Below are 50,906 nucleotides of genomic sequence, written 5' to 3'. Positions count from 1 at the left end.
TAATTTGGATATAATTATCAAAAGTAGTACTTGTTCGGCTGTGACCTAGAATATCACTTACAATTCTTACTGGTACCCCACTATCTAATAGATAAGTTGCAAAGGTATGTCTTAAACTATGAGGTGTTATTTTTTTATTATCGCTTCTTTTTGTATTTATTTCTGCTCTATCCAATAGATCTTTTATAATTATGGTTATTCTTCTGGTGGACATAGGCAAATCATCATCAACTTTATATAGCGATGGAAACAGATATACACTTTTATAAATTAATCTATTCAACTTAACATTTTCTCTACTTGCAGCTTTCTCTAAACGTTCTATTGCTGTTTTGTACTTAAAGTACTCAAACATTAATTTACTATTTAAAGGAATCCACCTTGTTTTATTTCCTTTACCTGTTACAGTTAATAGTTTACTTTCAAGATTAATATCATCCCACATGACTTTTGCGGTTTCAGAGATTCTTAAACCAGTATATAAAAACAAATTGAACAAAAATCTATTCCTTATCTTATAATATATATTAAAATATTTGTCTTCTAGAATGTCATATTCTTTTCTAGTCTCAATACTGACTTCATTCTCTAGATATTTTAATATCTTATTGATTTCATCTTTGCTAAGTACTGGTTTTTCTCTAGTAGCATCTACCTTAAGTGATTTCAGCTTATGAGTCACACTGATATGAATCAATTCTTCCTCATTAGCAAACTTGAATAAACCAGTTAATGTATTTCTTTTTGCATTAATACTTCTTGTTTTATAATTATAGTCATCTCTATCCAATTCTTCTAAAAAACTATCAATAATATTTTTGACATTATCTTCTTCAATATATTGTGTACCTCTACTCTCTATTATGAAATTCATAAATTGGTTAAGAGTGACATTATAATTCTTTATAGTTGCTTTAGACAATCTATTTATTTTAAGATGGTTTATATATTTTTCTATTATCATTGTCATATCAATAATATTGGGTTCTAAATTCATGTTTTTTCTCCTTCATCTATATAAATCGCAACATTGTTTACATAATATATTTATGGTCAACCACATATCTTCCAAGGGGTATTACCATATCCATTTATTTTTTTCGTAGTTTTATGACACTGTTCATATAGTAAATAATATAAGAACTACTATAAAACTTCTAAAAACAGCATATTTACTACTCTTAAGACTTATTCTTATAATATAAATATGCTTTGTGTGCACTGAGTTCGTATATTTATCTTTGTCGAGTTCGTATATTTTACATTATCTATTATTGATTGTTGGAATTAACAAATAAAAACCTAACTAATTATACCTTTCCACAAGCCATATTAACTCACATACAATAATAATTGACTAAAGAGCAAAAATAGTATAGGGGAATATGTAGCAGTGAGCCATGGACGGCGAACTCAGCTATTTAAACACGGACGTTTAATTAGCTGACGAAATATTCCCCTATACTATTTTCGCGACCGTTAACTTCATTAATGATTTATTATACCTTCACTCTACTTTAGCCCCAAACGATGTAGCCAACAAAATACACCCCGCTATATCCAATTTAACATTATGTAAATCTAACTCTGATAAATTTATTCCTTCAATTATTGCTTCTCTGAAATCACAACCATTCAGCTTGGCTTTATGTAAATTAGTATAACTTAATTTGGCTCCATTGAATATTACTTTTTCCAAATTACATCCAGTCAGGTCAGCTCTAGTTAAATTAACCTCACTAAAATCCAACCCCTTAAAATCATGAAATTTCAAATTGGTGTATGAAAAATCACCTCTTACTATAACTACCCCTAATAAATTGGATTCATCAAATGTTGAACCTACCATCTTACAATCTGTGAATTTTGCGCCAAATAAATCAGCAAAACCAAATTTACAATTTAGAAATGCTGAATTTTTAATATCAGATACATTTAATCTAGAAGATTTAAAATCACACTTTATAAATTCACAACTCTTAATAATTGATTCATCCAATTTAGCATTTTTGAAAGTACAATTAGTAAAGGAAGATTTTTGTATATCCAAAAACTCCAAATTACTATCGTTAAAATCAACATCTTCATATCTTGTGTTACTAGCTATCTTCATTAATTATTCTTTCCTTTCTTATCTCTATTACATATTTCTTAATTTCTTTAATAAACCAGTAAAATAATTAGGCAAAGGTGCTTCAAACTCCATATACTCATTAGTAGTAGGATGTACAAATCCTAACACTCTTGCATGTAAAGCCTGTCCTTTCAACTTGAACCTATCACTTTTAGGACCATAAACAGGATCACCCAACAATGGATGATTAATACTTGTCATATGAACTCTAATCTGATGTGTTCTACCTGTTTCAAGCTGCAATTCAACGTAAGTATATTGATTAATTCTTTCAAGAACTTTATAATGTGTAATTGCTTCTTTACCATTGATAGGATTAACTGCCATTTGTTTACGATTGACTGGATGGCGACCTATAGGAGCATTAATTACACCTTCATCTTCTTTTAGATTATTATAAACGATTGCATTATATTTTCTTGTTATTGTATGATCCTTTAATTGTTTAGCTATACTCTCGTGAGCTTTATCATTCTTACATATTATCAAAACTCCTGATGTATCTTTATCAATACGATGAACTATACCTGGTCTCATTACTCCATTGATTCCTGACAAATCATCTTTACAATGATACATGATAGCATTAACCAATGTTCCCGTATAGTGTCCTGGTGCAGGATGAACCACCATACCTTGAGGTTTATTAACCAGTATTACATCTTTATCTTCATATACAATATCCAGTGGTATATCCTCTGCTACTATATCAAGTTCTTTTGGTGCAGGTATAACAATATTTATTTCATCCCCTGCTTTTAATTTATAATTAGATTTTATTCCACTATTATTTACAGTAAGATCATTTTCTTTTATCAATTTCTGTATAAATGACCTAGAATAATCAGGCAATCTATCTGAGATAAATTTATCTATTCTTATTCCTACATCTTCTGCCTCAATCAAAAATGTATAACTATCCATTATTTAGTACTCCTCTTCATAAAAGCAAAATCTTCGTCCTTGTACTTAAATATCATCAATGCTATCAATAGAATAGCTCCAACAACTACATAGCAATCAGCCATATTAAATACGGGAAAATCTATTAGTTTAAAGTATAACATGTCAACAACATATCTTAATCTAATTCTATCTACAAAATTCCCAATAGCTCCAGCTATGAATAGAATCATTGTAAATCTAATAGGATAGTATTTCCTGTCTTTTGGTATTTTTGTATAAAAATAAAAAATCCCAATCAAAATTACTGTAGTGAATATTATAAATAACCATATTTGTTCTTGTAGCATACCAAATGCTGCACCCTTGTTTTTAACATAAGTCAGGCCAAAGACATCATTAAGTATTGGGATATATGTTCTTTCTGGAATATTCAATACTGTTAAATATTTTGTAAATTGGTCTAAACCTATAAGTAATATAACACTTATTAACATTACTATCATTACATATCTCCTTATAAAATATATTTAATTGCTTTCATTATTTCTTCTTTATATAAGTCATTTCTAATTTCACATGAACCTATTCCATTTAAAAGTATAAAATTCAGTTCATTATTTTTTGTTTTTTTGTCATGATATAGTTCATTATAAATCTCTAATTCATTTAGTTTATCAATTTTAATGGGCAAATCAAAACTCTGGATACAGGCTTTTATATCGTCTAGCTCACTAGAATCAATTTGATTTAATAAATAAGATAGATATGCAGCTGATACCATACCTAGACCTACACATTCTCCATGTAATAGATTAAAATCAAATAGTCTTTCAACAGCATGACCTATTGTATGTCCAAAATTAAGGGTAGCCCTAACCCCTTTTTCTTTTTCATCCATTGAAACAACTTTACTTTTTATAACACAAGATTCATATATCAGTTGTTCCATAATTTCATTATCCAGATTCATTATTTTTGAACTATTGGCTCTAATATAAGTAAAATATTCTTTACTGGCAATAAGTCCATGCTTAATGATTTCACCCATACCAGCGCTGATTTCTTTTTTAGGCAATGTTAACAATGTATTTGTATTAATATATACTAACTTAGGTTGATGGAAAGCTCCAACAATATTCTTGTAACCATCAAAATCTACTCCTGTCTTGCCCCCTATACTACTATCAACTTGAGAAAGTAAAGTAGTTGGTATCTGAATAAAGTTATTCCCTCTCATATAAGTTGCTGAAGCATAACCGACCATATCTCCTGTAACACCACCACCAAGAGCAATTATGTAAGATTCTCTATCCAATTTTTCTTCTATCATCTTCTTATAGATTATGTTAATTGTATCAAGATTCTTATTAGCTTCACCATGAGGGATTACTAAATAAGATAACTCATCAGTAATTTTAGATAATATACTACATAAAGTATCTAAATATAACTTACTAACATTATCATCTGTTATTATGCATATTTTCTTATGGTCCATACCTATTTTTGATAGGTGTTCTTGTAAAGAATTAAAATTATTACTAATAATAATATTGTAGTTATTTGTCTTTGTTTTCACTTCAATTTGTTTCATATTTTAAACATTCCTTTTTATACACCTTAAGTGCATTATTAATAATTCTATAATAGTAAAAGAAAAGTCCTAGAGGACAGCCTCTCGAACTTTATTTTAGCATAAGAAAGTTAAATTTACTATAAGAAACATATTTTTTCTTATTCATCATCAATCTGTTTTACTGATAGGTCACTTATTTTAGTTGCTGCAGCTTCTTCAATTGATGTCTGAGCAAGAATATCGTCTATATCGATTGGTTTATTTTCTAAAGTATTACTATTAGTCAATTCAAGTTGAGCTTTTAGAAATTGTCTAATTTGTATCTTAGACGCATCATATTGTTGAACAAGCTCCTCTTTCTTTTGACTAATTCTATACACTTCATTTCTAGCATCTTCCACTATTGTTTGAGCTTTGACTTCAGCTTCTTTTTCAATTATCTCAGCTCTTTTATGTGCATTTGATTTGGTTTCTTCAGCAGTTTTCTCTGCTAATAACAAAGTATTTTGAAGTGTCTCTTCAATTGTTTTATAGTACTTTATACCTTCATTTAATAAGTTAACTTTATCCTTTAACTCAATGTTTTCTTTATACATTTTTTCATAATCTGTTAAAATTTCTGTTATTGCATTTTTTACTTCAGCTGGAGAATAACCAAATAATGATTTTTTAAAACTTTTTCCCTCAATGTCTAAAGGTGTTAACATATTATTCCTCCTAAGTATATCTTTTTAATTCAATATAAATTCTATCTTTTTTAGTTCTGCTACCTATATCATAAAATTGGAATTTCCCCATCCCTCTTACTGATACTATGTCTCCCTGAGATAACTTGCATGAAGGAGACAAGGTTAATTTACTATTTACATATACGTTTTTGTTCTTAATTAATGTAAGGGCTTTTCCTCGTGACAAAGGAAAAGCTAGAGAAACAACAGAATCTAATCTAATAGATGAAACTGTTCCTTTTACAGGCTGAAAACTTGGAGTTAATATTTCTTGTGGTAAATCATATATTGTTTTTATATCAACTACTGTTTGTTTTACTTTTTCCAGATTAGATATTATAAAATCAGATACAGGTTTTATAACAAATACAATTGCGTAATTATCTTTTACTATAATATCTCCGATTTTACTTCGTGTAATACCAAGATTCAATATAGCACCTAAAAAATCACGATGAGTCAAATTATTAGAAAACTTCTTATTCCTAGGAGAAATTTTCAAGGTCTCTATAGGATAATCAATATTATCATAGTCAATATAATCTGGATAAAATGCTATAATTTTTCTTTCGCTATATTCATAACCACCATAAAAAATATGATTAATATTCGATAATTTATTTTTATTAGAAATAAATAAGCTTTGTTCATGAATGTTCAAAAAATCTGTAAACATATTAGTTTGCCTTAATGATGCAAGTTTACCTTTATCAATAATCTTATTGACAATCAAAATATCTTCATTTTTATCTAACATAAGTCTAACCTACTTCATTAAGTTATTTACTAGAGATTGTAAGATTCTAAGTAATAAAAACGCAATCAATGGGGAAAAATCCAATACATTTCCTTTTCCTCCGAAGATTGATTTATCTATGAGTTTTCTAATTGGAGCTAATATTGGTTCGGTTATCTGAAGTATAAATTTTGCAAAGGGATTATTATATGCTCTTGGAACCCATGATAATAGTACTCTTACTAAAATCAATATTTCTAAGGCATACAAAAATAATTCTATAGTTCTTAATGCGTAATACATGGAATTCACTCCTTAATTAGTCTATTTTAGCGAATAATTATTGTTCACTTTTCCAAGGTAAAATAATCCCATTAGACTTTAGTTCTTCTCGAAAATCACCAGCAATATCAACATTTTCAGGTGCAATCAAAAATATATTATTTGTAACTCTTTGCAAGTTACCATTTAAGGTATAACAAGATCCACTAATAAAATCCATTATCCTTTGAGCTATATTTCTATCCATCTTATCCAAATTAATTATTACAGGTTTTTTTGATTTAATATGATCACATATGTCTTGAGCCTCATCATATGTTTCTGGTTGAATAACTACCACTTCCATTTGAACGTTAGCTTGAAAATTAACTATATTCGTAGCATTACTTTTCTTTTTTGAATAACTTTTAATATGTTTAAGATCAGAAACATTAGATGATGTAGCTGATTCTTCGTTTTGTTCTTCATCATATTCATATTCTTCGTCATAATCATCATAATCATTTAATTTCATCATATCCATCATCTTATCAATAAACTTTGCCATTCTATATCACCTCTTATTATAATCTCTTTTGCCAAATATGCCTGTCCCTACCCTAACCATAGTTGAACCTTCCTCAATGGCTACCATATAATCGTTTGTCATCCCCATTGACAAGATGTCCATACTAACATTATCAATGTTTTTCCTTTTTATGTCAACAGCTAATTGCTTTATTTCTCTAAAAATATGTCTATTATCCTCGCTATTAATTACATAAGGTGCTATTGTCATCAAACCTTTAATTCTAATGTTAGACAACTTGCTGACAGCTATTACGAAATCAGTCACTTCCTTTGTCATTAAACCAAATTTGGTTTCTTCGTGAGCAACATTGAGTTGAATGAGAATATCCATTATTTTATCTGATTTTATTGCTTCAGCATTAATCTTCTCAGCCAATTTCAATGAATCTACAGAATGGATTAAACTTACTTTATCAATTATATATTTAACTTTATTGGTCTGTAAATGTCCAATCATATGCCACTTGACATTATTACCTAATACATCATATTTATGTCTTATTTCTTGTACCTTGTTCTCCCCCATATTGATCAAACCATTTTTTAATGCTTCTTCAATACATTCCACAGGCTTAGTTTTTGAGACCGCTATTAAAATTATGTCTTCTTTGTTTCTGCCTGCTTTTTTAGCTGCAATTTCAATATTATCAAGAACAATCTTAATATTATCTTTAATGTTTTCCATGTAACCGTCTTCCTTTCTTATGTTGCGATACCCTAAACTTTTTCTTAGTATTTATATGTCAATATAAAATTACATCCTCTTTTGCATTACTTGCATCAGCTATAACCCTGTCATATATTCTTATTCCATATGGTGTGTTGGTTTCAACGATAATATAGCTGTCAGCAGAATATATCTCATCAATCAATTTAAAATTCGTATATCCTTTATTAATTATATATACTCCTTTTAAAGACTTCTTTTCTGAAATTGTATAGTTATTGTTTGTAGAATCAACTAAAATATCATTTAACTGTAACCCTTCTTCACTGATGGGTACATAATAACTCTCTTCTTCAATATGTTTAAAACCTATTTTAATAAACTCAACACTTTCTCCGCCAACAAAATTTTCTCCGTAGGTTTTTTTCAATACACCTTCATTATTACCTTTTTTTGCAATACATGATTTGGGAATTCTTAAAAATTCTTTTTCTGCTACTGCTGTCTTTGGAATTTTAATTCCATCATACTGTTCATATACAACTTGGAACTTGATCTTTCTATTTTTAATAAGATCAAAATATCTATCTATCTCTAAAATAAGATATTCTTTCTTATTTTTTTGAACTATATCATAGATCTTAGTTTTAATTGTTACATCTTTCTCAATTATATTAATAGATATAGTATCCTTTCCTTGAATAAAATCAGTTAAATCATCTTTCATTTTACATACAACATACCATTTATCATTATCTATAATTTTAAATAGAGGCGAATCTTTTTTTATGGTTTCTTGTTTGTATGTATATATTTCTTCTTCGCTTTTGAAATCAAACAAAGATTGGATATCAAGATTATCTATGCTGAAATTTTCGTATCCATCAATTCTATATGATATTACTCCACTTTTCATTGCCTTTATTATACTGATATTGTTGTTGATTTGTGATTCTAACAATTTTTTACTACGAATTGTATCTAGATCTAATTGATCATGTATATATAATGATTGAGTGATATTGGAAACTGTATCCTTCATGTTGGTTTTGAATTCATAAATATTTCCAAAGGTATCATTATCATAATTCATTGTATATGTATACAAATTCTTTTTTATATCTTCATGTGAATTACAATTATTTGCATAAGCTAATTTGTCATTTATGTAATTAATATCTTTTTTTATTTCGGCAGTATAATCTCCGTTTGAATCTATCATACATACTATACTATCTATATTTATCTTATCTCCCTCTGGTACATAATAACTAGCCATTCCATCAGCAGTACTTTTGACAACAGTTTCATTTCTTAGTATTATTCCATCAAATATTTCCTCATTATAAATACTACCTTTTTCAGCAGAAACATAACTGACATCATTACTAATCAAGAAAGAAATAATATTATATATTAAATACAAGAATATCAGGAAATAAATAAATGTTCCAATCCCTAATCCTTTACTTTTAGGTGCTTTTCGTTTAGGTCGTCTAGTTCTCGATCTATTTTGTTGTGCACGATTTCTTCTGTTTTGCTCCAAATTAACACCTCTTATCAAAAATGAATAAGTTTTTTACTGTGAATAAATAACTATTACTTAATAATACACCAATTTTTTACTTAAAAGCAAGTCCTATTCATATAATCCAAAATACTTATATACTAAATCTTTTGGTTAATGCTATACCATTTTGATAAGTACATAATCTTCCTTGGTAAGTATTATTTTTAACCATACTATTCTCAATACCATCTTTTATTTTCCACCAGCTTGTATTCCAATTACAAAATATAGTTTCTTCTTTTGGAGCTCTACTAGCTAATCGTTGAATAGCGATATTGGGATTCGTATATTCTAAGAATGTAACTACTCTGTCTATATAATCTTCTTTAGAAATAATAGTTATCTTATTTTCATCATATAGTCTAGCTAACTCTGTATTTTTTGCAATATAAAGTGAATGAAGCTTGATTTGGTTAACTCCAAGTACCGTCAATATCTTAGCACCTTCCACTATATCCCTCATATTATCCCACGGTAAGTTTAGAATCATATGTGTACATATATCAAAATCATATTTTTTGATTCTAAGAACAGCATCTATAAATTCTGCTAATGAGTGACCTCTATTTATTTTATCTAGAGTATTATAATTAATACTCTGTAGACCCAGTTCAATTGTTATATTAATTTTATATTCCTTTTTAATTTTATTAAGAATCTCTAGATAATCATCATTAATACAATCTGGTCTAGTAGAAATAGCTATTTCTACTATTTTATCTCCTATTGAATCTGTTACAGCATTCTTAAATTCTTTTATTGGCATATATGTGTTAGTAAAGTTTTGAAAATAAGCAATAAATTTTTTTGCATTATATTTCTTTTCTATATAAGACATATTTTTATTGATTTGTTCACTAACAGACATCCTATTGGATAAACTCTCAAATCCAGTTCCAACTTCACTACAAAATATACAGCCATTGTAACCAATACATCCATCTCTATTAGGACAAGTCAAATCCATGTTTATAGGTAACTTATATACTTTTTCACCATATTTATTCTTAAGATAATCAGAATATTTATAGTATAATCGTTTTTCTGTATCAATCATATCTATTTTGCCTCCAAAGTTAATCAATAAATCACTTATATTATATTGGATTATAGATATTATTTCAACAGTTATAAAGACGTACATTATAATAATTCAAATAATATTAATAAATTCCTTTTATATAATTTATATTTTGTCTAATAATCTTTGCAATCTCACAGTGCAATCAATTTTTCTTTTTATTGGAGCACGCCACGAATCTGATAATGGAAATTGGATATTATCTTTTGATGCCTGTCCCATATCCCAAAAACCATCTTCCTGTATATTATCCAACAACCAATCCTTAAATCTTGTTAACTTACATTTTGAATTTGTATACTTACTTAATAATTCATATGCATTAATATACCTACTAGCCTCTTTAGAATTAAATTTGTCTGGTTGAATATTTAGAGACCTATCATAAATATAATATATTCCTTGTGCGTTATTCATTATATAATCAATAAATTTTAGCTCTATTTCTTCAGGTAACAATCCAGGCAATAGTGAAACTATATAAAAGTTTGTAAAATTCAACATACATTTATTTTTTGAAACCTTATGAATATCATAATAAGCTTCTTTATAGTCACAAGGATTATATGTATTTGATGAGAAAGCACCTGTAATTACATCAGCCCAATCTTTAGCAACTTTGTAAGCCAGTTGATTATCTGGATCTATAATTCTTAACCAAGTTGCTACAATCAAATGTGTGAATAGTATCCAATTATGTTTTTTTTCTACTCTGTCTCTCAATTCAATTTCTCCAAGCAAATGTTTTTCCATGTATTCTACTATTTTTTTTATTGGTTCATCCCTATAATCTAGACCAAGTACAGTTAGCCTTCTTAAAGCTTGTTCTGTAGTCATTTTTGCATTAATGTTTTGGCTCATACTATGGAAAGTTCCCCAAGACCCATCATTAAATTGTTGGTTTATAATATGATTGACCCACTTACTTTTCATTACTGACTTTTTCAAACAGATTAATTCTACATTATCCTCAGCTGTTTTTTCTATGTCTTTCAAGATTAAATATTTAGGTATAACATCTAACTCCATTTTCAATAAATCAACTTTTTTTATCATAATATTATTCTCCTAATATAATTTGATACTACCTTTAAATTATATCATTTCTACTAAGGATTTTATATAACATTATGATTAATTTTTAATTGATTCACTAATATAACTTTTAAGTTTCCAAGTTTATAATGATTATCAAAATAAATATAATTGATTAATTCAAAACATTATATTGATTAATATTAATCTATGTTATATAATTGTATTGAACAATACAAATGATTAGGAGTGTTTATTATGGTAATTAATTCTACAGATATTAAAACTAATTTCGGCAAATATCTTGACCTTGTGCAAAAAGAAGATATAGTAATTACAAGAAACAAAAAACCCATTGCAATACTAACAAAATATTCCAAGTATAGAGATATAATAAAAGATGGCAGTGGCGACTATATATATGATAATTCCGAAATTACATACGATGAATTTATTGAAGTATACAAAAACACTGATGGAAGGTTTGAATATCTTGATGGGGTTGTTTATCAATTGATTCCACCTAGCCATACACATCAACATATAATATCCTGTATAATTGGTGAGTTTCATACTTATTTTAAAGATAAGAAATGCAAGCCTTATGTAGGACCTTATGATATATATTTTAATAATTCTCCAACAAAAGATATTGTACAGCCAGATATATTCGTTATGTGTGATCATGAAAACATACGAAGTGATAGATATTTTGGAATACCTGATTTGATTGTTGAAGTTACTTCTCCCTCTACAAGAAACAATGATTTGGTGAAAAAACTTAATCTATATTTACAATCAGGAATTAAGGAGTATGTTATCTTTGATACCAAAAACAAAAACGTTATTCAATGGAATTTCAATAATAAACAAGTTCAAAAATGTAATACAATAGATAAAACGGGTGTATATAGATCAAATATATTTGATGGGTTAGAAATCAACCTATCCATGATCTTTCAATAAAATCAATCCACAAGATAGACCACTGGCATTTGACATTTGTTTCGTACAATCTAAATAGGGGCTATATAAGCCCCTATCTCAATAATAACTATTTTATTAATTTATCAATTCATCATCATATATCATGGCTGACATTATGATTTTACACTTCCCAAAACAAGTCCTGTTGTATAATATTTTTGTAAAAACGGATATATAATCATAATCGGGATAGTTGAAATAATTATCTGTGCAGCATTATTTGTTCTTCTACTTGCATTACCTAATTCTTGTAATTGATCTGCAGACATGAATCTGGTATCTGGCATAGTCAATATTTGCTGTAAATAAGTTTGTAGTGGTATCTTCTCTATCTTATTAATGTACATCAAGCCGTCGAACCATGAATTCCAATGAAATACAAATATAAATAATACTAAAGTAGCTAGAGCAGGTTTTGCAAGAGGTAAATATATTTTAGTAAGTATAGACATATGACCTGCTCCATCAATGAGTGCCGCTTCTTCTAACGCTTTTGGTAATTCTCTAAAAAAGTTCATCAATATCAATATATTAAAAACTGATACTGCACTTGGGAGTATTAGCGCCCAAATTTTATTCATTATTCCAGTAGATTTAACAATTATATAAGTTGGTATCAAGCCACCATTAAATAACATTGTTATAATAAAAAACCAAACATAAACTTTTCTTGCTGAAAATTTATTCTTTTCCTTTGATAGAGGATAAGCTACTAAAATAGTACATAACAAACTAAAGGGAACCCCTATAAGTACACGTTTTACAGATATCATCAATGCTTTATAAAAACTGGTTTTACCTAATATTGATTCATAAGCCTTAAGTGAAAATTGAACAGGAAGTAAACCTACAAGACCACCTTCTGCCGCTTGTGTTGAACTAAAAGATAATGATATTATATGTATTATTGGAAGTATTGTTATGAAAGTTATTGATATTAACAATATTGTATTTATAGTTACAAACACTTTACGTGAAGTAGAATTTCCCATCAATATATCTTTCTTTGTTTTGTTCTTCATGGTATTACCTCCTTTAAAATATTCTATAATCACTATATTTGTTTGCGATCCAATAAGAAATTGTCAACATCACAAATGACACTACTGATTTGAATAGTCCTACGGCAGTTGCTAACGAGAATTGTCCATTGTTTATTCCCATTCTATACGTATAAGTGTCAATAATATCACCAGTGGAATATACTGAAGGACCATATAATACAAATATTTGATCAAAACCAGCATTCATGATATTTCCCAGTCCTAATATAGCTATCAACACAACGATACTTGAAATACCAGGAAGAGTTATATGCAGAGTTTGCTTTAATCTTCCAGCTCCGTCAATTGCTGCTGCTTCATACAATGTTGGATCTATTGAAGTTAGTGCTGCTAACAAAATTATAGTATTAAAACCTATGTCCTTCCAAAGATCAGTAAGAACAAGCATATAAGGAAATGTTTTTGGGTCACCAAAGAAATATTTAGCTTCCATCCCAAAATAACCTATTATTTGATTTACAATACCCGTACGTGGTGAAAAAATCTCTAATAAAATACCTCCCAATATAACCCATGATAAGAAATAAGGTAAAAATGTTATAGTTTGTACTGATTTCTTGAACCAACTTCTTTTAACTTCATTGAGTAGTAAAGCAAATATCAAAGGGAATATTATCTTTGCAACTATTTTCATTGTAGCAATAAAAAAAGTATTCCAAACTATAGATGGAAAATCAGGCATCTTGAATATATATTTGAACATATCAAGTCCTATCCATTTTCCATTTATAAGTGAGTAAAAGAAACCGTTAGTAGATGGTACATAATCTTGAAATGATATTAATATACCTAACATAGGACCATAACAATATATAATTACTAGTATCACTGGAATAAGCATCATCATATGTAAGGGTAATTGTTTTTTGAATTTACTCTGAGAATAATTTGATTTGTGAGAGGATCTATTTGCATTTATTTTTTGTCCTATCAAATGTACTACCTCCTATATAATAATTACCTTATAACTTTTATACTTTATTTTAATGCGTTTTGTACCTCTTCAGTAATTTTATCCCCACCTAATTCATTCCATTCATCAACCATCTTATCCCATTCACTAACAGGTGCATTATTAGTTATTATCTTAGTCATAGTTTCTTCAGCAAGTTTCTTGTAAATTGGTAGATATGATAACATTGAATCTGTTGGCAAAGCCCACCATACATTTTTCTTAAGCATAGCTGGTTTATTAAGACCAAATGTTAAATACCAAGCATGACCTTCTTCAGGATAATATGCATTCCAAAATCTCCATAACTCAGGATCTTTTGTATCAATATACTCCATAACTTTATCATAATTATCAACCATATATTTATCTATATTAGTCTTATCTTCTTTCTTTAATGCTTCAAATAAAGTCTCATTTGAAGTTCTTTCATAAGCAGGGTCACATATATTAATAACTAATGGTCCAGCTACAGTAGTATCTCTATAATCAGCATCAAATAATGGACTTTCTGGGTCTGTCATAGCAGTTACGATGTTTAACATTTTAATAATTGCTTCAGGGTGTTTACATTTCTTAGAAATAGCATATCCTGTATTAACTGGTTGGAATGCAAAAATAGGAGCATCAGAACCATCTTTTGTAGGCATATTCATAGCATACCATTCTGCATTAGGATCATTTAGTATAGTTTTGTTGATTGCCCACATAGGAAGTCCTCTAACACCGAAAACCATACCAGCTTTACCACCATTCAAATCTTCCATTACCTTTACTCCATCCATGGTTGGGAAATCTCTGGCAATTGCTCCTTCTTTATATAGGTCTTGAAGTAATTGTAAACCCTCTTTAACTTCTGGTCTTGTTCCATCCCAAACAGCGTTTCCATCATCATCCTTAGAATAGAACAACATGCCATCATACCAAGTACAAGGTTGGACGCCATAGCCGCTAAAGAAACCATATAATCCACCCCAATCCATTATTAGATTGGTTTGTCCCATTATTGTTAATCCATATGTATCATCCTTGCTATTTTTATCAGGATCATTTTTAGTGAATTGTAATGCTACGTTTTTGAAGTCATCCATTGTTTTAGGTATTTCCAAACCAAGATTATCAAGCCAGTCTTTTCTTACAAAAAGAGGGAAGCAATTATTGATAAGTTCAGTTACATTAGTTGGTATAATACATACTTTATCATCAATAGTTACACTATCTAATGCATCTGCTCCAGCTCCTGTTGTCAACCATTCTCTATTTGTTGGTGATAGATAATCAAATACTTTACTTACATCATATACCATATCTCCACGAACTAGTGTAGACATAGGCTGTGCTGATATACCTGGTAAAATGTCTGGAATATCTCCAGAAGCTATTGATGTGTTTAATCTATTGTCAAATTGACTTGCGTCAGCTGACCAAGCTATTTCAACATTAATACCATACTCCTTGAACTTCTTATCCCACATTGAGCCTTCAAAAGGAATTTGGTTAGTTCCTGAAGTTCTTATTGCTACTGTAACAGTAACAGGTTCTTCATACTTACCCAAAGGATCAATTTCTTCTGCTACCTGTTTGTTATCAGTATCTTTCTTGACAGTTTCTTTACCTTCATCCTTTTTACATCCGGCAAATAAAGTAACCATCATGCAAGTAATAAGAACTAGTGAGATTATTTTAGTAAATAACTTTCTACCCATTTTAAAACCCTCCTAATTGTTATATTTTATTTCTTTACAATAAAATTATAACAAGTTATACATAAAATACACAACGAGCATATGTTTACATTAGTTACCCTTTCTTTACTTACTTTTAAAAAAACAATTATCCTCTATAGTCTGTAGGTGTTTTTCCTGTATATTTCCTGAAAACTCTTGTAAAAGATGGTGCTGATTCATATCCAACTTCTATAGCGATATCTTGTATTTTTTCACCTGTTTTCAATAACATATCTTTAGCTTTTAACATTCGCATATCTAATATATAATCGTATAGATTATTTTGTGTATGACTTTTAAATAACCTTGATAAATAAGAAGGATTAAGATTTACCTGCTCTGCAAGAATGATTAGAGAAAGGTCTTTATTCAAATTCTCTAATATATATTTTTGTACTATTGCTATTGCATTATCAGACCAAATATATTCATTTTTGAAATGAGAATCAAATATTAATTGAGATAGATTTTTTATGTATTCAATTGCTTCTTGCCAAGAATTATGTTCATGTACATTGGTTAACTTAGTAAGATTAATCAAAGAATCCAAATCATCGTTCATCTTCCATTCATTAATATACTTTAGAAGAACACAGGATATTCTATAATAAATTTCCAATACATTGGTGTTATTAAAATTATCAATATAGACTACCTTATCTGTCATTTTAGACAGTAGCAAAAAGAAATTATCTTGTTGTCCTAGTTCAAGATATCCTTCTAGTTCATTGATACGATTAAGTTCTTTACAGCATTTTTCAATATTCTCATCATTAGAATTAGTAGATTCTTTTTTATTATACTCTGCTAATGTAATTATGCTTTCATTAAGCTTTCTTGACCTATAGCCCAGCCTTCTTTTTATATTGCTATAGCATTTTGGTATATCTTTGAGATTTATTTGAGATGTTTCATAAACAAATGTAATGGTAATATTGAGATTTTTTCTTATAGTACCTTGAATATATTCTAATAACCCATTTAACTTAACTTGTTGATTTTTTATAGGTGAACTGATGTCTTTCTGCTGAAGCAACCATATTGAGTACTTTTGTTCGGATATGTAATGTACGTTATTATAGTATTTACTAAAATATTTATCACTTATTGTTTTCAAAGAATATATATTCTTATCAAGCTTAGATAAACTAATATATTTTGGCAAATCATCAAATATCCCACCTACCATAATTATCTTTTTATCAACCTCAATAGGTATTTCCAGCTGATCCAACCTTTTTTCAACCTCACTATACGAATCACATATTCCATACAATAGACTCTCAATATAGTTGTTCTGCAATAATGGCAAAGCCTCTCTTATCTGTTTTTGTACTTTTCTCATATCATCAATTTCTCGATAATTTTGTTCAATTTCATCTATAACTTCTCTTATTGTTGATATTATTTTTGATGTTGGTTCTAGTTTTGTCAGATATCTAACATCTCTGTTTTGAATTGATTCATATACGTAATCAAATTCTAATACACCACTTAAAAAAATCACTTTACACTTTGGCCAGCGCTTTTTTATTTCTTCATACATTTGTAATCCATTAATCTTAGGCATCTTTATGTCTGATAGAATAATATCAATCCTTGTCCTATTCAAACATTCTAAGGCTTGAGTTGCATTATAGGAAGTATAAATCTCTAATGGCAGATTCGCTTTAACTTCAAAAATTCTACGAAAATATTCAGCTACATCTATTTCATCATCTACTATAAGTAATCTATACATTAGTTTCCACCTCACTTCCATCAATTGGAATTCTAATAGTTACTTTTAATCCTCCATATTTACTCCTTGAAAGAACCAATCCATATTTCTCCGAATATATTAACTTAAGCCTTTTATGTATATTAATCATTCCTGTTACTTCAATATCTGTTCTATTTAGATTATTTTCCATTTGAATTATTTTATCATCTTCTATTTCTCCATTATCAGATATGATGATATCTAGATAATTATCATTCTTTTCATATATCATTTCTAGAATACCACCATCTTCCATATTTTCTAGAGTATGCTCAAATGCATTTTCTAATATAGGCTGTAAGATTATCTTTGGTACAAGAAGATTTTCAAATACTTTTGGAAGTTCATCAAGCTTAATAGTTAATCTATTAGAAAAACGGGCATGTTGTATCTTGGAATATGTTACAGCATGTTCAACCTCATTCTTTAGAGGTACAATATCTTTTTTATTTCTAGTAATAAACATAAAAAATGAACCAAGCTCACTACAGAATTCAGAAGCAAACTCAATATCCTCAGCTTCAATTCTATTTTTAAGCATTATAAAACTGTTATAAAGAAAATGTGGATTAATCTGAGCCTGCAATTGTTTTAACTCAGATTTTTGCACTAGAATTTTTTGCTTATACACTTGTTCTATGAGATTATGTAATTTGCAACTCATTTTATTAAAACTATCGTAGATATATTTGAATTCGTCCTTTCTATGATGTTCTATGGTCACTACTGATTCTATATGCTCAATTTTATCAAAAGCATCAACAAGTTTTTTTAATGGTTCATGGATAGTATTATAGAGTGATTTTGAAAATATTATTATTAGAAATATAGAAACCATGGCAAATATCCACATAATGATACTATATATATTGAGATCTCCAAATGCTACATTATCAGGTATATATCTAACCAACTTTATATCTTCTACACCTGTATCGGAATAGACTATTAGATATTTTTTACCTTTAATCTTTTCTGTAAGCATATAAGTGTCTTTTACATATCTAGTATTAAGATTAATCTTTTTACCTTGATTATCATCTATGAGTTGTTTTATCCTATAATGTATTTCATTATCACCATTACTCCCCATTAGCATATCTCTGCTATTACTGCATATAAAACCATTGCTTTCTTCATGTATACTCATATTATCTAAGAATTTATTGATGTTGAATGTACTAATAGTTGCAAAAATCAAGAAATTAGGTTGCAGCCCTCGTTTATAATATATCTGGGGGTACTCAGATATTAATAGCAGTTGATTGTTATAGTAAATAATCTGTTTATTATCCATATCTTTATATGTATTGATTAAATTAAAACAGTCTGGTGTAATTTCACCAATAGTATTGGTCCCTATAGTCTTGTCGATTGATGGGATTATTACTTTTATCCCATCAATCAGTTGACTACTTGTTTTGATTGCAGATATCTTATCTCTGACGTGCAAAACAACAAGAGATTTTTCATAACTATTAAAACTCCCAATACCAGTACTAAGTTTGGTTAAATCCCAATCATTAGTAAGTTCATATTGTAAAGTAATTATTCTTTTGAGTTCATTATTAAGATTATAAGAAAAATTTTGATTAGTGACGCATACATTCTGTATAATCTCATCCCGCACTTTATTGATCCCCCAATTATAAACACTATAACCTATTAAAAAAAGTGTTAATATAATAAAGAAGAAAACAGTACATAGTTTAATAAATATAGATCTCCTAAAATGAATTCTCTCCATATTTTACACTTCCTTTTATTAGCTACTGTTTAACCGGCTCAATTAAAATCCCATGCTGTGCCTCTAAACTCAATTTTAATAATTTATCTTTAACTGGTACTGTATTAATCAAAGAAATTAGTCCATCACTAGTAATTTTGCTTATACTCACTTTCTCTACACTTTTCCAACTTTCAGGTAATCGCCATTGTTTATTTTTATACCCCTCAGCACTGTAAGCCATTATCTCTTTATTGGTTGTCCAATATGTTTCCATAAAGATATTGGTATCATCTTTTATTACCCTATCTCCACAAACAATTTGTTTCTCATTTTCTTTAACAACCACTTCATTAGTATAATAAGCTAATCTATTAGGCATTAATCCCTTTACCTCTAATCTCTCCAATTGATTCAAAAAATACCAAGGTGTTACTTCTAAACAAAATGCTTTAATAAAATCATTTTCCCAATTAGGTTGTATAACTGTAAGATCGCTTTGATTAATTAGCAAGCCTTCTCCATGAATACTTTCACCAAATAGATTACCAAGTTTTTCATCATAATCTTTCAAATCCCTATTGATTCTACCACCTGTTAATAGTGTTGCTGGTCTTTCCAAATAATCTTGGACATTTTGATTAATATGCCATACCATAGGTACTAAACCAATTAAATCATCAATACCCTTTTCCCTGTATATGAATTCACTTGTCACATCAATTCCTTTATCTCTCCAGTATCTAATAATCTTTCTTCTATAAATCTGTTCCTCATCTAATGAGATGTCATGTCCTTTGCTTTCTCTAGCAAAGAAAGCATCTATATGCACTGTACCAGCTCTTTTAATAGGTAGCATTTTTAATAAATCATCAATTCGTTTAACCGCATATCCACTTTCCCATTCATTTTTATAACAAACCTGATATGAATCTTTATGGTTCCATGTACCAATTTTCAATAATGAACCATCTTCATTCTTAGATATCAAATCATTTTCAACATATGTATCCCATAATGGACTATCTTTGTATGCATCTGTCATATTAATATGTAAACTTACCGTAGTATTATACTTTAAAGCTTCATTCATCAGCCATTTTAGACTATCCAATGAAGTATCGTCTTCTTCCCTTTTCAAGTCTTCATTTACTTGTGACCAAGATGGATATTTGTCATCATGACCTTGAAACTGCCACCCTACAAGATAAATTATTTTATCTATTCCTCTAGTAATAAAATCTATTTTTTTAATTATTTCTAAGACTTCATCAAATTTACAAGCTACAATACTATTTCCTTTATTATCTGGTATAGAGCAAAATAATTTCATTGTCACCGTTTTTGAATAGTCATGAATATAAGGTCTTTCAGGTTTGTTGGTTATCTTCCAATCGTAATAATCACCAGATATATTTTTCCAATCATTTTTATTCATAATAAACCTCCTCTTATATTTTAAGTTTGATTTTACTTTCTCTATTTAATGATATATCCCTCCTAACCTAAAGTTATTATAATAAAATTTATTACTCTCCCATAAAACTAAATAAAAAAGACATAACACTTGAAATTTATTTCACTTACAAGAAAATTGTTATGTCTTTCGTTATTATTTTATCTAAGAATTTTTAATTATGACACTTGTGCTATATGAATGTTGTACAATAATATCATTATTGCATAATGTATTATTGCAAAATTAATTGTTTAATCATTCTGAGAGAAATAACAACTAAACGTTTTACTTTATTTATAATAACATTTAATGCATATTTAGTCAATATTAGATATTTTTATTGTAAAATACTAATTATTATAGTGGAATATGCTATATTTAGTCTGAATATATTATTATGTAATTACTATAGTACAGAAGATTATCATTACAAGAGTGATATTTTACACAAAATCTTGCTTTATGATTTGATTTGACCACAAACAAAACGTTTAACCATTAAATCATTATAATATCTCATTTAAAACAGTAAATATCCTATATTTATATTTTTAATAAAAATATAGGATACACTTGTCATACCCATATTACATAAATACTCTATATTAGTTTAACTGATTAATTGATATTTTCTCCTATAATTTTTTCAGCTGCTTTACTTAAGTCAGTTAATGGGGCTTTACAGGAGTAATTTTCACATACATATATTGTATTCTTATTATTTATTTTTATTTTATCTTTTATGCCAGGATTTATTTTTGTAATGTCTTCACTACCATCATTAATCATAATTGTTAAATAACTATCATATTTATCATTTATTCTATTAATAAAATCCTTGACTTCATTATCGTTATAACTTCCACATATTACTATATCTTTACTGCTTTTTGCTAGTATCATAACCACTTGCAATATGAAAGTATAATATCTGGGATAACTATTTATTTGAGCTGAAAAAACTTCAATAATCTTATTTGCTTTTTCTTCTAGGGATAAATCTCCAGTCAATCTGCTTAACTTTAATAAACAATAAGCAGCTACAGAATTACCAGAAGGTATGGCACCATCATATATCTCTTTTGGTCTTGATATTAATTTTTCACTTTTAGTACTATACAAGAAAAATGCACCTTCTATATTGTCCCAGAAGTTATTTATCATATAATCTTTTAATTCAAGCGCCCACTTCAAGTAAAATATATCAAAAGTAGTTTCATACAATTCTATTAAACCCCAAATAATGAAAGCATAATCGTCTAGAAATCCATCATTTTTTCTTTCTCCATCTCTATATCTTACATATAGGCCTCTATCTTCTTTTCTTAGATTATGGTATATAAAATCAGCAGTTTTTTTAGCATATGCAATATAATTATTATTTTTCAGATAGCGACCTGAGTTTGCTAATGCAGCTATAATAAGTCCATTCCAAGAAGTTAATATTTTATCATCTCTGTGAGGTCTAACTCTTCTATTTCTATACTCAAATAATTTTAGTTTACATTCATTTATTAATTTACTGTGTTCAGTTACCATAGATAATTCTGTATCAATTAAATTTAAGATGTTTTTATTTTCAAAGTTACCTTGCTCAGTTACATTAAATATATTACAAAATCTTTCACCATCTTTTATTCCAAGTACATCTAATATTTCTCTTTTGCTAAAAATATAAAACTTTCCTTCTTCCCCTTCAGAATCCGCATCTTCTGCTGAATAAAATCCTCCATCTATATCCAACATGTCTCTGGTCAGATAATTGATTGTTTCATCAGCTACAATTTTAAAAGCTTCTCTCTTGGTACACATATATCCTGATGTATATGCCATTATAAGTAAAGCATTATCATATAGCATTTTTTCAAAATGAGGTACTAACCATTCTCTGTCAGTTGAATACCTGGAAAATCCACTACCAAGGTGATCATATATTCCACCTCTATACATACCCTCTAGTGTTTTTACACACATATTTAACGCATGCTCATCTTTATATAACGTATATTTTTTTAGTAAATAAAATAAATTGTGAGGTGTAGGGAATTTAGGCGGATTATTAAATCCTCCATATCTCAAATCGAAACCTTCCATTAGTTCTTCATAAGCTGAATCTATTGTATCTTGATTTATTTCAACCTGTTTATCAGTTTTTACTAAATTAATATGACGTAATATTTCATCACTCTTATTTATTAATTCTTGCTTATTGTCACTCCATATTTTTATGATATTATTAAGCAAATCAATAAAACCTACTCTTCCATACATTGAATGCTTTGGAAAATATGTTCCTGCGTAGAACGGTTTTTGTTCAGGTGTAATAAATATACTCAAAGGCCATCCACCGCTTCCAGTCAGTTTTTGACAAACATCCATATATACAGAGTCAATATCAGGTCTTTCTTCTCTATCTACTTTAATTGATATAAAATTATTATTTAATATATTAGCCACTTCAGTATCCTCGAATGACTCTCTTTCCATTACATGACACCAATGGCACGTACTATAACCTATACTAAGAAATATGGGTTTATCTTCCTTCTGTGCTTTTTTTATAGCTTCTTCTCCCCATGGATACCAATCTACTGGATTCATTTTATGCTGCAATAGATATGGAGATTTTTCATTAGCTAATCTATTTGGCTTATTAAACATACTTTCTGACATGTTTTCACCTTCCTAATTGTTATCTTAGTATAGTTTACCACTGGTAAAGTTGGTATATTCATATTTCAGAAGGATTAAATTATAATTTTTCAATTGACATCTGAAGAATCATACATTAATATTGTGTCCAAGAAAAAAATCTAAAGGAAGTTCTAGAGAACTTCTTCATGATTATGGATACTCAGAGCTCCATTTTATTGACTTGATAGGCAAATTAGATAAATAAAGCTTTAATCTTTATCATAATCTGAAAGAGCAAATCCTAACTAACTGGATTTGCTCTTAGTCTACTTATGATTCTCTGCTTTCTTTTTACGGAATAATGATAATCCCCCGAAACCACTTATAACAGCAATATAAAAACCAAAATCATACCACCAACCTGTATTCATCACTTCATAGATTTGTACATTCTCCTTGAATAATCCAACTATTAATGATATAGGTGCTATCCATCCATGCCAAATACCCCAAAAAAAGCCAGCTGGGTCAGATACTGTGTATTTCGGATCACCAGGCATACAACCAGTCATTAAACATAGTAACATAATTATCATTATGCTCAATAACATTATTTTTTTTTTCATAATTACCATCATCCTTTTCGTTATTTTATTTGAATGCAGCTTATAGTAACAATAAAAAATCTAGTATATTTTTGTGTATAGATATTAATCTTAATAAATATTATATCAAATCTAGAAAAATATTACAAAATTTTTATTCAATTTCAAGATAAAATTATAGTCACTTCAAATAATACTTGCTAACAATAATATTTCTTCATTATTTTCATATATCATATCAAATTGTTCAATAGGGAGAGGATTTTTACCTTTGCCCACTTCTACAGTATAACCTGGTTTTCTAAAATCCAAAATGTACCAATCCTTATAACCCGCTAAACTCTGGCTTAAATCTTCTGAAGCTAACTCATATCCACTTGCTTTAGCAAATGTTTCTCCAATATACAAGCTTATCTCTGGCTGAAGATCTTTATAATTCCAAAAAATCACTTGACCTTGGGTATGATATGCTAATACTAATCTAGTATCAATACTTCTAGTTAAATTAGCCATGGCTAAAGATTCTGGTTCTGATTCAGGTTTAGTTCCACCATATAAAAAAGGACCAGGACCGATAACACCAAATTCTTTTTCTAATTGTTTATATTCCTTCCATCCAGCATCATAATTTCTGTTGAGATCAACACCATTAATATTAGATTTCCAATCATTGAAATCTTCACTGCCAAGATTCCATTTAATTAGTTGATCCTTATTGGAATTTATATTATCTACTCCGTCAATAACTAATTCTACTCCATCTGGGTTAACCATTGGTACAATATCAATTGTAGCATAATTCCAGATTTGTTCTGTATCATAGCCCCTTATAGAACCTTTTCTAGAATAAACTTCCGAAAAAACTTCTATCCATTTCATAAGTAATGGTGTTGTAATCCATTCATTAGCATGGTGAGCACCATTATATATGACATGGTTATTACCATTACCTATTCTTATTCTATATATCTGTCTACCATCCACACTATTACCGATGCTATCAAATCTCAAAAATGGATATCTTTTACTTAAGCCCAATATATTATTTTCCAACACACTATAAGTGTAGGGAATATTAGTAGGTACAATCTGATAATTCAGTGGTACAATAATGCTAGTTCCAATAGTTAAATCAAAAGGATTCACATTTGGATTGGCTGTAATAATTCGCCATACTAATGTATTATATCTTCTTGCAATATCATATAATGAATCTCCGCTTTCTATAGTATGAAGTACATATCCTATTAAATATTCATCTATTTTACTTAAAGTTGATTCGTTTAATTCACCTGTTATTTTTAAATTATTATTTTTTTGGAAATTTTTTATAGCATCTATTGTATAATTTTCTATAAAACCATCAATACTATAATTATAATAACCAAATTTATTTAATAAGCCTTGAATTTCTCTTATTTTAGACTTTGAAATATTGTCCAATTTTATCACCTAAAAATATTATTTTTATTTATCTTATTGTTGCTTTAAGATAAATGTACCTTGTACCAAAATTTTACTAGTTATTTTTTAAAAAATTACAGAAACTAATAGTAAGATTAAACCTTAGAAAAAGATATATATTTTTTTAGGTTAATCATAAATTCACATGTTAAGGAGGATGTTTATGAATACTAGAGGTATTGATATAGTTGCTCTCATTTTAGTAATCATCGGCGCTATCAACTGGGGTCTAATCGGCTTTTTTGAGTTTGATTTAGTTGCTGCAATATTTGGAGGAATGTATACAATAGCAAGTAGGATAGTTTATGCATTAGTTGGTATTGCTGGTATATATTCGTTAACTTTCTTTGGAAGAATTAGAGGAGAGATGTAATATTATTATAGAGATTATTTTACAATAATCTCTATTTTTTGTATATTTCACTCTATAGCAAGCTGTCTTCATCTCATGAAATCCATTTTTAAGTAAATATAATATATAGTATTTAATGATATTATATTACTATAGATATCGTATTATTACAATTATTTTTTTATAAATTACTATAATTATCTTTATTTGTTTTAAATAATGAATTAATGCCTATTATTTTTATATACTTAGATATTTTTCGAATTTATATAAATATTATTAAGTAATTTTCTAATAATATTTTCTTAATTTAAATTAAGAATCTTATTGTAAATAATTCTAGAAAGTTATATAATAAAAGAGTAAAGTTATAATTTTTAAAGAATTTAATAGTATAGTTCTTTAAAATTTATCTTCTAATTGATATGATAACTATTTTCAATTTAATACTAATATATTAGTACATAATACAATATATAGATTAACTATAAGGTTAGTCAATGTATTTTGTAAATACTATCAATTAGGAGCAATAATTAAATAGGAGGAGATTGCTATGATAAGATTAATTGCAGGTGATACTGGGGAAGGTAAGACTAAAGATTTAATTAAGATGGCAAATGATGCAATAAAAACCGCTAAAGGTCACATAGTTTATCTAGATGGCGACAGTAGTCATATTTACGATTTACACCATAACATACGATATATTAACGTTTCCGAGTTTCCTATTAATGATTATAAAGAATTTTTTGGGTTTATGTGTGGTATACTTTCTGAAGATAGTGATATTGAACAAATATATGTAGATGGTCTATTAAGAATGGCTCATTTACCTATAGAAAATAGTAATACAAAAGAATTGATTAGTAAATTAAAAACCGTTTCTGATAATTACAAAGTACGATTTATTATTAGTGTTAACTGTGATACAACTGGACTGCCAGTTGCTTTAAAAGAATATTTAGTTGCTTAAAGTAGAATATTAGCCACCTTTTCAGGTGGCTTTATTAGTTGTTATTATTAAAATGTAAATAATTCTACATTAATAGAAGGAGTATGATACTCCTTCTATTTTATGATCTTATTACACTTCGCCATTCTAAATCTCCACGTTCTAATGCCTTAATCAATAACTCAGCTGTAGCTAAATTAGTCGCAATTGGTATATTATGAATATCACATAATCTAATAACTGACGCAGGGTCAGGTTCATGCTGCTTTTGTGATAATGGATCTCTTAAAAATATTACCATATCAATTTGATTGTGTGCGATTTGGGCACCTAACTGCTGTTGCCCACCTAAATGTCCTGCTAAATATTTATGGATGGATAAATTAGTTACTTCTTCTATTAATCTACCTGTTGTTCCTGTAGCGTATAATTCATGCCTATTTAAAATATTACGATAAGCAATACAAAAATTTTGTATTAATTTCTTTTTATTATCATGTGCAATTAAACCAACATTCATAAGCTTACCCCCTTTTTAGTAGTAAGTTGTCTTTCTATGCAAACTTATATTAAGTATTACACCAATTCCTATCATATTTGACATTAATGAGCTTAAACCGTAACTAATGAACGGTAGTGGTATACCTGTATTAGGTATCAATCCTGTAGTTACTCCAACATTTACAAATGTTTGAAATGATATTATAGCTACAAATCCACTTATAATAAGCATACCAAATAAATCAATAGAATCTTTAGCAATCCATAAACATTTTATAATTAATAATAGAAGTAATAATAAAACTACACTACAACCAATAAATCCAGCCTCTTCACCTATTACTGAAAAAATAAAATCTGTTTGTGGCTCAGGTAAATAGTTATATTTATTAATAGTTCCTTTATACCATCCTTTTCCATTAAGTTGTCCAGATCCAATTGCTTGAATAGAGTTATCAGTTTGCATTGTATCATATTTCTCTGGATACAAAAAACTTAATACACGCTCAACTTGATGGTCACTAAAAACAGTGTCAGGCTGTTGAATATACCACAAGGTACCGAAAAACAATGGAACAGCTATGGCTAAAGCAATTAATACATATTTATAACTAATACCTGCTACAAATAGCAAAACAACCAATATAACTAATAAAACTAAAGATGTTGACAAATCAGGTTGTTTATAAATCAATAATGTAGGTATTATAACTAGTATTCCAAGTTTTATCAAAAATAATAAATTATTAATTTTTTCTTTATTTTTATCAATATACTTGGCTAGGAATATAACCATCATAATTTTTGATAGCTCAGAAGGCTGTAATTGTATCCCTGCAATAACAATCCATCTTACAGCACCTTTTACTTTTACTCCAAGAAAAAGAACTGCTATTAATAGTATAATATTAAATGCATAAATAAGCCAGTAAAATTTTCCTATAAAATGATAATCAATTAAAGAAATAATAATCATTAATACAAAAGTAACAATAAAACCAAATAGTTGTTTATTTCTAACGTATGTAGATCCATTACTATTTATCTGAGTAGCACTACCAATTGCTATTATGCCAAAAGAAACAAGAGCAATGACTATTAATATTAGGAAAATATCATATTTTTTAAAATTATAATTTCGAAACATCTTTGCACTTCTTTCTATATATTGAACTTAACGTCTATATACTCATTTCATTAAGTTCATTATACTTTCCTTGATTTTATAAGCAATTAAGCTTTCTTCTTCATTTTTTTTATTGGTATATTAGCATATAATGCTGGTACTATAGCATCACTAATTTCTGATTTAGTGTTACCCATTTTTATGTCCAAGCCATCTTCATCAATTTCCATGTATTTGCTTATAACATTTATAATATCAGTTTTCACCATTTCTAGTAATTCTGGAGAACAATTAGCTCTATCATGTATAAGGACAAGCTTTAATCTGTCTTTAGCTACTCTTTTGGATGTTCTTTTACTTAATAATGGCACTTGTACCCCTCCTTAGTTACCAAATTTAATCATATTTTTAAGCTTACTAAATAATCCACCTTCATTATTAAAATTAAGTAATGGAATATCTTCGCCTAAAACTCTTTTTGTTATATTAGCATATGCTTTTCCAGAAATCATATTTCTATTACCAACAATAGGCTCACCATTATTAGTTGATATAACTATATTTTGATCATCTGGAATAGCTCCTAATAAATCAATTGCTAGTATTTCAACAACATCATCAACTGACATCATGTCACCTTTTTTAACCATGTCAGTTCTTATTCTATTAATTATTAACTGTGGGCTTCTAAGTTCATTAGCTTCTAGTAATCCAATTATTCTATCAGCATCACGAATAGCAGATATCTCAGGAGTTGTCACAACTACTGCTCTATCAGCACCAGCAATAGCATTTTTGAATCCTTGCTCAATACCAGCTGGACAATCTAGAATAATATAATCAAATTCTTCTTTCAAAGTCTCACATAACTTAAGCATTTGTTCTGGAGTAACAGCATTTTTATCTCTTGTCTGAGCAGCTGGGAGTAAGTATAAATTGGAATATCGTTTATCCTTTATTAATGCTTGTCTAAGTCTACAGTTACCCTCTATTACATCTATTAAATTATACACTATCCTATTTTCTAATCCCATTACAACATCTAAATTTCTTAGTCCTATATCTGCATCAATCAAACATACTTTTTTATTCTCCATAGCAAGACCAGCACCCAGATTAGCTGTAGTCGTTGTTTTTCCAACTCCACCTTTACCAGATGTTACAACAATTACTTCACTCATTAGAAAATCTCCCCTTTTTATTATTTTTTGCCACTTCATTATTGTAGTATTCAAGTTCCTTATAAATATTATTATTTAATGCCTCAATACATATCCTACCATCTGTGACATATGCTATTTCAGCAGATGAAGTATCCATGGTTATTTCTTTATTATCTGGAGATCTTCCCATTATATCACCTATTTTTAATTGCATAGGCTTCATTGACAATGCAACCACAAAAGGATGTTTACCATCCAGTTCCTTTACATAAACTGTACCCTTTAAAGTACCCAAAACAATTACGTTACCTCTTGCAGTCACTTTTGCACCTGGATTCACATCTCCCATAATTATGACACTATGTTCCACATTCAATTGCTGCCCTGAACGTAATGTGCCTTTATGAAATGCTGCCATAGGATCACCCATCGTGTTACCCATTGGGTTACCCATCCCTAATATATCATTTTTATCTACTTCATTCTTTTTGGCTGCTACTTTTTTATTAGATGAATCAGATTCATCCACAATACATGTAACTTCCATGTCAGAGAAAGTAGTAATAATATCAACTAATTCCTTTTGTTCCTTATCAGAAAGGTCTCTTCCAGTAAAAGTAATGGCTACTTTGGCATTTTTAAAGAATTTCTTAGCATCAATTATCTTTTTTTCTAATGTTTGCTTCAAAATCTTAAATGTCACATTCTCATCTAATATAATAGTAAGCCCATATTTATTACCTTTAATCAGTATACAATCGCTCATTATGAGCATCCTCCTAACCAATAAAAGTTATTCAAAATCTTTTGACTTACCCTAATATGTTACATTAATATTCCAATTTGTTACTCATCGTAGTCGTTTCACTTGTTCCATATAAATCATAATAGCTACTGATTATCTCCTTAACAACCTTACCAGAATTTTGCGCAGTATATCCAAAAGGTATAACTACAACTACTGCAATTTCTGGATTATCATATGGTGCAAAAGCTGTAAAAGTGGCATGGTCAGGTCTACTCTTACTTTCTTGTGAAGTACCAGTTTTTCCTGCAACTTTTATAGGTAGGTCTTGGAAAATACTATAAGCTGTACCTCTTACCCCATTTTGTTTAGTTGTCACCTTTAACATACCTGAATGAACCGTTTTAATATTTTCTGGATTAAAATTACTCTGAGTAGCTATGTTAGGAGTTCTATCTTCATATACTTCACCATTATTATTAGATATTTTATCTACAATATTCAACTCATAATTAGTTCCTCCATTAGCCAATGTACTAATATATCTAGCTAACTGAACAGGAGTATAACTGTTTTCATCCTGCCCAATAGCTGCACGTACTGGATCTTTGGTAGGATTCTTAGGCGAATATTCCGATAACTCTATTCCAGACTTACTATCTAATCCAAATTTCTCTACATATTTCATTAGTTTATTAATTCCTTCAATTGGAATATAATTACCTTCTTCATCTTTACCTAATCTTAAACCCACTTCATAAAAGAAATAGTTACATGAATCCCTAAGTGCATCTGAAACTGTTTCATTACCATGAGTTGTGCCATATGAGTTATAAATCCAACAATTTGCTGAAGGTGTTATTTTATTGAAAACACCTAAATCTCTAATGACGGTATTCTTATTTATAACCCCCTCTTCAAGACCAGCCATGGCTGAAACCATCTTAAATGTAGAACCAGGAGCTCTACGTTCTTTTGTAGCTCTATGCACAAGTGGTTTAGTTGGGTCATTAATTAATTTATAATAATAACTACTATCAAAATTATTTACAAACTTATTATTATCATAACTAGGATAACTAACAAGGGATAATACTTCACCAGTTTTAACGTCTACAACAACTGCTGAACCTGTACTAGGGTCTAAAGCCAACTGACTAGGTTTAATGTCTAAACTAGTAATCTTACTCTTCATAAAATTAAGAGCTGAGATTTTCCCTCTTTTCAAGTCAGACATTTCTTTCTCATTAGAAGTAACAATTCCTTGTTCAATGAGCATCAAACATAAGTCTCTATAAAAGAATTTTTCATTTTCCGCCATAGTAGTATAAACCAAACGTTTGAAATCGTTAGTTTCTAATATTTTTTTAATTACATAATCTATTACATAATTATATATTTCTATATCAGAAGGGTTTTCTCCTTCTTTTTTATCAATAATTACACTTTTTTCTTTAATACTTGTAGTTAATAATTCATTTATACTTATTTCATTATTCTTATATTTTTGGTAGACTTCTGTCTCAACTTCTGTTTCATCATCTTTTTTCCCATCGTCAGTTTCATTGTTTTTAACTTTCTTTCGTGTTAATAATATACCATCAGAGACTAAATTGTCAATTATATAGTCTAAATACCTATCTTCTTCTGATAAATATTGATTAACGTCGTTTGCTAAATCGTAATTAATATCGTCTAATATATTATTATAATGTTTTATAAAAGCACTATATATATTATTCTGATATTGTTCCTCACTGGAACTTTCTAATAGCTCTAATGATATGATATCATTATTAAATAATGAAGCAAATACATCTTTTAATAGAATAAAAATCCCTTTTGTAGACGGTTGCTTAGTATACATCTTTTCTACTACAACATTTGCTATTTGCTTTTCTAGAGCATCATATGTTTTAATTTGAAGCTCTTTATCAATAGTTAAAAATATATCTTTACCTGGTACAGGTTCTTCTGTTCTAATAATATTTCTTGTGCGTCCAGAAATATCAACATCAATAGTTTGTTTACCCTCAGTTCCTTTTAAGTATATTTCCATTTCTTTTTCTATACCTGCTTGGCCAACAATATCTCTAGCATTATAACCATGAACCTTCAGTTTTTCTAATTGTCCTGGACTAATTGTTTTAGTATATCCTATAATATGAGAAAAATATGTGGAATCAATATATTGTCTACGAGGTTCAACAATGATCTTTGCTCCTGGAAATTTGTCTTGATTTTCATTTATCATTGCCAATGTTTTTTCTGAGATATTCACAGCTACTTTTAGAGGTTTGTACTTAGAACCTCTAGTTAGATATAATGCATATCTTATTGCACATATTTTAATAACTTCTTCATTTGAATACTTCTCAACAGGCATATCAAAAAAATCCTCTGATCTAATATATTTTATCATATCCTCAGCGGTTAAACTTTCTTGTACTTTAGATAATCTTTTTTCCCCAAATATCTCTTTTTTGAATCTTACTATAGATGAATTAGAACCTACAAATTCAAATTCATCCTCTTCATTAATTTCTATTGGGAATGAAACAATAATACTATCTCCATTCTCTTCTATTACATTAATCAAATCACGTATCATTATACCTCTATCATCAACACGAATACTATCATCTAATGTAACAGAATAAGCTAACTCATTTACAGCAAGAGGTATTCCATTTCTATCATATATATTACCTCTAGTGCCCTCTAATACAATATTACGTTTTATCCCTATGCTAAATTCATTAGCCAACTCTTGCCCTTTAACAATCTGTAACTCAAATATTCTATTAATCAGTACCCAAAATATTAGTAAAATGACTACTAATAGAATAAATAATCTATGTTTCACTATTTTCCATACATTCAACAGTAATTCATGAATCAATTGCTATTAACCTCCTTTTTCTCTCGTGACTCTAACTTATTATTTATAAAATGAAAAAGTTTATAAACAATTACTGCTACAAGTGTTGTATAGACTAATTCTGGCATAATAATATTCCCTAAATAATATACGAAATTAAGCTTACTTCTAAACAAAAATGAAAATATGTATACATAAAGACCATATATAAAATCACAACCAGAAATAACTAATGTTGGTATTAAAATGCTTTCTTTATAAAAACTTCTATATAAATATCCACTAAAAAATCCAATGTACATGTAAATAAGAGCATAGAATCCTAATACTTTACCAAAGAAAATATCTTGGAGGAGTCCACATAAAAAACCAATTATTCCTCCTTCATATTTTCCTCTAAGAAGGGCAAAAGATACAGTAGTTATGACAAGTAAATTAGGGGAAACATTGTTGATACTAATCTCATTCATAATTGTTGACTGAAACACAATATTAATTATCAATACAATTATCATGATAATCGCTCTACGCATACCATTACCTCCCTTCACATATATCATATTTTACTTTTCTTTCCATACTTGATTAATAACTAAAACTTCTTCTAAATGTTTAAAATCAACTACAGGCTCAATGATAGCAGATTTATTTAACTTATTAGGATTTTCTTTTATATCTTTTATGGTACCTATTAAAATACCCGGTGGGTAGATTTCTGATAAATGTGATGTCACTATTTCATCACCTTTAATTACACTAGCTGATCCTTCAATGAAATCTACTTTGCAACTTCCTGAAAATTGTTTCTCACCTTGAACTACACAGGTATCTGATGTTCTCAATATTTTGGCACTAACCTTACTGGAATCATCAATAATAGATTTAACTTTGGCATAATTCTTACCTACTTCAAAAATATGCCCAACTAGACCATTTCCCGCAATAACTACCATATTAACTTTGAGCCCATCATCAGTTCCTTTATCAAGTTCAAAGACATTATACCAATTACCTGCATCTTTTCCAATTACTGAAGCACCTATTTTGGGATAACTTGGGTATTTTTTATCTAATTCATATAAATCTCTTAGTCTATCAAGTTCAATCTTATCTTGTTGAAGTATTTTGTTTTCATAGCGTAACTTATCTACTTCATCTTGTAATTCTTTATTCATACTCTCAAGAGAATTAATATTTTTTACAAAATTGACCTTATCAATAACCCAATCACCAAATACATTAACACCTTTTTGTATAGGTACTACAACACATGCTATACTATTTTCGACAGGACTTACTTTTGAGCGGGATTCCCATGTGAAAATAATAAGAACCAAACATATTAGTGTCATCAATAACAGAATATATTTTACTTGAAATTTTTTCTTTTTCAACATTTTTTACAATCCCTCCCCTATATCAATAAATAGACTTATTGTATTCATCATTTAATTATATTTCAACTTATTCTCACGTTTTGATGATATCAATATCTCTTCGTATTGTTTCATATCTCTTAAAATTGTATCTATGCCATTTACAACACATTCTTTTGGATTTTCTACTAAATTGATTGACAGAGAAGTTTCATTTTTTATCAATACATCTAAATTTCCTAGAAGGGAACTTCCCCCAGTTAGATAGACGCCTGTTTCCAATATATCAGAAGATAATTCTGGTGGTGTCTTTTCTAAAATGTATTTAATAGCATCTATTATAACATTAATATCTTCTTTCAGGGCAATATCAATATCTTCATTTGTAACAGTTACTTTCTTAGGTAATCCAGTAACTACATCTCTTCCAACTACTTCAGTAGATATGATCTCTTCTTCATCATCTATAAAAACATATCCAATTTCTTTTTTTATTTTTTCAGCTGATTTCTTACCAATATAAATACTATATTTTCTCTTAATATAGTTTTTTATATCCTCATCAAATTTATTACCACCTACTTTTAATAATTTACTTATAACAATACCTCCAAGGGAAACAACCGAAACTTCAGTAGTGCCTCCACCAATATCAACTATCATATTACCATAAGGTTTTAGAACTTCAATTCCTGCACCTACTGCAGCTGCTACTGGTTTCTCTATAAGATAAACCTTTTTAAATCTAAATCCTGAATGAACAAACAAATCGTATAAAGCTTTTCTTTCAACTTCTGATACATCATTAGGTACACTGACTATTGCAACATTATTAGAGAATTTTTTCCCCATTTTAAGATTCTTCAATTGCATTTTAAGGAGCTTACCCATGTTATCAAAGTCAGCAACTACCCCATATTGAACAGGGCTATTCATAATAATATGAGCTGGCGTTTTTTCTAACATTTCATAAGCTTCTTCTCCTACAGCGACAATATCATTTTTACTCTTATCTATAGCAATAATCTCAGGTTCATCTAATACAATGCCCTTATCTCTTTGGCTGATATGCATAATTGATGTACCCAAATCAAATCCTAATTCTCTACTAAACATAAAAATCTCCTTTCAAATCCTTGCATCATCTACAGTTACGTTAATTATTATTCTAGTTATATGCATAGTTTAAAAAGCCCAAAATGCTATTTACTATGTATACTCTTTTATATTATCTCCAAATATGGTAAATTATTTTCTTAAATTTTGGTTTACACAGTTAAAGAATAGGATTGTTCTAATTTTGAAATATACCTTGCTCTTTTAAGCTGATGTAATTACCATCTCCAATTATAATATGGTCTAATAATTTTATTCCAATAATGTCTCCTGCATTAATTATTCTTTTTGTAATCAAAATATCCTCTCTACTAGGAGTCGGATCACCACTAGGGTGATTATGCAACAAAATCACATGTACTGCATTATGTTTTAGAGCTTCAATAAACACCTCTCTAGGATTAATTAATGAAGCATTAACTGTTCCTACTGTAAGAAATTTATCGGATATAATTTGATTTTTAGTATCTAGAAATACAATTTTCAAATGCTCTTGTTTTAGATATCTAAGCTCTTCCATAAAAACGGATGCAATTGTTCCTGGAGAAGAAATCTTAAATTTCATAACTGCATTATTTTTAGAAATACGCTTTGATAATTCTGCAATAGCTTTGATTTGTATTGATTTTACTCTTCCAATACCAGATACTTTTTGTAAATCTTCTAAAGATAATTCGTATATTCCCCTTATACCTTGTTTTTTAATTCCCAGTATTCTTTGAGCTAATTCAATGGAACGTTCCTTTTTAGAACCACTTCTTATAATAATAGCTAGTAATTCTGCATCAGATAATGCACTTGGACCATAAGTCTCTAACTTTTCGTAAGGTCTCTCTGATAAAGGCAGATCTTTAACCCTCATCCTACTGTCGATTTCCATTATTAATACCCCCTAGATATAATAAAAAAATATGGTATTGAGTTAAGATTGTAATAAACATAAACTATTAGTTTATACCTATTTCTTAACTAAGGAAAATATATATTAAATAAACAATTTTGATCATATATAATCATTTAATTTAGATTTTCCTTAATTAATAATAGCAATATTGTGTTAAATATTTTATTACACAATATATAAATAGAGTTAAGGTTAATAACTAACTCTCAACTCTAATAGATAAATTTAATTAAGATATATAGTATATAAATATAATTATCTACTTATTTTTTATCTTACTTAACAATCTGAAAATAATTAACCCCTAGTTTACTTAATCCTTTATATAATTTATTTAACGGCAATCCCATTACATTATAATAGTCACCATTTATCTTTTCAATTAAAATTGATCCTACCCCTTGAATACCGTATGCACCAGCTTTATCTAGAGGTTCACCTGTTCTTATATAACAAGTTATCTCTTCTTCATTCAACTCTTTCATATATACTTCTGTCATTTCATGAGATATATATTTTTCATTAGAGTTCTTATCCAATATAGCGATACCTGTATAAACTAAATGTTTCTTTCCGGATAATTTCTCCAAGTAATCCCTGGCTTGTCCAATATCTCCAGGTTTTCCTAAAATTTTATCTTCATAAACTACTACTGTATCACAACCTATTACCAAAGAATCATTATCTGCTAATTTAGAAACGCTATTAGCCTTTTCATATGCAAGCTTCTCAACAAATTTCCACGGTAGATCTTGCTCAAAGCTTTCTTCATCCACCTGACTTACTTTTACATCAAAATCCAAATTAAGTCTTTCAAGTAATTCTTTTCTTCTGGGGGATTTGGAAGCTAAAATAATATTCTTCAAAGCCTTCACTTCCTATATTATAATTTTCTATAAACAAATATACCAGCTATTATACCAATAATACTTGTAATAGTAATCTTGAAATTCAACTGTAATACAATAACCAAAACTTCTAGATTCAATTTTACAGGATTTTCCATCCCAAATTCTAGTCCATAGTTAAGCCATCTAAGCCATTCGACATTTTTTGCAAGAGAACCTAAAAATCCTCCTAAAACGATACCAGCTAGTATGAGTAGAAATAGCGCCCATCCATTTTTATTGCTTCTTCTGTAACTCATTACATTCACCCCTTCAAATCTTGTTCAGCACTAACTATATCCTTTATTAAGGAGTCCCTTAATGAGATAATTTTATCATATATAGAAAACTTTGTATACACAAAAAACATTTTTTTTAGAACAATTTCCTAAAGTAGTAAAACCCAGTCTATATATATATTTACTTCCAATATTGTATTTTTTATTGATATAAGAAATAAATGTTGAAAAGAGATTAATATATTGTCTATTGGTGGCAAATTATTTTTGGCAATAGAAAAGCAGGTATTTAACCCTGCTCTTTTACTGTAATTGCATGTGTTGGACATTTTTCTACACATTTCATACAACCGGTACATTTATCATAATCAATTTTTGCTAAATTATTTTCAACACTTATTGCATCAAACTCACAAACCTTAGTACATAAGCGACAGCCGATACAACCAACGTCACAGCTTAATTTAACATCTTTTCCCTTGTTATTGGAGTTACATTCAACTCTAATATTATTATCATATGGTACAAGTTCTATTAAGCTCTTAGGACATGCTTCAATACACATACCACATGAAGTACATTTTTCTTCATCAACTTGAGCAATACCATCTACAATATGAATTGCATCGAACATACATGCATTAACACAACTTCCAAGTCCTAAACAACCATATTCACATGCCTTAGAACCATTTCCTTGTAGAAAGTTAGCATTTTTACAATCCATAACTCCCACATATTCATATTTTTCTCTAGCCTTATTACATGTTCCTTGGCATTTTACAAAAGCGACTTTTTTAGCATCATCAGTACTCTCTATACCAAGTAGAGTAGATATTTTTGCCGCAACATCTGAACCGCCTACAGGACATCCATTTGGTTTAGCATTACCTTCAACTACAGCTTTTGCAAATGCATCACAACCTGCATATCCACATCCACCACAGTTAGCACCTGGAAGTATATCTCTTACTTTAGGTACTTTGGGGTCAACTTCAACAGCAAATTTTTTCGCTGCAACTCCCAGTCCTAAACCGAAGACAATACCTAGTCCCCCTATACTTAAGGCAGGATATAATATACTAGTCCATTCCATATCCGTATCCTCCATTTCTAATAATTAAAACCATATATACACATGAAACCAATTTTACTGAAAATGTTGTTAAGTTCTAAATTGAAACTTAAGCTTCTCTAATTAAATCACTGTTTATATACTATTACTATTATTTAATAAGACCCGAGAAGCCTAAGAATGCAATTGCCATTAATCCAGCTGTAATAAGTACTATAGGATAGCCTTTAAATGATTTAGGTATATCATTGAATTCAATTCTTTCTCTTATACCTGCTAAAATAACAATAGCAAGGGTAAAACCTACAGCTGTTCCAAATCCATTAATGATACTTTTGATTAATGAATATTCAGCTTGCATATTTATAACAGCAACACCAAGTACTGCACAGTTAGTAGTAATAAGTGGTAAATAAACACCTAATGCTTGATAGAGTGATGGGCTACTTTTTTGAATAATCATCTCAACAAGTTGTACTAATGAAGCTATTACAAGTATGAATGCTATAGTATATAAGTATTCAATGTGAAAAGTCACCAAAATGAATTTATATACTAAATATGATATTATAGACGCTAAAGTCATAACAAATGTAACTGCGAGTCCCATTCCAAATGAAGTCTCTACTTTCTTGGATACCCCTAGAAAAGGACATATTCCTAAAAATCTTGTAAGTACAACATTATTAACCAATATTGCACCAATAAAAAGTAATAATAATTCCATTTTATCCCCCTCCTCTACGCTTTCTTAGAATCTTTGTCTTTTATTTTGTTGAATATAGCAAATAATAATCCAAGTACTATAAAAGCGCCAGGAGCTAAAATCATAATTGTAATTGGTTCATAACCTGCTGGCATTACATAAGTCTCAAGAGCAGTACCACTAAGTACAGTTCCAGCACCAAATAGTTCTCTAACGAATCCGATGATTGTTAAAGCAAATGTAAAACCAAGTCCCATTGAAACACCATCAACAATTGCTGGTAAAGCACCATTTTTTGCTGCAAATGCTTCTGCTCTTGCAAGAACGATACAGTTAACAACAATAAGTGGTATAAATAATCCAAGTGCATTATATAATGCAGGTACAAAACCTTGTAAGAACAAATCTACCATTGTAACAAATGATGCTATAATAACAATAAATGCTGGAATCCTAACTTTTGATGGTATGATATTTCTAAGTAGAGATATTACTAGATTAGAAAACAACAATACCACTGTAGTAGCAAGTCCCATACCAATTCCATTAAAAGCTGAAGTCGTTACCGCGAGTGTTGGACACATTCCTAATACTTGAACAAAAGTTGGATTTTCGTCGATTAATCCATTTTTGAATACTTTACCTAGTTTCATCTTACTGTGCCCCCTTACTAAAATTACTATTAAAATAATCACTAGCTGCATTAACAGCATTAGTTACTGCTCTTGAAGATATTGTTGCACCACTTAGTGCATCTATCTCAGTATCAGTATCCGCTCCATCTTTAACTACAGTCAACTGTTTTGTAGGCTTTTCTACGAACTGATCCTTGAACTTGTCATTATCAGCATTAGCACCAAGACCAGGTGTTTCACTGTGTTTTATGATGTCGATGCCTGAAATGGTACTATCTGCATTAATACCTACGATTAATTCTATATCTCCACCGTAACCTTCTTTAGTAACTAATTTAAAAGCATAACCTACAACTTCATCATTTCTGCTAGCCTCATAAATCTCAGTAATAACTGGCTGCTCAGATAGATCCTCTTCAATCTGTTCAAAATCTGCATCTTTTATTACACTGTTAAGAGCAGCATCTCTAATTTTTATCTGTTGCATTGCAATAGGTTCTTTAGTCACAGTATATGTTAGACCAAGCAGTAAACCAGCACATACTGTAATAGCAAAAAGAATCAGGGCGTCTTTAACAATATTATTTTTCATTTTTAGCCACCTCCCCAAAAGCTTTAGGGATTGTAAATTTATCAATTAATGGTACAAAAAGGTTCATTATTATTATTGCAAATGATACACCTTCTGGATAACTACCATATATTCTTATAACCGCAGTTAATATACCACATCCAAGACCCATAATGATTTGTCCTGTTTTTGTCATTGGTGATGATGAATAGTCAGTTGCCATATAGATAGCACCTATCATAAGACCACCACTAAAAACTTGATAAGCAGCATAATTCATATCAAATCCTCTACCGCCAATAATCAAAGAAAGTACGAAGACTGTACCAATATATAATACTGGTATTCTCCAATTGATTATCTTCCTGGCTAATAGATAGATACCTCCTAATAATAAAGCTATTGCTGAAGTCTCTCCAATACAACCTCCTATAAAACCGAAGAATGTATCTGCAATGCTTGGAAGACTTCCTGCACCTTCTTTTATTATTCCTAAAGGTGTAGCTGTAGTTACTCCATCAAGTTCCCATCTAGTCATTAATCCTGCAAAAGATATAAGTAAAAATGCTCTTGCTCCTAGAGCAGGATTCATAAAGTTCTGTCCTAGTCCACCGAATAATTGTTTAACGATTATTATAGCCACGACACTTCCTAAAACCGGTAGCCAATAAGGAACTGTATGTGGTAGATTAAGCGCTAGTAATATACCTGTTACAACTGCACTATAATCAGATATACTAAGCTTTCTCTTAGTTATATATTGAAATAGTGCCTCTGATGCAACACATGATATAACGCAAATTAAAACTATAATCAATGCTCTCACACCAAAATTATATATTCCAAATAAAGTTGCTGGCATTAAGGCAATAATTACATCTCTCATAATCTTATCAGTAGTCTTATCTGAACGAATATGAGGTGAAGACGATACTATATATTGATCTGTCACAACTAAACCCTCCTACTTAAAACATTAGAAATAATTTATTGATTCTATATATTTTTATTTCTTTTTCTTAGCCATTATAGTCCTTTTTGTTGTTCTTATAGAATGAGTTAAATGTCTATTTGAAGGACAAATATATGAGCAAGCTCCACATTCTATACAATTCATACCTTTATATTTTACAAACAAGTCATCTTCATTGTTTATAGCAAATTTGTTAAGCTCTAAAGGTAATAGATTCATTGGACATATACTTACACATTTACCACATCTAATACAATTGCTTTCTTCATTCACTGTAGCTTCTTTTTTAGTCAGACATAGTATAGATGAAGACCCTTTTATTACAGGTACATCTAGTGAAAACAGTGCCAATCCCATCATAGGTCCGCCTGAAATAACTTTAGCAGGTTCTTCCGTGAAACCACCAGCAGCCTCAATTAATTCTCGATAACTAGTACCAATTCTAACCTTAAAATTCTGTGGTTCTTTTATAGCTCCCCCACTCACAGTAACAATTCTTCTCATCAAAGGTCTTCCTCTAAGAACTGCTCTATGAATAGCTACGACTGTATCTATGTTTTGAACAATACAACCAACATCAGCTGGTAATCCGCCAGATGGAACTTCTCTCTTAGTTATGGAATAGATGAGTTGTTTTTCAGCCCCTTGTGGATACTTTGTTTTCAAAGTTGCAACGCTGATATTACTAATACCTCCCACAGCTTCTTTCATAGCTTTTATGGCATCTGGCTTATTGTCTTCTATTCCAATAACACCTTTGGCATTTGGAAAAAGATGTAGTATTATTTCGAGACCTTTTACAACTCTTTGTGTTTCTTCAATCATAATCCTATGATCAGATGTCAAATAAGGCTCACACTCTGCACCATTAACAATTATATGATCAATCTTTTTCTCTGGAGGAGGAGATAATTTTATGAATGTTGGAAATGTTGCTCCACCCATACCTACTATACCAGCCTCTTTTATAATATTAATTATTTCTTCCCTTGAAAGGTTCTTATAGTCCTTTCTTTCTTTCATTTCTATTTCCGTATATTCACCATCATTTTCAATAACAATCCCTTGTACTTTTGAACCATTAGGATGAAGTACATCTTTAATAGCTTTAACTGTACCTGAAACTGTTGCATGGATTGGTGAAGAAACGAATCCTTGAGGTTCTCCTATTTTCTGCCCCATTAAAACTTTATCACCTTTTTTTACTAAAGGTTTGCAAGGTGCTCCTATATGTTGTAACATTGGGAAAACCAAATCACCTTTTGGCATATAAATCTTAATAGGTTTTTTTTCTGTGAAATCTTTAGAATGACTAGGATGAATGCCTCTTTTAAAAGTCAATGCTCCCATTAGTATCCCCCTGTCTTTGTTTGTTTTTAATGAATAAATTATTTTTTTCACTTTAGATATATTACTAATAAATATAATTATTAGTATTCAATGTTGTAATAGTATCTATTTCCATATTAATAATAATACAATTACCCCAGTAATACAAGAATTGATAAAAAAAGTACAAAGTAGCAATCTTGTGTAATACTATTAATATGGCACTATTGTTTATTGTATACAATATGCCTCCTTTCTTTTACCCTTTAATTTACTAAAAAAAGTTATAATTATTAGTAAGTTTGTTAATTCATTAACATTAGATGAAATCTATAAGATAAAAAAGCTCAAAGATATAATGTTATACCTTTCAGCTTTTGTCTCCGTCGCTCTTAAGCTCATTAATATTTTCTTTTAAAAATTCCTTCAACCATTTGATAACATCTAAATTAGTTAATGGTACTTCATCACCCAAAACTTCTTTTAGTTCTTTTGTAGATATATCAAATGATTTCTCATTATAGTAATGCTTATATTGTATATCAATATCACCATTAGATGAAATAAGTGTTGCTATTGTTGCTATCATATCACCTATAGGTGGTCTATCAATATGATTATATTCCATACTGGCTTTTATATAAGTACCTTGTTTGATAGAGGAATCTATCTCCAATCTACCATTACAAATGTTACAAGTATTATCTAACAATGGTATTCCTAGTCCTACACGTCTCATGGTTCTTGATGTAGTAAAAGGATTGCGAATGTCTTTTAATATTTCTTCATCTATTCCTGCCCCATTATCTTTAATACTAAATTCAAAAATATTATCTTTGATTAATTCTTTCACTAAAATAGTAATTATGTTTGCATCAGCTCTTATACTATTCTGTGCAATATCAAGTATATGCATAGATAATTCTTTCATATTTAACAGATTCCTTTCATAAAACCTTTAAATATTTTTAATTCCTAATGCTACAAGATCGCTAACCATTTCAAAAGATGATTTTTTTGTAGTTAATATAGGTATATTTTCCTCATCTGCCTTAATGATAGCATCTTCTTCAACCTTAAATCCTTCTGATACAATTATACACGCAGAACCAGTAAGTACTGCTACTGCTACTATATTAACATGGCTTTGGATTGTAATCCACACATTACCCTCTTTTGCTTTACCCATTACCACGCTCAATAAATCACCTACAAAACCGCCTTTTATTTCACCTTGTAACCCTTCTTTACCAGCAACCAATTCAAGGTTAAGCTTACTTTTTAATTCTTCAACTGTCATTGTGATGACCTCTTTTCTAATATCTTATTATTTATAGTTTCATTACTAATGGATGGTGGCATTTTTTGTGCTAATGTAACCATTTGTTCAGCCATTTCTCTTACCTTTTGTCTTAACATGAACACACAATCCTCTATATTAGCTTTATCACAGACTATATCTTCGGCTAATGCTCTGCAAGTTGGTGCCCCACAGGAACCACAGTCAATCTTTGGCAAAATATCATATATTTTTTCTAAGTGTTCTAACTTTTCTATGGCTTTTTCTACATCATCATCAAGCTTCATGACTTGTTTAGTTTCTAATGATTTAGACCAATATAAATCTATTTTTCCATCAAACAATGGTATATCCCGTTTTTTGCCTTCGCCACTGTTATATTTCTTGATTTTATCCATTCTATTACTGGAAACGAAGCAATTCTCTACGGTTAGTGGACCGCCAAGACATCCTCCAACGCATGCTAGGCATTCAATGAAATTAACATCATCAAGCTTACCATTTTCTACTTTCTCCAGTATTTTAATAACATTTTCAATACCATCTACAGCTATATGATTCTCAATACCAGATGCATATCCTTCACCACCAGTATGAGCCCAGCCAATACCTGTATTACTACTCATTTGAAGTATCTCTGGTTCTTTAATAGTCTTTATTACCGGAACTAATTTGAGATATATTTCCTTTAGTGAAATAACACCATCTACATAGGATTCATCAATAACTTGCGGCTGTTTACTATTAGTAACTTTTGCAGCACAGGGCGATATAAAGAATACTCCTATATCCTCTTTTCTGATTCCTTTACCTACCAAGTATTTTTTAGCATATCTTGCCATTGCCTCTTTTGGTGATATGATTGGTAAAATATTAGGTATTAAAGATGGAAATCTAATTTGAATAAGTTTTACTATTGCTGGACATGCAGAAGATATAACTGGTTTAAGCAAATTACCTTTTGCTATCATTCTTTTACTCTCTTCGGTTATAATCTCAGCTGCCCTTGCAACTTCAAAAACCTCATCAAAACCAAGTTTTTTTAATGCTGTCAAAATAATATTAGGGTCTACAATTCCTCTAAATTGTGTATACAATGTAGGAGCTGGTATAGCTACCTTAAATTTATAGTCATTTATTTTATCTAATGGTTCTGTTATTGCTTTTTTAGCATGGTTACGACAGACTCTAATACACATACCGCAATCAATACACCGCTCGTCCATGATATGTGCTTTTCCATTTCTAACTCTTATGGCTTCTGTTGGACAACGCTTAATACAATCTGTACAACCAATGCATTTATCTATATCTAACCTTACAGAATGTAGTACTTCCTCCATACTTAGCCTCCTCAAAACCTATTTATTAATCTGATACCTTCTAATCTTTTATGTTAAAAGTTAGTTCAAGTTTTGTTCCTTTTCCTAATTTTGTCTCTATCTCCATGTTATCACTATGTTTCTTTATATTAGGTAATCCCATTCCTGCACCAAAACCCATTTCTCTAGCTTTTCTTGATGCTGTAGAGTAACCTTCTTGCATTGCCAAATCAATATTTTCTATTCCTGGACCTTCGTCGTTGATAACAACATCTATGGTTTCTGGAGTTATCTCTACATCAATGACTCCTCCATTAGCATGAATTACCATATTTATCTCTGCTTCATACATACATATGGATACTTTTCGAATAATAATAGGAGATATTCCAAGTTGTTTTAAAGTCTTTTTCAATTTACTTGATGCAACTCCTGCAGAAATAAACTCGCCACCTTCAACATCATAGTGAATCTTCATCGTGAGCTATCTCCTCTCCTTCTAAACCATTTTTATACAGTAACCCACATGCTGTAAATAAAGTATGTTTAGTTGTTAATAAAATAATATTTTTCATTTCTGCCATACGTATTAGTTCACTGCTAGGTCGTTTACCTCTCACAAAAGCTATTGCATTAATATCTAACATCTCAGCTGTCCTAATCACCTGAGGATGAACAAGTCCTGAAAGTAATATGATATCATTTCTGACAAATGCTAATACGTCGCTCATTAGATCGCATCCATACCCATAATCTATATTTAAATCTAACATGTCTTCCCCAGTCAGTATGTCTGCATCCAATATTTCTCTAATTTCACTTATACGCATTATTATTCTTACCTCCCCATAAAATTAAAATTATGGTTGCGTTTACGTGTTAATATTATAACAGATTGTTATGTTTATGACAATCCTTAATCTTTTACACAAAGTCATAAGATATACAGATACTCGTATTTCCATTACAAAGGCATTTATAACTAAAATGTTAGTTTATCTAAAATATTTTCAATTCCTATTTCTTTAACAATCTGAATAACTTCTTGAGTACGCTTACACTTAAATTTCCTTAAAATACTACTTACATGATACTTAACCGTTGATAATTCTACAGATCTAACATCAGCTATTTCTCTTTGTTTTTTTCCAAAAAGCAATAGTTTTAATATATCCATTTCAGAAGATGTTAGAGTTGCGATGATATTGGTAACTGTTAATAAATTGTTCTTATATGTACCAAGACTAAGCATAGTTTTTCTAATAGCATTGGCAGCATAAGGACGTATAGGTGATTGATTATTATAAGCCGCTCTTATTGATTCAAGTATAATTGATGAACTATTATTTTTCAAAAGATAATCCACTACCCCAACTTCATATGCTGAGATAATTACTTCTTCATCTTCATAACAAGTAAGAATAATTATTTTAATATTTGGAAATTTTTCAAGAATTTTCTTGCTATACTCAATACCAGCACTTTTTGTTTCCATTTCTATATCCATTAATATAATATCTGGCTCTCTTTTAATTACCATCTCATAAATATCTTTACCGGAAAAAGCAGTACCGATTACCTCCATATCATGTTCATAATTAATAAGGTTTTTAAATATGTCATTAAGTGTCTTATAATCTTCTGCAATCATACATCTAATTATTTCACTCATTCTTATAATCTCCTTATGTTGGGTATATATATTTCTACACAAGTACCTTTACCTTCAACACTATTAATATGGATAACTCCACCAAAAGCATTTATAACCTTTTGGCAAAACGCTAACCCTACACCCCAGTTAGAAACAGTTGGCTTTGTTGAGTAAAAAGGTCTAAATATTTTTTTAATATCTTTTTTATGAATACCTTGCCCATTATCAATTATTTTAATAATGCCATAATTACTCTTTTCTTCAATAACAATTATGATTGTAGTGTTTTCATTATTATTACATGCTTCAATTGCATTAATTAAGTTATTTTCAATAACTTTTTTAAATTGTTTCTTATCAATATACAAATACACTTCTTTTATGTTGTTTTGAATAAAGTGGATTTCTTTGTACATTCCTTGAAATTTCATAATAATGTTATGGATTTCTTCATTAATGAAAATCTTTTCATATTTCAAATCAATCTTCTCAATTTTTCTAGATAAAGAACCGAGTCGATCAATGGATTCATTACAAACTGTAACTATTTGTCTTTGTAATTCTTTCTTTTTATTCTCATCTGTTTCTTTCGTTAGTTGTTCTGAAAGAAATTTCACAGCTATAAATTGATTTTTGATAGAATGTGAAAAAATTTTAATTCCAAAATGGGCAGTTTTTACTTGATTTTCAAAATCAATCTGTGTTTTCCTTACATTTGTTTCAAATATATTATACTTTAGCAAAGCATATATAAGTATAATTACAGATATAATACAAATAAAAGATATTGTCTTATATAACATATTACTGTAGGTATAACTGTAAATATGTAGTTGTTCATATCTTCTAAATACAATTCTATGATTAGGAAATCTAAAAAAAAGCACAAAAAATAATATATTAATGGGTATAATACCGATTATGATGTATTTATATTTCTTTAATAATATATGGGGAGTTTTAATATAATGGTATATCATATTCATGATAGAACCAAATAAATAACTTTTTATAACTATATTAAAAATATTATTTATTGATTTCATGGTTGAATCAATATTGATTATAGATTGCTCATAAAAAGGATATTTCTTAATCTTGTATATTTTACCAAGTATTATTGGATCATAAATAATGATTAATAACAGAGGTATTATACTTAATAAGACATAATATTTTTGTTTATGTATGGTATTAAAATATGTAATAGAGTAACACATAGCTCCATATATATACACTGCTGTACCTATATTCATTATCCTGTATATTCTATATATATCAAGTTTAAGATAATAATTAAGTAACCAAATATACTTGTCAATATCTTTAAACAGTCTATTTTCAAGCATACAAGCATAATTTATATAAGTAGTATAAAAAGCAAGACCAAATATAGCTAGGCAGAATCCTACTAACATAATAACAAACCATGTAATATTTTTATTCTGGTAATTTTTTACAATAAGTAGTATAATAAAAACAATATATAATATGATAAGATAAATCATCCTAGCACCCCACATAGTAAATGTCTTTATTTTGATAGCCGTCATAATTTTGCATATTGAAATATAAATAGTATAATTACAATTAATTTTACCACTATGGAAGAAACAAATCAATTAGTTGATTTTAGATATAATTCAAAAATTTAATTATAAAAAAAGAAAAGTAACCAATCTATATATAGCTTGAATTTGATAGATACTTTTCTTTTTTGTTTTTTCTCTCAATATATAGATATATATTGAAGATATTTATATTCTATTTACTTCTTAATTATTTGCTAAACACCATTTTCTAAATCTAGTACCGTATCCTACTCTTTACTCTTTAACCGCTCCCATTGTAAGACCTTCCATTATAGTTCTTGAAAGAATTATATATACTAAAAATGTAGGTACAACGACTGTTGTAAATCCAGCAAATAAACTCACCCAATCACCTGTATACTGCATTGAGCCTTGTAATGAATACAAACCCATTGATAATGTATACTTACCTTCTGCTGATAAAAGTGTTAAAGCTAACAAGAATTCATTCCATAACCATATTAAATTAAATATTCCTGATGTAACCAAGGCAGGTCTACCAAGAGGGAGCATAATCTTAAAAAATGTCTTTATAGGAGAACAACCATCTATATAGGATGCTTCCTCAAGAGTGCTTGGTAGTGTCTTAAAGAATCCCATCATTAGAAAAACTGTAAATGGTATTGATAAAGCAATATATACCAAACATAATCCTGTTAACGTATTAATCAAATTAAGTTTAAAGAGTATAAAAAACAAAGGAACCAATAAAAGCTGGTATGGTACACCCATTCCAAAAGTAAAAAGTTTTGTAAAGAAATTTTTCATCTTAAATTTTATTCTAGACAGAACATAAGCAACTGGAGCACATATGATAAGCAATCCTATAACAGCAACAATAACAACTATTAAGCTATTTGCAAAGTATATGCCAAGTTTATAGTTTTTCCATATTGTAATGTAATTATCCCATTGAGGGTTTTGAAACAATCCCCACATATTCTCAAATAGTTGTCTATTTGTTTTCAATGAGCTAATAACTATCCATATAAATGCAAATAATGAAAATCCACACCATATATTTAGAAATATTTTTATAACTAAACTAGGTATTTTTGATAGTATCTTCTTCATCTTTTTCACCACCTTAATTTTATTTAATATTCAATAGTATCTTTTTTAGACATTAACGAGATGATGACTACAAATAATACAATTAATAAGAACATAATAACTCCCATTGCTGTACTATAGCCCATTCTATATATAGTTACCCTTCTTCCAAATGCTGTTATATACATGTATGTAGCTAAATTTTGAGCACCCGGCGGAGGAACATCTACTCCACCACCCCAAGCATATAATAAGGTAAATTCCTTGACTGCATTGATACACCATAGAATTATTGCTGTAATCAATACATCCCATATCATAGGTATCTTAATTGAAAAGAATATTTTAAATTCACTTGCTCCTTCTAACTGTGCAGCTTCAATTAATCCTGTTGGAATTCTATCCAGTGCTGCTAATAGGATAACACAATAAAAACCTGTATACATCCAAACTAAGGTTGCAAGAATAGCCCATATTAAACTACCAGGAGCTAACCATGCTTTCTCAAACTGCCCCAAACCTATAACTCTAAGTATGCCATTAAGTATTCCATATTGTTTGTTATATATAAAAGACCAAAGAATTGCAATAGCTACTGGATTTATAATAGATGGGAAAAATAGTAATGCACGATAAAATTTCTTTCCTTTAATGTTAGTGGTTAAAACTCCACATAATAGAAAAGAAATCCCAAATATTAAAATACCTCCTCCAAATATAATGATTGTCGTATTTTTCATGACAACTGACCAAAAATGTTGATCTTTGAATAATTCTATGAAATTT

52 protein-coding genes are annotated in these 50,906 nt (G+C 29.1%); 3 read left to right on the top strand and 49 right to left on the bottom strand.

Features of this window, described 5'->3' with window-relative positions:
• From AACQ14_RS21505 to AACQ14_RS21445, 13 genes are all read right to left on the bottom strand, one after another.
• Positions 1 to 997 (bottom strand): tyrosine-type recombinase/integrase (locus tag AACQ14_RS21505; protein ID WP_339365629.1); only part of this gene is annotated, 997 nt, incomplete at its 3' end.
• A gap of 510 nt (positions 998 to 1,507) precedes the next feature.
• Positions 1,508 to 2,113 carry a pentapeptide repeat-containing protein gene (locus AACQ14_RS21500; protein ID WP_339365628.1) on the bottom strand — a complete coding sequence of 202 codons (606 nt, stop codon included), beginning with the start codon at positions 2,111 to 2,113 and terminating at the stop codon, positions 1,508 to 1,510.
• Positions 2,114 to 2,140: 27 nt separating this feature from the next.
• The gene (locus tag AACQ14_RS21495) at positions 2,141 to 3,058 is read right to left on the bottom strand and encodes an RluA family pseudouridine synthase (protein WP_339365627.1); all 918 of its coding nucleotides are present in this window, start codon (positions 3,056 to 3,058) and stop codon (positions 2,141 to 2,143) included.
• Complete coding sequence (gene lspA / locus AACQ14_RS21490) at positions 3,058 to 3,543, bottom strand: signal peptidase II (RefSeq protein ID WP_339365626.1); 486 nt, start codon at positions 3,541 to 3,543, stop codon at positions 3,058 to 3,060. Before lspA ends, AACQ14_RS21495 begins: the two co-directional genes overlap by 1 nt.
• An 11-nt stretch (positions 3,544 to 3,554) precedes the next feature.
• Positions 3,555 to 4,634, bottom strand: a complete 1,080-nt coding sequence (aroB, locus tag AACQ14_RS21485; protein ID WP_339365625.1) for a 3-dehydroquinate synthase — start codon at positions 4,632 to 4,634, stop codon at positions 3,555 to 3,557.
• Between the two features lie 140 nt (positions 4,635 to 4,774).
• Positions 4,775 to 5,323: a DivIVA domain-containing protein gene (locus tag AACQ14_RS21480; protein ID WP_339365624.1), complete on the bottom strand. Its 549-nt coding sequence runs from the start codon at positions 5,321 to 5,323 to the stop codon at positions 4,775 to 4,777.
• Positions 5,324 to 5,333: 10 nt separating this feature from the next.
• Positions 5,334 to 6,101 (bottom strand): YlmH family RNA-binding protein, encoded by a 768-nt coding sequence (locus tag AACQ14_RS21475; protein ID WP_339365623.1) that lies wholly within the window; start codon positions 6,099 to 6,101, stop codon positions 5,334 to 5,336.
• Between the two features lie 9 nt (positions 6,102 to 6,110).
• The gene (locus tag AACQ14_RS21470) at positions 6,111 to 6,383 is read right to left on the bottom strand and encodes a YggT family protein (protein WP_113675070.1); all 273 of its coding nucleotides are present in this window, start codon (positions 6,381 to 6,383) and stop codon (positions 6,111 to 6,113) included.
• A 37-nt stretch (positions 6,384 to 6,420) separates the two neighbouring features.
• Complete coding sequence (locus tag AACQ14_RS21465; protein WP_339365622.1) at positions 6,421 to 6,909, bottom strand: cell division protein SepF; 489 nt, start codon at positions 6,907 to 6,909, stop codon at positions 6,421 to 6,423.
• A 6-nt stretch (positions 6,910 to 6,915) separates the two neighbouring features.
• Positions 6,916 to 7,617 (bottom strand): YggS family pyridoxal phosphate-dependent enzyme, encoded by a 702-nt coding sequence (locus AACQ14_RS21460; protein WP_339365621.1) that lies wholly within the window; start codon positions 7,615 to 7,617, stop codon positions 6,916 to 6,918.
• A gap of 58 nt (positions 7,618 to 7,675) precedes the next feature.
• Positions 7,676 to 9,145 (bottom strand): HlyD family efflux transporter periplasmic adaptor subunit, encoded by a 1,470-nt coding sequence (locus AACQ14_RS21455; RefSeq protein ID WP_339365620.1) that lies wholly within the window; start codon positions 9,143 to 9,145, stop codon positions 7,676 to 7,678.
• A 115-nt stretch (positions 9,146 to 9,260) separates the two neighbouring features.
• Entirely contained in the window at positions 9,261 to 10,226 is a 966-nt protein-coding gene (locus AACQ14_RS21450) for a TIGR01212 family radical SAM protein (protein ID WP_339365619.1), read from the bottom strand.
• Between the two features lie 129 nt (positions 10,227 to 10,355).
• Complete coding sequence (locus AACQ14_RS21445) at positions 10,356 to 11,306, bottom strand: hypothetical protein (RefSeq protein ID WP_339365618.1); 951 nt, start codon at positions 11,304 to 11,306, stop codon at positions 10,356 to 10,358.
• Between the two features lie 237 nt (positions 11,307 to 11,543).
• Between AACQ14_RS21445 and AACQ14_RS21440 the strand changes: the two genes are divergently transcribed.
• On the top strand, positions 11,544 to 12,251 hold the full coding sequence (locus tag AACQ14_RS21440) for a type II toxin-antitoxin system Phd/YefM family antitoxin (protein ID WP_339365617.1): 708 nt from the start codon (positions 11,544 to 11,546) through the stop codon (positions 12,249 to 12,251).
• 134 nt (positions 12,252 to 12,385) lie between these two features.
• On the opposite strand, the gene AACQ14_RS21435 is transcribed toward AACQ14_RS21440, so the two are convergent.
• The 9 genes from AACQ14_RS21435 to AACQ14_RS21395 form a co-directional block, all read right to left on the bottom strand.
• Positions 12,386 to 13,294 carry a carbohydrate ABC transporter permease gene (locus tag AACQ14_RS21435; protein ID WP_339365616.1) on the bottom strand — a complete coding sequence of 303 codons (909 nt, stop codon included), beginning with the start codon at positions 13,292 to 13,294 and terminating at the stop codon, positions 12,386 to 12,388.
• A 13-nt stretch (positions 13,295 to 13,307) separates the two neighbouring features.
• Complete coding sequence (locus AACQ14_RS21430) at positions 13,308 to 14,270, bottom strand: ABC transporter permease (protein WP_339365615.1); 963 nt, start codon at positions 14,268 to 14,270, stop codon at positions 13,308 to 13,310.
• Between the two features lie 44 nt (positions 14,271 to 14,314).
• On the bottom strand, positions 14,315 to 15,994 hold the full coding sequence (locus AACQ14_RS21425) for an extracellular solute-binding protein (RefSeq protein WP_339365614.1): 1,680 nt from the start codon (positions 15,992 to 15,994) through the stop codon (positions 14,315 to 14,317).
• A 127-nt stretch (positions 15,995 to 16,121) separates the two neighbouring features.
• Positions 16,122 to 17,756, bottom strand: a complete 1,635-nt coding sequence (locus AACQ14_RS21420) for a response regulator transcription factor (RefSeq protein WP_339365613.1) — start codon at positions 17,754 to 17,756, stop codon at positions 16,122 to 16,124.
• Complete coding sequence (locus AACQ14_RS21415) at positions 17,749 to 19,407, bottom strand: sensor histidine kinase (protein WP_339365612.1); 1,659 nt, start codon at positions 19,405 to 19,407, stop codon at positions 17,749 to 17,751. Before AACQ14_RS21415 ends, AACQ14_RS21420 begins: the two co-directional genes overlap by 8 nt.
• A gap of 139 nt (positions 19,408 to 19,546) precedes the next feature.
• Positions 19,547 to 20,941 (bottom strand): endo-alpha-N-acetylgalactosaminidase family protein, encoded by a 1,395-nt coding sequence (locus AACQ14_RS21410; protein ID WP_339365611.1) that lies wholly within the window; start codon positions 20,939 to 20,941, stop codon positions 19,547 to 19,549.
• Between the two features lie 639 nt (positions 20,942 to 21,580).
• The gene (locus AACQ14_RS21405; protein WP_339365610.1) at positions 21,581 to 23,635 is read right to left on the bottom strand and encodes a thioredoxin domain-containing protein; all 2,055 of its coding nucleotides are present in this window, start codon (positions 23,633 to 23,635) and stop codon (positions 21,581 to 21,583) included.
• A 287-nt stretch (positions 23,636 to 23,922) separates the two neighbouring features.
• Positions 23,923 to 24,222, bottom strand: a complete 300-nt coding sequence (locus tag AACQ14_RS21400; RefSeq protein ID WP_339365609.1) for a hypothetical protein — start codon at positions 24,220 to 24,222, stop codon at positions 23,923 to 23,925.
• Positions 24,223 to 24,387: 165 nt separating this feature from the next.
• Positions 24,388 to 25,644 carry a M14 family metallopeptidase gene (locus AACQ14_RS21395; RefSeq protein ID WP_339365608.1) on the bottom strand — a complete coding sequence of 419 codons (1,257 nt, stop codon included), beginning with the start codon at positions 25,642 to 25,644 and terminating at the stop codon, positions 24,388 to 24,390.
• Positions 25,645 to 25,828: 184 nt separating this feature from the next.
• Between AACQ14_RS21395 and AACQ14_RS21390 the strand changes: the two genes are divergently transcribed.
• Together AACQ14_RS21390 and AACQ14_RS21385 are read left to right on the top strand one after the other, a co-directional pair.
• Complete coding sequence (locus tag AACQ14_RS21390) at positions 25,829 to 26,038, top strand: DUF378 domain-containing protein (protein WP_113675085.1); 210 nt, start codon at positions 25,829 to 25,831, stop codon at positions 26,036 to 26,038.
• Positions 26,039 to 26,573: 535 nt separating this feature from the next.
• On the top strand, positions 26,574 to 26,993 hold the full coding sequence (locus tag AACQ14_RS21385; RefSeq protein ID WP_339365607.1) for a twitching motility protein PilT: 420 nt from the start codon (positions 26,574 to 26,576) through the stop codon (positions 26,991 to 26,993).
• Positions 26,994 to 27,093: 100 nt separating this feature from the next.
• Here AACQ14_RS21385 and mgsA read toward each other — a convergent pair whose 3' ends face one another.
• The 27 genes from mgsA to AACQ14_RS21250 form a co-directional block, all read right to left on the bottom strand.
• The gene (mgsA, locus tag AACQ14_RS21380; protein WP_339365606.1) at positions 27,094 to 27,492 is read right to left on the bottom strand and encodes a methylglyoxal synthase; all 399 of its coding nucleotides are present in this window, start codon (positions 27,490 to 27,492) and stop codon (positions 27,094 to 27,096) included.
• 15 nt (positions 27,493 to 27,507) lie between these two features.
• Entirely contained in the window at positions 27,508 to 28,620 is a 1,113-nt protein-coding gene (gene rodA, locus AACQ14_RS21375; RefSeq protein WP_339365605.1) for a rod shape-determining protein RodA, read from the bottom strand.
• Between the two features lie 86 nt (positions 28,621 to 28,706).
• The gene (gene minE / locus AACQ14_RS21370; protein WP_339365604.1) at positions 28,707 to 28,970 is read right to left on the bottom strand and encodes a cell division topological specificity factor MinE; all 264 of its coding nucleotides are present in this window, start codon (positions 28,968 to 28,970) and stop codon (positions 28,707 to 28,709) included.
• Between the two features lie 12 nt (positions 28,971 to 28,982).
• Positions 28,983 to 29,780 carry a septum site-determining protein MinD gene (gene minD, locus AACQ14_RS21365; RefSeq protein ID WP_339365603.1) on the bottom strand — a complete coding sequence of 266 codons (798 nt, stop codon included), beginning with the start codon at positions 29,778 to 29,780 and terminating at the stop codon, positions 28,983 to 28,985.
• Positions 29,773 to 30,528 carry a septum site-determining protein MinC gene (locus tag AACQ14_RS21360; protein ID WP_339365602.1) on the bottom strand — a complete coding sequence of 252 codons (756 nt, stop codon included), beginning with the start codon at positions 30,526 to 30,528 and terminating at the stop codon, positions 29,773 to 29,775. Before AACQ14_RS21360 ends, minD begins: the two co-directional genes overlap by 8 nt.
• 64 nt (positions 30,529 to 30,592) lie before the next feature.
• Complete coding sequence (locus tag AACQ14_RS21355; protein WP_339365601.1) at positions 30,593 to 33,409, bottom strand: penicillin-binding transpeptidase domain-containing protein; 2,817 nt, start codon at positions 33,407 to 33,409, stop codon at positions 30,593 to 30,595.
• The gene (gene mreD, locus AACQ14_RS21350) at positions 33,406 to 33,921 is read right to left on the bottom strand and encodes a rod shape-determining protein MreD (protein WP_339365600.1); all 516 of its coding nucleotides are present in this window, start codon (positions 33,919 to 33,921) and stop codon (positions 33,406 to 33,408) included. The genes AACQ14_RS21355 and mreD overlap by 4 nt, the downstream gene beginning before the upstream one ends.
• Before the next feature lie 30 nt (positions 33,922 to 33,951).
• Positions 33,952 to 34,785: a rod shape-determining protein MreC gene (mreC, locus tag AACQ14_RS21345; RefSeq protein ID WP_339365599.1), complete on the bottom strand. Its 834-nt coding sequence runs from the start codon at positions 34,783 to 34,785 to the stop codon at positions 33,952 to 33,954.
• A 51-nt stretch (positions 34,786 to 34,836) separates the two neighbouring features.
• The gene (mreB, locus tag AACQ14_RS21340; RefSeq protein ID WP_339365598.1) at positions 34,837 to 35,880 is read right to left on the bottom strand and encodes a rod shape-determining protein; all 1,044 of its coding nucleotides are present in this window, start codon (positions 35,878 to 35,880) and stop codon (positions 34,837 to 34,839) included.
• 178 nt (positions 35,881 to 36,058) lie between these two features.
• Positions 36,059 to 36,760: a RadC family protein gene (radC, locus tag AACQ14_RS21335; RefSeq protein ID WP_339365597.1), complete on the bottom strand. Its 702-nt coding sequence runs from the start codon at positions 36,758 to 36,760 to the stop codon at positions 36,059 to 36,061.
• A 299-nt stretch (positions 36,761 to 37,059) separates the two neighbouring features.
• Entirely contained in the window at positions 37,060 to 37,650 is a 591-nt protein-coding gene (locus AACQ14_RS21330) for a Maf family protein (protein WP_423248003.1), read from the bottom strand.
• Between the two features lie 17 nt (positions 37,651 to 37,667).
• Complete coding sequence (locus tag AACQ14_RS21325; protein ID WP_339365595.1) at positions 37,668 to 37,931, bottom strand: DUF4321 domain-containing protein; 264 nt, start codon at positions 37,929 to 37,931, stop codon at positions 37,668 to 37,670.
• Positions 37,932 to 38,199: 268 nt separating this feature from the next.
• Positions 38,200 to 39,006, bottom strand: coding sequence for an RnfABCDGE type electron transport complex subunit B (locus AACQ14_RS21320; protein ID WP_339365594.1), 807 nt, complete (start codon positions 39,004 to 39,006; stop codon positions 38,200 to 38,202).
• A gap of 130 nt (positions 39,007 to 39,136) precedes the next feature.
• Entirely contained in the window at positions 39,137 to 39,712 is a 576-nt protein-coding gene (gene rsxA / locus AACQ14_RS21315; protein ID WP_113675100.1) for an electron transport complex subunit RsxA, read from the bottom strand.
• Between the two features lie 14 nt (positions 39,713 to 39,726).
• Positions 39,727 to 40,344 (bottom strand): electron transport complex subunit RsxE, encoded by a 618-nt coding sequence (gene rsxE, locus AACQ14_RS21310; RefSeq protein ID WP_113675101.1) that lies wholly within the window; start codon positions 40,342 to 40,344, stop codon positions 39,727 to 39,729.
• Position 40,345: 1 nt separating this feature from the next.
• Positions 40,346 to 40,918, bottom strand: a complete 573-nt coding sequence (locus tag AACQ14_RS21305; RefSeq protein WP_339365593.1) for an RnfABCDGE type electron transport complex subunit G — start codon at positions 40,916 to 40,918, stop codon at positions 40,346 to 40,348.
• Entirely contained in the window at positions 40,908 to 41,849 is a 942-nt protein-coding gene (locus tag AACQ14_RS21300) for an RnfABCDGE type electron transport complex subunit D (protein ID WP_339365592.1), read from the bottom strand. The genes AACQ14_RS21305 and AACQ14_RS21300 overlap by 11 nt, the downstream gene beginning before the upstream one ends.
• 54 nt (positions 41,850 to 41,903) lie before the next feature.
• Positions 41,904 to 43,220: an electron transport complex subunit RsxC gene (gene rsxC, locus AACQ14_RS21295; protein WP_339365591.1), complete on the bottom strand. Its 1,317-nt coding sequence runs from the start codon at positions 43,218 to 43,220 to the stop codon at positions 41,904 to 41,906.
• A gap of 349 nt (positions 43,221 to 43,569) precedes the next feature.
• Positions 43,570 to 44,130 carry an ATP-binding protein gene (locus AACQ14_RS21290; RefSeq protein WP_339365590.1) on the bottom strand — a complete coding sequence of 187 codons (561 nt, stop codon included), beginning with the start codon at positions 44,128 to 44,130 and terminating at the stop codon, positions 43,570 to 43,572.
• A gap of 27 nt (positions 44,131 to 44,157) precedes the next feature.
• Complete coding sequence (locus tag AACQ14_RS21285) at positions 44,158 to 44,499, bottom strand: DRTGG domain-containing protein (RefSeq protein WP_339365589.1); 342 nt, start codon at positions 44,497 to 44,499, stop codon at positions 44,158 to 44,160.
• The gene (locus AACQ14_RS21280; protein ID WP_339365588.1) at positions 44,496 to 45,842 is read right to left on the bottom strand and encodes a [Fe-Fe] hydrogenase large subunit C-terminal domain-containing protein; all 1,347 of its coding nucleotides are present in this window, start codon (positions 45,840 to 45,842) and stop codon (positions 44,496 to 44,498) included. Before AACQ14_RS21280 ends, AACQ14_RS21285 begins: the two co-directional genes overlap by 4 nt.
• A 40-nt stretch (positions 45,843 to 45,882) precedes the next feature.
• The gene (locus AACQ14_RS21275) at positions 45,883 to 46,299 is read right to left on the bottom strand and encodes an ATP-binding protein (RefSeq protein ID WP_339365587.1); all 417 of its coding nucleotides are present in this window, start codon (positions 46,297 to 46,299) and stop codon (positions 45,883 to 45,885) included.
• The gene (locus AACQ14_RS21270; RefSeq protein WP_339365586.1) at positions 46,283 to 46,651 is read right to left on the bottom strand and encodes a hypothetical protein; all 369 of its coding nucleotides are present in this window, start codon (positions 46,649 to 46,651) and stop codon (positions 46,283 to 46,285) included. The genes AACQ14_RS21275 and AACQ14_RS21270 overlap by 17 nt, the downstream gene beginning before the upstream one ends.
• A gap of 152 nt (positions 46,652 to 46,803) precedes the next feature.
• Entirely contained in the window at positions 46,804 to 47,493 is a 690-nt protein-coding gene (locus tag AACQ14_RS21265; protein WP_339365585.1) for a response regulator transcription factor, read from the bottom strand.
• Positions 47,494 to 47,495: 2 nt separating this feature from the next.
• The gene (locus AACQ14_RS21260) at positions 47,496 to 49,028 is read right to left on the bottom strand and encodes a sensor histidine kinase (RefSeq protein ID WP_339365584.1); all 1,533 of its coding nucleotides are present in this window, start codon (positions 49,026 to 49,028) and stop codon (positions 47,496 to 47,498) included.
• 273 nt (positions 49,029 to 49,301) lie between these two features.
• Entirely contained in the window at positions 49,302 to 50,141 is an 840-nt protein-coding gene (locus tag AACQ14_RS21255; RefSeq protein ID WP_339365583.1) for a carbohydrate ABC transporter permease, read from the bottom strand.
• A 23-nt stretch (positions 50,142 to 50,164) separates the two neighbouring features.
• Positions 50,165 to 50,906: carbohydrate ABC transporter permease (locus AACQ14_RS21250; protein WP_339365582.1), on the bottom strand; the 742-nt coding region annotated here is incomplete at its 5' end.

This window comes from Vallitalea maricola, assembly GCF_036985595.1.
GTDB classification, from domain to species: Bacteria; Bacillota; Clostridia; order Lachnospirales; family Vallitaleaceae; genus Vallitalea; species Vallitalea maricola.
Note: the sequence above shows the minus strand (reverse complement) of the source record. Positions and strands in the feature narration are given on the sequence as shown.

Bases quoted from the DNA above. Each gene is read 5' to 3' on its own strand.
- AACQ14_RS21500 (WP_339365628.1), bottom strand. From the start codon at position 2,113: ATGAAGATAGCTAGTAACACAAGATATGAAGATGTTGATTTTAACGAT.
- AACQ14_RS21495 (WP_339365627.1), bottom strand. From the start codon at position 3,058: ATGGATAGTTATACATTTTTGATTGAGGCAGAAGATGTAGGAATAAGA.
- lspA (WP_339365626.1), bottom strand. From the start codon at position 3,543: ATGATAGTAATGTTAATAAGTGTTATATTACTTATAGGTTTAGACCAA.
- aroB (WP_339365625.1), bottom strand. From the start codon at position 4,634: ATGAAACAAATTGAAGTGAAAACAAAGACAAATAACTACAATATTATT.
- AACQ14_RS21480 (WP_339365624.1), bottom strand. From the start codon at position 5,323: ATGTTAACACCTTTAGACATTGAGGGAAAAAGTTTTAAAAAATCATTA.
- AACQ14_RS21475 (WP_339365623.1), bottom strand. From the start codon at position 6,101: ATGTTAGATAAAAATGAAGATATTTTGATTGTCAATAAGATTATTGAT.
- AACQ14_RS21470 (WP_113675070.1), bottom strand. From the start codon at position 6,383: ATGTATTACGCATTAAGAACTATAGAATTATTTTTGTATGCCTTAGAA.
- AACQ14_RS21465 (WP_339365622.1), bottom strand. From the start codon at position 6,909: ATGGCAAAGTTTATTGATAAGATGATGGATATGATGAAATTAAATGAT.
- AACQ14_RS21460 (WP_339365621.1), bottom strand. From the start codon at position 7,617: ATGGAAAACATTAAAGATAATATTAAGATTGTTCTTGATAATATTGAA.
- AACQ14_RS21450 (WP_339365619.1), bottom strand. From the start codon at position 10,226: ATGATTGATACAGAAAAACGATTATACTATAAATATTCTGATTATCTT.
- AACQ14_RS21445 (WP_339365618.1), bottom strand. From the start codon at position 11,306: ATGATAAAAAAAGTTGATTTATTGAAAATGGAGTTAGATGTTATACCT.
- AACQ14_RS21440 (WP_339365617.1), top strand. From the start codon at position 11,544: ATGGTAATTAATTCTACAGATATTAAAACTAATTTCGGCAAATATCTT.
- AACQ14_RS21435 (WP_339365616.1), bottom strand. From the start codon at position 13,294: ATGAAGAACAAAACAAAGAAAGATATATTGATGGGAAATTCTACTTCA.
- AACQ14_RS21425 (WP_339365614.1), bottom strand. From the start codon at position 15,994: ATGGGTAGAAAGTTATTTACTAAAATAATCTCACTAGTTCTTATTACT.
- AACQ14_RS21420 (WP_339365613.1), bottom strand. From the start codon at position 17,756: ATGTATAGATTACTTATAGTAGATGATGAAATAGATGTAGCTGAATAT.
- AACQ14_RS21410 (WP_339365611.1), bottom strand. From the start codon at position 20,941: ATGAATAAAAATGATTGGAAAAATATATCTGGTGATTATTACGATTGG.
- AACQ14_RS21405 (WP_339365610.1), bottom strand. From the start codon at position 23,635: ATGTCAGAAAGTATGTTTAATAAGCCAAATAGATTAGCTAATGAAAAA.
- AACQ14_RS21400 (WP_339365609.1), bottom strand. From the start codon at position 24,222: ATGAAAAAAAAAATAATGTTATTGAGCATAATGATAATTATGTTACTA.
- AACQ14_RS21390 (WP_113675085.1), top strand. From the start codon at position 25,829: ATGAATACTAGAGGTATTGATATAGTTGCTCTCATTTTAGTAATCATC.
- AACQ14_RS21385 (WP_339365607.1), top strand. From the start codon at position 26,574: ATGATAAGATTAATTGCAGGTGATACTGGGGAAGGTAAGACTAAAGAT.
- mgsA (WP_339365606.1), bottom strand. From the start codon at position 27,492: ATGAATGTTGGTTTAATTGCACATGATAATAAAAAGAAATTAATACAA.
- rodA (WP_339365605.1), bottom strand. From the start codon at position 28,620: ATGTTTCGAAATTATAATTTTAAAAAATATGATATTTTCCTAATATTA.
- minD (WP_339365603.1), bottom strand. From the start codon at position 29,780: ATGAGTGAAGTAATTGTTGTAACATCTGGTAAAGGTGGAGTTGGAAAA.
- AACQ14_RS21360 (WP_339365602.1), bottom strand. From the start codon at position 30,528: ATGAGCGATTGTATACTGATTAAAGGTAATAAATATGGGCTTACTATT.
- mreD (WP_339365600.1), bottom strand. From the start codon at position 33,921: ATGCGTAGAGCGATTATCATGATAATTGTATTGATAATTAATATTGTG.
- mreC (WP_339365599.1), bottom strand. From the start codon at position 34,785: ATGTTGAAAAAGAAAAAATTTCAAGTAAAATATATTCTGTTATTGATG.
- mreB (WP_339365598.1), bottom strand. From the start codon at position 35,880: ATGTTTAGTAGAGAATTAGGATTTGATTTGGGTACATCAATTATGCAT.
- radC (WP_339365597.1), bottom strand. From the start codon at position 36,760: ATGGAAATCGACAGTAGGATGAGGGTTAAAGATCTGCCTTTATCAGAG.
- AACQ14_RS21325 (WP_339365595.1), bottom strand. From the start codon at position 37,931: ATGAGTTACAGAAGAAGCAATAAAAATGGATGGGCGCTATTTCTACTC.
- AACQ14_RS21320 (WP_339365594.1), bottom strand. From the start codon at position 39,006: ATGGAATGGACTAGTATATTATATCCTGCCTTAAGTATAGGGGGACTA.
- rsxA (WP_113675100.1), bottom strand. From the start codon at position 39,712: ATGGAATTATTATTACTTTTTATTGGTGCAATATTGGTTAATAATGTT.
- rsxE (WP_113675101.1), bottom strand. From the start codon at position 40,344: ATGAAACTAGGTAAAGTATTCAAAAATGGATTAATCGACGAAAATCCA.
- AACQ14_RS21305 (WP_339365593.1), bottom strand. From the start codon at position 40,918: ATGAAAAATAATATTGTTAAAGACGCCCTGATTCTTTTTGCTATTACA.
- rsxC (WP_339365591.1), bottom strand. From the start codon at position 43,220: ATGGGAGCATTGACTTTTAAAAGAGGCATTCATCCTAGTCATTCTAAA.
- AACQ14_RS21290 (WP_339365590.1), bottom strand. From the start codon at position 44,130: ATGAAAGAATTATCTATGCATATACTTGATATTGCACAGAATAGTATA.
- AACQ14_RS21285 (WP_339365589.1), bottom strand. From the start codon at position 44,499: ATGACAGTTGAAGAATTAAAAAGTAAGCTTAACCTTGAATTGGTTGCT.
- AACQ14_RS21280 (WP_339365588.1), bottom strand. From the start codon at position 45,842: ATGGAGGAAGTACTACATTCTGTAAGGTTAGATATAGATAAATGCATT.
- AACQ14_RS21275 (WP_339365587.1), bottom strand. From the start codon at position 46,299: ATGAAGATTCACTATGATGTTGAAGGTGGCGAGTTTATTTCTGCAGGA.
- AACQ14_RS21270 (WP_339365586.1), bottom strand. From the start codon at position 46,651: ATGCGTATAAGTGAAATTAGAGAAATATTGGATGCAGACATACTGACT.
- AACQ14_RS21265 (WP_339365585.1), bottom strand. From the start codon at position 47,493: ATGAGTGAAATAATTAGATGTATGATTGCAGAAGATTATAAGACACTT.
- AACQ14_RS21260 (WP_339365584.1), bottom strand. From the start codon at position 49,028: ATGACGGCTATCAAAATAAAGACATTTACTATGTGGGGTGCTAGGATG.
- AACQ14_RS21255 (WP_339365583.1), bottom strand. From the start codon at position 50,141: ATGAAGAAGATACTATCAAAAATACCTAGTTTAGTTATAAAAATATTT.